We start from the raw sequence: 55,029 nt of genomic DNA on the forward strand, positions 1-55,029 counted from the left end.
CGATGCCGCGGGGCGCCGCGGGGATCGGATCCCGCGCGTACTTGGCCGACACCTGGGTTCCCGCGGCGTCCCGCGTCCCTCGTGCTCGCCTCCCGGGCCATGCCCCCGGCGCCACGCGCGCGCGGGGACGATCACGCGTGTCCGCGAGCCTCGGCGTTTCGCGCCCGAATCGGCGCAGGAGCGCCCCCCGGCCGGAGCGGGCGCCCAAGCCCGCGGCGACCCGCGACCCCTGGAAAGTTGACGGCGGCCCGGCGGACTGCCATCCGCCCGTCCGACACGTCCGCCCGCCCGCGACATCCTCGAGTCCGAAGAGCCCATGACCGACCTGATCGAGACGATCCGCCGGACGCTCGTGCCGATCCACAAGGAGGGCTATCCCTTCATCCTGATCGGCATCGTGCTGACGGTGCTGGCCGGCTACTTCTCCCAGTTCTTCGGCTGGATCTTCCTGATCCTCACCCTCTGGGTCTGCTACTTCTTCCGCGATCCGGAGCGCGTCACCCCGGTGGCGGACGGGCTCGTGATCTCGCCCGCCGACGGGCGCGTGAACCTCATCGCCACCGTCCTGCCGCCGCCCGAGCTCGACCTGCCGCAGGTGCCGACCCTGCGGGTCTCCGTGTTCATGAACGTGTTCGACTGCCACGTGAACCGGGTGCCGGTGGCGGGCCGGATCGGCCAGATCCACTACACGCCGGGCCTGTTCCTCAACGCCGAGCTCGACAAGGCCAGCGACGACAACGAGCGCAACGGCATGGTCATCGAGACGACCCATGCCGGCCAGCCGAAGCGGGTCGGCGTGGTGCAGATCGCCGGCCTCGTGGCCCGGCGCATCGTCGGCTTCGTTGCGGCGGGCGACGTGCTCGGCGTCGGCGAGCGGTTCGGCCTGATCCGCTTCGGCTCGCGGGTGGACGTGTACCTTCCGGCCGGCTCGACCGTGCTGGTCGGCCTCGGCCAGAAGGCGGTGGCCGGCGAGACGGTGCTGGCCGATCTCGGCGGCGGCCCGGAGCGGCTGTTCAAGCGGATCTGAGGCGGCCATGGACGATCTCTTCCCGCCCTTCGCGCCCGACCCGAACGAGCCGCGGCCGCGCCGGTTCAAGCCGGTGCCGTTCCGGATGATCGCGCCCAACATGATCACCCTGATGGCGCTCTGCCTCGGGCTGACGGCGATCCGGCTCGCCTTCGAGGGCAAGTTCGAGCCCGCCGTCATCGCCGTGGTCGTGGCCGGCGTGCTCGACGGCATCGACGGGCGGGTGGCGCGGCTGCTCAAGGGCACGTCGCGCTTCGGCGCCGAGCTCGACTCGCTCGCCGACTTCGTGAATTTCGGCTGCGCCCCGGCGCTCATCCTCTACGGCTTCGTGCTGTTCCACCTGAAGTCGGTCGGCTGGATCGTGGCGCTGATCTTCGCCATCGCCATGGCGCTGCGCCTCGCCCGCTTCAACGCGATGCTGGACGACCCGAACCGGCCGGAATGGAAGAAGGACTTCTTCGTCGGCATGCCGGCGCCGGCGGGGGCGCTCACCGCGATGCTGCCGCTCTACCTGCACTTCCTGGGCTTCGGCATCGAGACCTGGGCGGCGCCCGCGGTCCTGATCTACGTGCTGTGCATCGCCCTCCTGGTGGTCTCCACGGTCCCGACCTACTCGGGCAAGACCATGGGCAAGCGGGTGCCGCGCAGCCTCGTCCTGCCGATCTTCCTGTTCGGCGTCGCGGCCTTCGGCATCCTGATCAGTTACCCGTTCGAGGCGCTGGTGGCGGTGAGCGGCGGCTACCTGCTGACCATCCCGGTCGTCGCCGCCCAGTATCGCCGGCGGCTCAAGGCAGAGCCGGCGCTCCCGGCCGGGGAGCGGCCCGCGGCCGGGGCGGATGCGCAGCCCGAGAGCGGTGCGGAGGCGCGGCCGCCGGCCGTCTAGCCGGACCGGGCGCTGGCCGCCGCGGGATTCTCCCCTACCTTGGCAGCGTTCGTGGAGGGGGTTCCGGAGATGCTCGAGGAATTCAAGAAATTCGCGCTGCGCGGGAACGTGGTCGATCTCGCGGTCGGCGTGATCATCGGCGCGGCCTTCGGGGCCATCGTCAATTCAGCCGTGCAGGACATCTTCATGCCGGTGATCGGCGCGATCACCGGCGGGCTCGATTTCTCGAACTACTACATCCCGCTCTCGTCCAAGGTGCAGGCCGGCTTGCCCTACGTGGACGCGAAGAAGCAGGGCGCCGTCCTCGGCTACGGCCAGTTCCTGACGCTGACGCTCAACTTCGCCATCGTCGCCTTCGTGCTGTTCCTGGTGATCCGGGCGATGAACCGTCTCCAGCACGCCGAGGTCAAGAAGCCCGACGAGGTGCCGGCCGACGTGAAGCTGCTCTCCGAGATCCGCGACCTGCTGGCGACGAAGCCGCGCGTCTGACGGCTCAGCCCGCGCGCGTGTCGTCGTCCGACGGCTTGACCCCGAAGGCGTCGAGGATCTGGTCGAGGGCCTGCCCGACGGCGCCGGTGCCCTCCTCGTGGGTCTTCAAGCGGGTCTCGAGCCTGCGGATCTGCGGCTCGAACGCGTCGGGCACCGGGTCGTCGCCCAGGAAGCGCGGCTTGTCGGTCCCGACCGGCAGGACGCTACGCAGCTGCTGGCCGAGATGGTCGCGCACCGGTTCCGGCAGGGTGGATTTCGGATCGGTGGGAGTGTCGCTCATGGTCGCCTCACGGGTCGAACCGTCGTCAACGGCCGGACGGATGAAGCGTTGCGCCGGCGGCCGCGTCTGCGGGAATGCCCCCGAAGCCAAGCTCCGGGGGCATTCGGGCCGGCACGAGACCGGCCCAGGGTCTTAGTCGATGACCTCGACGATGCGGTGACCGCGGTCGACCAGCACCGGGCGGTCGTTCACCACGGTGTAGCGGTAGCCCGGCTGCACGCGGTACTCGCTCGGCACGTCGTAGTAGGTCACGCCCGAGTTCGGCAGGGTGGTGCCGACGGCGACGCGGCCGTCGTAGTCGTACGAGCGGACGTTGCGCTCGCGGACGTAGCTGCGAAAGCGCGGGGCCATGTCGACGCCGAGGATGCCGCCCACCGTGCCGGTGGCCGCGCCGACCGCGCCGCCGACGATGCCGCCGATCGGGCCGGCCGCGTCGGCACCCGCGGCGGCGCCGCGCTCGGCGCCCGGGATGGTACCCTGGGCCTGAGCGGCCAGCGGCAGCGACAGGGCGAGGGCCGAGGCGGCGATGAGGGTCTTGAAGGTCATGCGGTGCGTCTCCGTTCCGTGGTGTTTCGCCGCGCTGGCGCAGCGAAGCTCGGGCCGGTAACGCCCGATCCCCGGAATCGGATGCATCTTTTTTTGTGGAGCGCCGGACCGCGGCTGGCCGGCCGCCTACGCGTCCTTGGGCATCGCCGACTGGATGAACCGGTCGGAGCCGAGATCCTCCTCGTCGTAGCCCAGGAGTTCCGCGAGGCGGCCGCGGGCGCGGCTGACGCGGCTCTTCACGGTGCCGACCTTGCAGCCCATGATCGTCGCGGCCTCCTCGTAGGAGACGCCCTCGGCGCCGACCAGCACCAGCGCCTCGCGCTGGTCCGGCGGCAGCTTGGCGAGCGCCGACTGCAGGTCCTCGACGTCGAGCCTGTCGCCCTGGTGCGGCGCGGTGGCGAGCCGGGCCGCGTAGGACCCGTCCTGGTCCTCGACCTCGCGGACACGCTTGCGGTGGTCCGAGTAGAAGATGTTGCGCAGGATCGTGAACAGCCACGCGTTCAGGTTCGTCCCCGGCTGGAACCGGGCGCGGTGCTGCCAACCCTTCAGCAGGGTGTCCTGGACGAGGTCGTCCGAGCGGGCCGGGTTCGAGGTCAGCGACAGCGCGAAGGCGCGCAGCGACGGCACGGCCGCGAGCAGGCCGTTGCGGAATTCCGGCTCGATCGCCTCGCCCCGGGCGCGCAGCGCCGCCTCGAGCTTCTCGATCAGCTCGGCGAAGCGGGACGGCAGCGTCTCCTCGCCGATCCGGTCGTAGACCGTGCGCAGGTGCTCCCCGAGATGCGTGCGGATGCCGGGCGCCAGGTTCGGGCGGCCATCCCGAGTCCCGTCCTCCTGGGACAGGACGGTGTCGGTGTCGTCGCGGGTCATGCGTATCGCGCTCGTCAACTCATCGTGGCTCGACCTGTGGTCCCGAGCGGGTCGAGGCGGAGCGCTTGCCGGCTCGAACCGGTGGTGAGGTCCGGCCGATGCGCTCCTGTTACCGGGATTCTAGCGCATCGGCCGCGGCCATGCACCCTCGGGCAAAACACACTTAAGCTAAGTTGGCCGGTCTCAACAGCCGGATCGCCCCGTCGCGCAGGGTCAGGACGTCGCCGCGGGCGAGATCGGTCCAGCACTCGTCCCGGGTCAGCGCCTGCGTGGCGATGACCGTCACCACGTCGTGCTCGGTGGTCTCCTGGGCGAAATCCACCTGCCAGTCCTCGTCGATCAGGGTGGCCTTCCCGAAGGGGGCGCAGCGGGTGAGGTAGCAGAGGCGCTTGCCGCAATGGGCGTAGAGGGTGCGGCTGTCGGTGAGCAGCATGTTGAACACGCCGAGCGCGTGCAGCTCGCCCGCGAGGTCGGCCACCGCCCGGTCGAGGGTCTCGGGGCGGGGCAGGGCGCGGAACCGGGCCTGGAGCCGGCCGAGCATCCAGCAGAAGGCGTGCTCGCTGTCGGTGGAGCCGATCGGCATGAAGCCGCCCAGCGGCAGCCGCTTCACGCCCTTGAGCTGACCGTTATGCGCGAAGGTCCAGCGGCGGCCCCACAATTCCCGGGAGAACGGGTGGGTGTTCTCCAGGCTGACCCGGCCGCGATTGGCCTTGCGGACATGGGCGACCACGATCCGGCTCTTGATCGGCATGTCGCGCAGGAGCCGGGCGAGCTGCGAGCGGGCGCTGGGCTCCGGCTCGTGGAAGCTGCGGCAGGTGCGGCCGTCGTAGAAGCTGATACCCCAGCCGTCGGCGTGCGGCCCGGTCTCGCCGCCGCGCCGGGCGAGGCCCGCGAAGGAGAAGCGGATGTCGGTCGGCACGTTGGCGCTCATGCCGAGCAGTTCGCACATCGTCTTTCAGCCGGGCCATGCGGGGAAGCGGCCCCGTTTAGGAGCGTTCGGCCGTCCCGACAACGGCTTTCGCGCGGGTCAGCGGGCGAGATAGTCGGTCAGCGTCATGCCGACCATGATGGCGACCCAGAAGAAGCCGAGCCCCGAGAATAGCCGGATCAGGGGCGGCTCGTGGATCACCTCCATGGAGACGAGGAGGATCAGCGCCACCATCACGGCGACGACCGCGAGCTCCACGATCCAGACCTGCGCGAAGGGGAGGGTGGCGCCCAGCGTCACGTTGACGGCGAGCAGGGCGAGCAGCGCCAGGAAGGTGAGGACGGGCGTGCGCAGGCGCTTCCGGAGCAGGGCGCGGTCGTCGGCGCTCAGGGTCGCGAGGGGGTTCCGCATCCTACCGGTTCACCACGTAGAGGATCGGGAATGCGAGGATCCAGACCAGATCGATGAAGTGCCAGTACAGGCCGTAGACCTCGATCCAGTTCTGGTGCCGGGCGAGGAACCCGGCCCTGGCGGCCATCCACGTCATGCCGAGCAGGAGCGTGATGCCGGTGAACAGGTGCAGCGCGTGGAGCAGCGTCGCGACGTAGTAGAGGTTCACGAACAGCCGCGCCGCCGGCGTCTCGGCGAGGGCGAAGGGCCTGTCGCTGAGGAACGGCATCATGTGCTCGGCCCAGTCGGCGTAGTACTCGTAGCCCTTGAGCACGAGGAACAGGCCGCCCAAAGCCGCGGTCGCCAGCATCGCCCGGACCATGGCGCGCTGCCAGCCCATGCGCGAGAACTCGATCGCCATCGACATGGTCAGGCTGGAGCAGATCAGCACCACGGTGTTGGTGGCCCCGATCCAGAACTTCAGGTGCTTGGCCGCCGCGACCGTCGCCTCGGGGTGCTGGATCCGGGTGATCAGCGCCACCAGGAACAGGGCCGCGAACAGTAGCAATTCGGTGATCAGCCACGCCCAGATGCCGAGCGTCGCCGCTTCGCGCTGCTGCGCCACGCTCTCGAAATGGTGGGCGCGGGCGACCCCGACGCCGTCGGCGAGGGGCTCGCTCATCCGTGCTGGTCCCGGGCTTCCTGGGCCTGGATCGGGTAGTCGTAGGGGATGCGCGGCACCTCCGGCGGGGACAGGAAATTGTGCGTCGGCGGCGGGGACGACGTCTCCCACTCGAGCCCCTTCGCGTTCCACGGGTTGGCGGGCGCCTTCCGCCCGAACCAGAGGGAGTAGACGAGGTAGAGCATCGGGAAGAGGTAGCCCGCCGCCAGGATCGTGGCGCCGGCCGAGGACAGGACGTTCAGGAGCTGGAACTCGGCCGGGTAGGTCGCGTAGCGCCGCGGCATCCCCAGATAGCCGAGGATGAACTGCGGGAAGAAGGTCACGTTGAAGCCGAGGAAGATCAGCAGCGCCGAGACCCGCCCCCAGGGCTCGCTGTACATGCGGCCGGTGAATTTCGGCCACCAGAAGTGCAGGCCGCCGAGGAAGGCCAGCACCGTGCCGCCGACCATGATGTAGTGGAAATGCGCGACCACGAAGTAGGTCGCGTGGATGTGCTGGTTGATGGCGAGCGTCGCGAGGTAGAGCCCGGTGAGCCCGCCGAGCACGAACAGGCCGATATAGCCCATCGCGTAGAGCATCGGCGTGTCGAGGCGCAGCGCCCCCTTATGGATCGTCGCGGTCCAGTTGTAGACCTTCACGGCCGAGGGCACCGCCACCGCGAAGGACAGGGCGGAGAATACCAGCGAGGCCAGGTCGCTCTGGCCGTTGACGAACATGTGGTGACCCCAGACGAAGAAGGTCACCGAGGCCAGCCCGATCGACGCGTAGGCGACGAAGCGGTAGCCGAACAGCTTCTTCTGCGCGAAGGCCGGGACGATCTCGGAGATCACCCCCATGCCGGGCAGGACCATGATGTACACGGCCGGGTGCGAGTAGAACCAGAACAGGTGCTGGAACAGCACCGGGTCGCCGCCATAGGCCGGATCGAACACGCCGATATGGAAGGCGCGCTCCGCGATCAGCAGGATCAGCGCGGTGGTGATCACGGGCGTCGCCAGCAGGAAGATCAGGCTCGTGGCGTAGTGCGCCCAGACGAAGATCGGCAGCTTGAACCACGTCATGCCGGGCGCCCGCATGGTGTGGATCGTGACCACGAAATTGAGCCCGGTCAGGATCGACGAGAAGCCCACGATGGTCACGCCGATCAGCGCCGGCAGGACCCAGGTGTTCGAGAAGGCCGTGGAGAGCGGGGCGTAGAAGGTCCAGCCGGTATCGACCCCGCCCAGCACCACCGAGACCAGGGTGAACAGGGCGCCGGCCATGAACACGTACCAGCTGGTCAGGTTGAGCTTCGGGAAGGCGAGGTCCCTGGCCCCGATCATCAAGGGGATCAGGAAGTTGCCGAAGGTCGCGGGGATCGACGGGATCAGGAAGAACCAGACCATCACCACCCCGTGGATGGTGAAGGCCTTGTTGTAGGTGTCGTTGGTCATGATCGCGCCGTTCGGCACGACGAGCGCGAGGCGCACCACGCCGGCCGCCAGGGCGCCGATCACGAAGAAGCCGGTGATCGAGGCGAGGTAGAGGATCGCGATGCGCTTGTGATCGGTGGTGAGGAACCACGAGCGCAGGGTCGATTCCGCGTGCAGGTAGTCGGATTTTCGCCCGATCGTGGATTCGGGGGCGTGGGGTTCCCGGCGGGCGGTGCCGCCGACGCTGCCCGATGCGCTCATCGTGTCGCTCCCGGCAGCGTCGCGTCCGCGGCCTTGCCGGAGGCCGGACCCGCGTAGAATTTCAGGAAATCGATCAGCGTGCCGAGCTCGTCCGCCGGGATCCGGCCGGCGAAGCTCGGCATCACCTGCTTGCCACCGCCGGCGAGCCGGTCACCGTTCGGGTTCAGGATCTTCTCGCGCAGCCACGCGTCGTCGGCGGTGACGGTGCGCCCGTCCGCGAGCTTGACTTGGCTGCCGTAGAGGCCCGCGAGGCTCGGCGCCTTCACGGACGAACCGGGGTCGTGGCAGCCGGCGCAGCCATAGGCCTCGTAGAGCGCCCGGCCCGCCGCGACCTTGCCCTGCTGCGCGCCGGCGTGGGTCAGCCAGTCCTGGTAGTCGCCGGGATTCATGAAGGTGACCTCGCCGCCCATCACGGAATGGTCGGTGCCGCAATATTCCGAGCAGTAGAGATGGTAGGTGCCGGTTTTCTCGGCCTTGAACCACAGGTCGGTGTAGCGGTCGGGCAGGGCCGCCACCTGCATCCGCACGGCCGGCAGGTAGAGGGCGTGGATCACGTCCTGGCTGATGATGTGCAGCCGGATCGGCTGGCCGATCGGCAGGTGCAGGTTGTTGATCTCGGACTGGCCCGTCGGGTGCTGGAACTTCCACATCCACTGCCGGCCGATCACCTCGACCACCATGGCGTCGGGGGGCGGGTTCTTCGACTCGACGAACAGTCGGGCGCCCCAGACGAAGAAGATCAGCGTCAGCAGGAACGGGATCAGCATCCAGCTGATCTCGATGAGGTTCGACCGGATGCCCGAGGGGCTCCGATCCGCCTCGGAGCCCTCGCGGTAGCGCAGGGCGAAGTAGGTGATCGCCACGAAGACCGGCACGGTCAGCAGCAGCGTCAGCACCGTGAAGGCCAGGATCAGCCAATCGGTCTCGATCGCCGTGGCGGAGACCGCGGCGGGCCAGAGCTGGAGGGAATCGTGGCTCGGCGTCATCGCGCAGCGGGCTCCGCCGGTTCGAGGGAGCGGCCGACGGTCAGGTCCATGGCGCGCCCGATCGGGATGCGGGCGCGGGTGTGGGCCTCGTCCCGGTAGCCGTAGCCGGAGAGGCGCGCCGCGGCCTCGGCCCGCTCGCGGTCGAGGTCGGCGTAGGGGTCGGCCTGCAGGTTCGGCGGCGGCGGCGCCAGCCGCGTCGTCTGCTGCGGCGTCAGGGTGGGCAGCGCCCGGCGCTGGCTCGCCGCGAAGGTGCCCATCAGCCAGACCATCGCGCCGACGACCGCCAGCGCCGCGAGCGCGAGGCCCGCCATCACCAGCACGGTGTTGCGGACGTTGACGTCGCGCGTCTCGTGCCCGGGATCGTCGGGATGGCGCTGGGTGTTGGCCGCCGGGCGCGGCGGCCGCCCGTTCAGGAGGCCGCTGCCGCGCAGGGTCAGCCCCGCGAGGATCGCCGGGATCAGGCCGGTGGGTCCGTCCGCGCTCATGCCGGCCTCCCGGCGCGGCGGGCGGTCGCGGCCGCGCGGTCTGCGCGCGGACGCATCAGCGGGCGCAAAGCGGCCGCGAGGCAGGCCACGGCGCCGGCAGCCAGCACGTCGCTCGGCCGGAGGACGAAGCGGTCGCGCACCGCCGGGGTGATCAGCCAGAACATCTCCAGGGCGTGGACGGCGACCGCCGCGCCGGCCAGGATCCGGGTGGTCGGGCGGCCCGGCCGCAGGGTCGCGAGCCCGGCCAGGACCACGACCGCGCCGGCCACGATCGCCAGCGCCCGCCCGACCCAGCCGCCGCGGGCGAGGTACCACGCCACCTCGGGCGGCAGGTTGGCCGACCAGACGATCAGGAACTGCACGAAGTGCATGTAGGCCCAGAGGCCGAGGAGCACGACGAGGGGGACGAGCCGGCCCCGGCCGGGGGCCGTGCGGCCGCGCCCCACGGGCTCCGGCTCCTCCCAGGCCAGCAGGATCGCCGCCGCGAAGGCGAGGCCGCTCCACGCCGTCATCACCAGGAGACCCAGGAGGGTGGAGTCGAGCCGCGGATCCAGGGAGGCGACGACGTCGGTGACGAACAGCGTGCCGATGACCGCGTGCAGGCCCACCGCCGGCACGGTCCGCCCCTCGCCGGGCGCGTCGAACGGTCTGGCGAAGCGCAGCGCCAGCCAGGTCCAGGCCGCGAGGTAGGCGATGACCCGGACCGCGAAGAACGGCACCGTGAACCACAGGGCGGCCAGCGGCGTGCGCGCCGGGGCGCTCACCCACGGATAGAGCAGCGGCGCGGCGGCCAGCAGCGGCAGCGCCAGCACGGCCGCGACCGGCATCAGAGCCGTCAGCCGGCGCAGGCCCGCCAGCATCTCGATGCCGCCGCGCTCGCGGACCCGCTTGCCGAAGCGCTCGGCCACGATGACCACCGGCAGGGCGCCGACCGGCAGGGCGAGGAGGACCAGCCACGCCGCGAGATACGAGGCCGCAGCCCCGCGCCAGCCGCCCGCGATCAGGCAGACGGCCAAGAGGACGAGGCCGGCGAGGCCGAGAAGGGCGGGGCGCCTCACCGCGTCGCCTCCAGTCGCGCGCGATCCGCCTCGGGCAGGCTCGCCACCGGAGCGTCCTGGCTGAGCTGGAGGGCGCGGACGTAGGCGACGATCGCCCAGCGGTCGGCCGAGGGGATCATCTGGGCCATGCCGAACATCGCCTTCCGGCCGTACGAGATGGCGTCGTAGAGGTCGGACGCGGAGGCCGCGCGCACCGGCCCGGCGGTGAGGTCGCCGGCGGACGGGAAGCCCCGGGCCACGATCATCCCGGCGCCGCGGCCGTCCTGCCCGTGGCAGGGGGTGCAGAACACCCCGTAGCGCTCGCGGCCCTGGTCGAGCAGCGCCCGGCTGATCGCCTGCGGCTGCGGCGCCGCGCGGGCCGGATCGCTCCGCGGCACGGTGCCGGCCACCGGCTGGCGCATCGTGATCTCGCGGGGGAAGAACGGGTTCTTGTCCCAGGTCTTGGCCCGGGCCTGATCGGCCATGTCGGCCTCGCCGCAGGCGGCGAGCGGCGCGAGGGCCAGGCAGGCGAGGAGGGCGCGTGGCCCGGCGCGGCGGGCGGCGCGGCGGACGGCGCGCCTCATCGCGGGATCCGCCGGATCTCGAGGGGGCGCCCGGCCTCGGCCGGCAGGGAGGCGAGCCGCCGCTCGATCCGCGCCGCGTCGAACCGGTCGCCCCGCGCCTCCGCGGAGAGGAAGAACCGGTCCTCCGAGGCGCGCAGGAAGCCCGGGATGTTGAAGGCCGGATGGTTCAGCCGGGGCAGGCGGTTGAGCACGAGGAGCGCGAGGTGGATCGCCACGCAGCCCGCCATCATCGCGAAGGAGACGCTCGGGACCACGAAGGACGGCCAGGACAGGCGCGGGCGGCCGCCGATCAGGAACACGTAGTCGTAGGCCGTGGCGTAGATGCACAGCGCGAAGAAGCCGGAGCCGCCGAGCAGGGCGCCCGCCAGGGCGTAGGGCAGGATCGAGCGCCCCTCCAGGCCCAGGGGCCGCAGGGTGCGGGGCATCGGCACCGGTCCGTGCCCGTCGAGATGGACGTGGTCCGGGCCGATCCCGGAGACCGCCTGGAGGGCGGCAGCGAGGTCGCCCTGGCTCGCGAAGGTCGCGGACACGCCCCACAGGGGCGCGGTGACCGGGTTCTCCTCGGGGCGACCCGTGGCCCCGGACGCGGCCGCGCGGGCGGCCTCCTGCGCGGCCGGCGACGCCGTCAGGGCGAGGCGGCGGCTCTCGACGATCGAGACGGCCGGCAGGTAGCGCAGGAACAGGAGCAGCAGGGTCAGGAACAGCCCGATCGAGCCCGCGAAGGTGGCGATGCCCCAGATGTCGGTCGTGTAGGGCAGCCTCGAGGAGGGCAGGAAGTCCTGCGTCAGGGTGACGACCAGGACCATGACGTGGTCGGCGTAGGCACCGATCGCCACGAGCAGCCCCACCGCCGCGATCGCCGGCGGCGCCGTGCGGGCGCGGGCCGACCAGAGGATCTGCGCGGGCAGGACGAGGCACAGGACCGCCGTCCAGGACACCAGGGCGTGGTCGCCGGTCATGCGCCGGACCAGGACGCCGCGCCCCTCGGCGTCGCCGTTGAGGAAGGTGTCGAAGTACTCGGCCGCGTAGCAGTAGGCGCTGGCGCAGCCGAGGCAGAGCAGCAGCCGCCCGAGCACGTCGAGATGGCGGTCCGTCACCAAGGCGTCGAGGCCGTAGACGAGGCGGATCAGCATCACGGTCACCGCCGTGACGCCGACGCCCGAATAGACCGCGTTGACCAGGAAGCTCACCGGCAGCAGCGTGCTGTGCCAGCCGGGCATCAGCGAGCCCGCCAGCATGACCGAGGCCCCGGTCTGGACCGAGACCACCAGCAGCACGCCGAGGAGCGCCACCGTCCGGTAGGCCTGGACCCAGATCTGCCAGTGGGCCGCCGAGCCGCGCCAGCCCGAGGCGAGGATGCCGTAGACCTGCGCGCGCAGGAGGGCGAGCTTGCGGGTCGGCGCCTTCGCGTCGAACTGGCGGAGCGCCTCGACGTGGGCCCGGTCGCGCAGCGTCGCGAGGTCCGGCAGCAGGCCGATGAACCAGAGGCTGACGCAGATCACCAGGAACGACACGATGTCGATCGCGTCCCACAGGAGCGGCGAGCGGAACTGCGGCCAGAGATCGTAGGTGTTGGGGTAGGGCAGGTTCCAGAAGAAGAACCAGGGCCGCCCGAGATGGATGATCGGGTAGAGGCCGGCGGCCGCGGTGGCGAGCAGCGCCAGGGTCTCGGCGACTCGGTTCACCGCCCCGCGCCACTCCGCGCCGAGCAGGAGCAGGATCGCCGAGACCAGCAGGCTGCCGGAGGCGACGCCGATCCACCAGTCGTAGCTCGCGATGTCCAGCGCCCAGACGACGGCGTTGTTGTTCGCCCAGATGCCGGGGCCGGCGTAGAGCAGGTAGCCGAGGGTGAGGACGAACAGGCCGAGGAGCGAGGCCGCCCCCGCGAAGGCGATCCACCAGCGGCGGTTACCGGGATGCGTCAGCGGGATCTCCGCGACCGCGCCGCCGATGTCCTCGAGGGTCGCGTCGGGCCGGATCAGGGCGCCGGACATGCTCAGCCCTCCCGTCCGTTGGGATCGGCGGCCGGGGCGAGCCCGGCGAGGTAAGTGGTGCGCGGCCGCGTGTTGAGATGCCCGAGGAGCGCGTATTCCCGCGTGTCCCGGCGGGCGGCCGAGACCTGGCTCCCCGGGTCGGCAACGTTGCCGAAGGTGATCGCCCGGGTCGGGCAGGCGCCCTGGCAGGCGGTCTCGACGCTGCCGTCGGGGATCGGCGCGTGGGCGTCCTTGGCCGAGGTGATCCGCGCCGCCGTGATCCGCTGGATGCAGTATGTGCACTTCTCCATCACGCCGCGGGACCGGACCGTGACCTCGGAGTTGCGCTGCTGCTGCTCCACCGGGGTCGTGCCGCCGGTATAGTCGCGGTAGTTGAAGCGCCGGACCTTGTAGGGGCAGTAGCTCTGGCAGGTCCGGGTGCCGACGCAGCGGTTGTAGACCTGCAGGTTCAGGCCCTCGCTGTCGTGGAGCGTCGCCTCGACGGGGCAGCCGAGCTCGCAGGGCGCCTGCTCGCAATGCATGCAGGGCACCGGCTGGAAATGCGTGGTCGGGGCGTCGAGGCCGCCCGCGTAGTAGCGGTCGACCCGCAGCCAGCCCATCCAGCGGCCGAGCGCGACCTCCTCGCGCCCGACCACCGGGATGTTGTTCTCCGCCTGGCAGGCGGTGACGCAGGCATTGCAGCCGATGCAGGCATCGAGGTCGATGGCCATGCCCCACTGCGCGGCGACCCAGCGGTCCTGGCTCTCCGGGGGCGGATAGAACGAGGCGGGGGTCGGCGCGCCCTTCGGGTCGCCCGCGGGCGCGGCGCCGAGCGCCTGCACGCGCACGAGATCCTGCCCCTCCATCGTGCCGAGATGCTGGGTAGTGACCGGCTTGCGCACGCGGCCGGTCTTCGTCAGCCGGGCGCCGGCGAGGCGCCAGGTCGAACCGGCCGGGCGCAGGGGCGCGGAATCGTAGCCGAGGCCGCGGGCGAGGTGGTCCGGCACGTCGCGGCCGTAGCCCAGGGTGAGGGTGACGGTGTCGTCGGCCTGGCCGGGCAGGATCCAGGCCGGCCCCTCGACCGCGCGGCCGCCGGCCTCGACCCGCAGGATGTCGCCGGTCGCGATCCCCGAGCGCTCGGCGAGGCGCGGGCTCACCGCGACCACGTTCTCCCAGACCACCTTGGTCAGCGGCTTCGGGAGTTCCTGCAGCCACGCGAGGTCGGCGTGGGTGCCGTCCCAGATCGTCGGATCGGGCCGGAACAGCACCTCGACCTCGCCGGCGGACGCGGGGGATGGGGCGGCCGCGGGGGCCGCCGCCTGCGTCAGCGCGACGGTCTCGGCCGGGCGCGCGCTGTCCGCCCAGAAGCCGAGGCGCAGGGCCTCGGTGAAGCGGGCCTCGAAGGCCGCGTCGTCCTCGCCGGCGCTGCGCGCGCCCGCCTTGAGGAGGTCGAGGGCGTCCTGGCCGCTCTCCCCGCCCTCGCCGCCGGCCAGGAAGGCCAGCATCTCCGAGGGCGTCCGACCGTTGTAGAGGGGCGCGACGGTCGGCTGGATCAGCCCCACGGTCCCGTCGAGGGACCGGATGTCGCCCCAGGATTCCAGCGGGTGGGCAGCGGGCAGGTGCCAGTCGGCGTGCGCGCCCGTCTCGTCGTAGTAGAGTCCCGCGTGGATCTTGAGCGGGACGCGCGCCATCCGGGCGGCAAAGTCGAGGGCGCCCGGCGCCTCGTAGACCGGGTTGGCGCCGAGCACGACGAGCGCCTTGACGGCACCCTGATCCATGGCCTCCGCGAGCTCCGCGAGGGTCCCGGCGCCCGTCTCTTCCGCGGGCGCCGTGTGGACCAGGGTCGCGCCGGTGTTGCCGAGGGCGCCGTTGAGGCGGTGGACCAGCGCGTGCAGTTCCGGGCTCGCGGTCAGGCCGGCGGTGACGATGCCGCTTCCCCGGGCCTCGGTGAGCGCCGTGCCGGCGCCCCGCGTCCAGCGCGTGACGGGGTCGTCGCCCATCGGCGCCGCGCCGCCCGCAGCCAGGGCGAGGAGGTCCCGGGCGAGGTCCTCCAGCCGGCCGGCCGGGACCGCGAGACCGTAATCCGCCTTGGCGCTGGTCAGCGTCGGCGTCGGCGCCGCCGCGTGGAGGGTGAGGAGGCGCCCCTCCGCGTAGGCCGCGCGCCGCGCCTCGCTCCAGCGCCGCGACAGGCCGACCTGGCCGGGCCCGAGGTCCAGGAAATCGCCGTCCAGCGCCACGATGGTGCGGGCGCGGCCGAAATCCGGGATGGTCTCCAGCGGCCGGCCGTAGGCCTGGCGGGCGCCCTCGTAGATCCCGCCGCGGCCGGCCCCGGCGCCGGTGTACCAGCGCAGAGCCGGGTAGGCGGCCCGCAGCCGCACGATCTGGGCCGCCACGCCGGGCGACGTCACCGGGCCGGTGAGCAGGGCGAGACCCTCGCCCCGGCTCTCGCGCCAGCCCGGCATCCGCGCCTGGAGATCCGCCCGGAACGCCGGCCAGGAGCTCGGCCGCCCGAGATGCTGCACCGCCTGGGAGCGGAACGGGTCGTAGAGCCCGAGGACCGAAGCCTGGGCCAGCACGTCGGTGCCGCCGCGGCTCCAGGGATGCTCGGGGTTGCCCTCGATCTTCAGGGGGCGGCCGTTGCGGGTGGTGACCAGGATGCCGTTGCCGAAGCCGTCGAACACCGCCGAGGAGGCGTAGGACAGGTCCGTGCCGGGCACGATCCGCTCGGGCTGGTTGACGTAGGGCACCTCGTAGTCGCGGCCGTTGCCCCCGCCGCAGGCGTTGAGGCCGCCCAGCGCGAAGGAGGCGGCCATGAGCTTCAGGAAGCCGCGCCGCTCCGGGGCGGCGGCGAGCCGGGACGCCGACGGGAACTCGGCCGCCAGATAGGCGCGGAACTCGGGGCTGTCGGCCACGGCGTCGAGGCTGCGCCAGAAGCGCGGTCCGTCGCCGCCGGCGAGTTTTTCGCGCAGGGCCGCGATGTCGGGGGCGCCGGTCATCGGTGGCAGATCCCGCATTCGGTCAGCCGCTCCCCGCCGCGGATGTGGTACTGGGCCACGAGCTTGGGGCCCAGACTCGCCTGGTCGGCCGGCGGCTTCCAGGTCATGTTCCAGACCTGATCCGGCGTGCGGACGTACTTCTCCGGGGCCCGGTGGCAATCGAGGCAGAACTGCATCTCAAAGGCGTTGGCCCGGTAGGTCATCTGCATCGACGTGACGTCGCCGTGGCAGGTCGAGCAGCCGATCCCCTTCGTCACGTGGACGGAGTGGTTGTAGTAGACGTATTGCGGCAGCTTGTTCAGCCGCTTCCATTCCAGCGGCTTGTCCTGCGCGTAGCTGTCGCGCACCGGCTTGAGCATCTCGGAGCCGGTCCAGATCTGCGAGTGGCAGGTCATGCAGGTGTGCGTCGGCGGGATGCCGGCGGTGGCCTCCCGGTCGACCGTGGTGTGGCAGTAGCGGCACTGGATGCCGAGCTCGCCGGAATGGTGCTTGTGGCTGAACGGCAGCGGCTGGGCCGGCGCGATCCCGACGCCCGTGACGTAGTTCGAGCGCACGATCCCGGCCGCCAGGACCGGGACGCCCACCAGGCAGGCCACGCCGGTCATCAGCGCGAGGCGGTAGAGCGCGTCGGCGCCGGGGGTGAACAGCTGCGCCATCAGGCCGTCCCGGACGTCGAGCCGGCCGTGCCGTGCCCTTCGGTCTGCTCAGCCCCTCGCCGCACGCGTCACCCCATCCTCTGGTCTCGCCCGAGATCGGCTGCGCCGGCACGCCCACGCGATGCGGTCCGGGCGGACGCGGCGACCGGACCTCGCGGCGCGCTCCAGATCGCGCCGCGTGCAGAGAATCGAACCTAGAGCGCTTCCAGACCAGGGCTAGAACTTGGATCAGTCCGGCCGACATGTCGCACGGAGCCGGGCCGCGCCGGCCGCCCTTTCCGCCGCGGCCCCGAAGGCCTATGCCGCGGACGGCGGCGGACCGCGGCGGACCCGCCCGATGCTGTCCGGAGACGCATGGAATCCGATCCTCTCCTCCTGACGTGGCGCGCCGCGCGGCCGCAGCACACCGTCGCGGCGGCCCTCGCGGTCGGGGTCGGCGCGCCGCTCTGCGCGCTCGCGCTCCTGTGCCTGCGCGACCTAATCGCGGTCCTGCCGCGCGACGAGGCGCCGGTCCTCCCGTTCCTGCGCGTGGCGGCGGAGCTCCCGGGCCGGGAACTGGTGCTCGTCCCCGGCATCCCGATGCGCCCCGCCGAACTCGAACTCACGGCCTTCCTGTGCATCGCGGTCTGCGCGCTGGCGCTGGCGGGGGTCGGCTGGTTCGTGGCGCGCCTGTGCTTCAAGGCGCAGAACAGGGCCGGGGACGCCGTCCGCGAGGGCGTGCTGCAGGCGATCCTCGACGCGCCCGCGGGCGCGCGGGACGAGGCGCGCGGCCTCACCCGGATCGTCGGCGAGGTACTGGCCCGGGCCGACCGCCTGCTGGCCGCCGGCATCGTGCTGCCGGCGATGACCCTCGCGGCCCTGATCCTGGCCCTCGGCTTCGCGGCGCTCGCCGCGCCCAGGCTGGTCCCCGCGGCGGTGATCGGCCTCGCGGCGATCGGCCTCGCCTACGGGCTGGTGCTCGAGCGCGCGCGCGACCGGCACGATCTGCGCCTGCGCTCGAGCGCGCGCGCCGAGGAGAGCCTGAACGACCTCGTCCGGCGGCTGCCCGCCGTGCGCAACCACGGCGCGGCGGCCATCGAGCGCCGCCGGATCGCCGCCCGCGTCGCCGCGATGCGGGCCAATGTCGGGCGGGCCGAGGCGCGGCTGGCCTATGCCCGGGCGCCGGCCCTGGCCCTGGCGGTGATCCTTCCGGCGATCGCCGCCGGCACCGCGCTGTGGCGCTCGGGACCGGGCCAGCCGCCCGCGGCCCCGGTGGATCCGGCCGCCCTCGTGGCGGCCGTGGGCGCCTTCGGCCTCGCCGGCTGGCTCGCGGCGATCTGCGCGCGGCTCTGGATGGTCCGCAGGTCGGTGCGCCCGCGCCTGCGCGACCTCGCCCGCACCATCGCGGCCCTCGAGGGGCGGCGGGCCCGGGCCGCCCGCAGCGGCGCCGCCGCCCTGCCGCTGCCCCGGTCCGGAATCCTGGCCACCGAGGGCGTCGGCGCCTTCGATCCGGCCACGGGCGAGCGCCTGACCGGCGTCGACGTGGCCGTGTCGATGCCGGGGCACGTGGCGATCACGGGCAGCCGCGGCAGCGGCGCCCGCGCGCTGGCGGCGGTGCTGGCCGGCCAGGTCGAGCCGACGGCCGGCGCCGTCACCTACGCGGGCACGGACCTGCGCGACTTCGACGCCGCCGAGCGCGCCCGGCGGATCGCCTTCACGTCCGGCGAGGCGATCCTGATGGAGGGCTCCCTCCGGCAGAACCTGCTCTACGGCACCGATCCGGCGACCGCGCCCGACGACATCGCGCTGATCGGGATCAGCCGGCTCACCGGCCTCGACGGCTTCGTGTACGCCCGCGGGCTGACCGGGCGGCTCGACCCGGCCGCCCAGCCGCGGCTCGCCGCCGCGATCGTCGCCGCGCGCCGCACCATGCGGGTGGCGCTGGCCGCCAAGGGCGCCGAGCGCCTCGTCGAGCCCTTCGACCCCGACCGCTACAACAATCAGGCGAGCATCGGCGAGAACATCCTGTTCGGCGAGCCGGTGGGCGGCACCTTCGCGCCCCTGCGCTTCGCGCGCCACCCCTACCTGCGGGCGGTCCTGGAGGCCGAGGGGCTGGTCCGGCCGCTCACCGAGATCGGCCTGTCGGTGGCCCGCAGCACGGTGGAGATCTTCGCCGACCTGCCCAACGACCACCCCCTGTTCGACGCCTACTCGCTGTTCCAGGCGGCCGAGCGGGGCTATTTCGAGGATCTCGTGGCGCGCCTGCCCGGGGCGGCGAGCCTGCGGCGGGGACCGGCGGGCCAGCGCGACCGCGCGCGGCTGATCGGCCTCGCGCTGCGCTACAGCGAGTCCCGCCACCGCTTCGGCCTGATCGACGGCCCGTTCGAGGAGCGCCTCGTGCAGGCGCGCCGGTCCTTCGCCCGGATGCTGCCGGCCCACCTCGCCGGCGCGGTGGTCTTCCACGATCCCTCGCGGGTTAATCCGGCCGCGAGCCTGGAGGAGAACCTGCTGTTCGGCCGGATCAGCCTCGGCGAGGCCAATGCCGAGCCGCGGGTGCGCGAGCTGGTGCGCCGGGTGCTGGCCGACGAGGGCCTCGAGGCCTCGGTCTACGGCCTCGGCCTCGACAGCAAGGTCGAGATCCAGCCCAGCACCGGGGCGCTGGCGGACGGCGCGATCAACGCCCGCGAGCGGGTGGCGATCGAGCTGAGCCGGTGCCTCGCCCGCGACCCCGACATCCTCGTGGTGGCGGTCGCGATGGACGAGCGGAAGGCCGAGGGCGCGCGCGAGCGTCTCGCCCAACTGCGGCAGGCGCGGGCCGGGCGCGGCCTCATCGTCTTCCTGTCCGAGACGGGCCTCGCCGAGTGCGCCGCGCCGTTCGACGCGGTGATCGCCGTGGAGAACAGCGCGGTCGTCGCGCCCGTGCCGGCGGATGCCGAGCGGGAGCCGGAACCCGCGGCCTGAGGGGAGCCGGCGGCGGTGCCCGTCCGCGGGGGAGGCGGCGCCTCCGCGGAGCGACGGGCGGGGCGACGGGCGGACCGGACGCGCAGCCTCACGGCCGCCGCAATACTCCGTCAGGTCGCGAGGCCGCGCCCGTCCGGCAGCCATCCCGGCCGATCCAGCGCGGACGGTTCATGCCCCTGTCGACCTCGCTTCCCCTCGCCGCCGGCCTCGTTCTGCTGGCCCTCGCAGGCCCGGCCGCCGCGCAGGCGGGCAAGGCCGAGGCGCCGATTCCGGCCGCGACCCTCGCGCTGATGGCGCAGAAGGGCGTGACGGCCGCCTCGCCGGTCCTGTTCCGGGCCTACAAGAAGGAATCGGAGATCGAGGTCTGGAAGAAGGGCGCCGCGGGCTACGTCTACATCAAGACCTTCCCGATCTGCCGCTGGTCCGGCCAGCTCGGGCCCAAGCGCAAGACCGGCGACCGTCAGACCCCGGAGGGGTTCTACGCCGTGCCCCGGCGCCAGATGAACCCGAACTCGCACTACTATCTGTCCTTCGACGTCGGCTATCCCAACGCCTACGACCGGGCCCATGGCGGCACCGGCTCCGCCGTGATGGTGCACGGGATCTGCTCGTCCATGGGCTGCTTCGCCATGACCAACGGCACGGTCGGCGAGATCTACGCCATCGCCCGGGACGCGCTGAACGGCGGGCAGGCGGCCTTCCAGTTCCAGTCCTACCCGTTCCGGATGACGGCCGAGAACATGGCCCGCCACCGGACCGATCCCAACATCGCCTTCTGGCGGGAGCTCAAGGCCGGCTCCGACCGGTTCGAGGCCAGCCGGGAGGAGCTGCAGGTCTCGGTCGTCGCGGGCCGGTACGCCTTCGCGCCCGCCCGGGATCCCGCCGTCGAGGCGGCCGTCACCACCCGCCGGGCGGTCGAGGAGGCGCGGATGGCCGCGCTCGCCGAGGCGGGCGAGCCCGCCGTGCGCACCACCTATTCCGACGGCGGGCAGAACGCCTTCTGGGCGGCCTACACGGCCCGGGGCGGCGCGGTGGGGGACATCAGCCGGCCGGAGGCCCTGGCCTTCGCCGGGCAGGAGGTGGTGGTCGTGCCCGGCCATCGCGTCCATCGCCCGGTGCCCGAGACGGTCTGGGCCGGCTGGGCCGCGCCCGGATCGGGCCTGTCGCCGCGGCAGATGGCGGGGTTCGTGCCGGTCTACGAGCGGGCGCCTGACCCGTTCGGGGCCCTGGTCGCGCCGCTCCCGACGCGGTACAGCGACGCACTCCCGTCCTGGCTGGCCGCGGGACTCGCCGGATCGGCGACCGGCCGCCCGATTCTGGCCGGGTCGCCGGCCGGTCTCCTGGCCGCCGCGGAGCCCCTCTGAGCATGCGAAGGCCCTTCGCGGCGGCCCGTGCGTGTGCGCGGACGCACATCACGACCGCGTGCGGCACACCAATTCATGATACGGCAGGGGATGAGCGGTACACCTGCTCCGTCGGCCTGCCGTATTCAAAGCTACCTTCCCGGAACGGCGACGGGGTTTCGATCATAAGTGATCGGGACCGACTGTCCGCGGATTCGTGATCGCCATGTCGAACAGTTCCGAGCCGACCATCCTGGCGGCCGACCAGGACCTCGCACTGCGCTTCTGGGGCGTCCGCGGCTCGACGCCCGTCAGCGGCCCGCAATACGCCGAGTTCGGCGGCAGCACGCCCTGCATCGAGGTGCGGTGCGGCCAGCGCATGTTCATCGTCGACGCGGGCTCGGGCATCTACAACCTCGGGCAGGGTCACCGGACCGATCTGCCCCAGGAAGTCGACCTGCTGTTCAGCCACCTGCATCTCGACCACACCGCGGGTCTGCCCTTCTTCAAGCCGGCGGTCCTCGATCCCGACCGGGTGATCAACACCTATTGCGGCAACCTCGGTGGCGAATCGGCCGGGCCGACCCTCGACCGCCTGTTCGCGCCGCCGCTCTTCCCGGTTACGCTCGACAAGCTGTGCTGCACCTTTCACCACCACGGCTTCGAGGCGGGTCAGACCCTGGCCTTCCCGGACGGCACGCGCGTCGCCACGATCCTGCTGAACCATCCGCAGGGATCGGTCGGCTATCGGTTCGAGCACGGCGGCCGACGCCTGTGCCTGATCAGTGACATCGAGCACAGCGACCCGTGGCCGGATCCGGAGCTCGCCGCCTTCGTCGCCGACGCCGACCTGATGGTCTACGACGGCATGTTCACCGACGGGGAATATCCGACCTGCCGGGGCTGGGGGCACTCGACCTGGCAGAAGGGCGTGGAGCTCGCCCGGAACGCCGGCGTGAAGGCGCTCGGGATCATCCACCTGCACCCGGCCCATTCCGACACGGCGCTGCGCGACATGGAGGCCGACCTCCAGGCCGAGATGCCGACGGCGTTCATCGCGCGCGAGCGCCAGAGCCTCATCGTCGGTGCCCCGCGGGCGGTCAGCGGCCGGCCGAGCGCGCGCCCGGCCGTGGCGCGGGAGATGCGCCGCCGGATCAAGGTCGCCTGAGGCCGGGCGTCAGACGGAGCGCCGTCGGCGCGTCCGGCTGTACCGGGCCCAGGTGAACAGCACGAACAGCGCGACACCGATGATCAGGATGCTCCAGCCGTAGTTGCTGACGAGCTGCGCGTCGATCGGGTGGCCGACGTACCCGAGCGCCACCAGCAGACCGAGCACCGCGATCGCCGCGGAAACGAGCATCCCTACAATCATCGAAGTCCCCGGCGCGTCCCATCCGCGCGATTCGGCAGGGCCGTATGGTGGGGAAGAATGCACGGCGGCGGCACCCGTTCCAGCCCCGTGATCAGCCTCCCGCGAGCCGGCGCGCGGTCCCTCGGCCGCGATCATCCGCCCAGCGCTGTTCACCGGAATGGCGCGGCGGCGCATTCGGCGGCTCCCATCGCGCCGAAGTTAGGCTAAGTAGGCCGCCTGACGGCGCCCCGAGGCGCGCGAGGAGCTCGAGACCACGGCGATGAGCGGCCAAGACAACACGACGGCGTCCGCGACGGCGCACACCAGCGAGCAGACGCATTCCGCCGCCGCCCCGGGCCCCCTGCGCCCGCAGGACCAGCTCGTGACCATCTACGGCGGCTCCGGCTTCCTGGGCCGGCACGTGGTGCGGGCTCTGGCCAAGCGCGGCTACCGGATCCGCGTCGCGGTGCGCCGGCCGGACCTCGCGCTGTTCCTGCAGCCGCTCGGGAAGGTCAACCAGATCGTCGCCGTCCAGGCGAACCTGCGCTACCCGGACTCGGTGGCCCGGGCCGCCGAGCGGTCGGACGTGCTGATCAACCTCGTCGGCATCCTGCAGGAGACCGGCTCCCAGAGCTTCGCGCGGCTGCAGGTCGACGGGGCCGAGGCGATCGCCCGCGCCGCGGCGCGCCAGGGCGCCCGGATGATCCAGGTCTCGGCGATCGGCGCCGATCCGGCCTCGCCGTCGCTCTACGCGCGCACCAAGGCGGAGGGCGAGGCGCGGGTCTTCGCCGCCTGCCCGGACGCGGTCGTGTTCCGGCCCTCGCTGATCTTCGGGCCGGGTGACAGCTTCTTCAACCGCTTCGCCGGCCTCGCCCGGGCGCTCCCGGTCCTGCCGCTGGCCGGCGGCCAGTCCCGCTTCCAGCCGGCCTTCGTGGGCGACGTCGCCGAGGCGATCGCCCGCGCGGTCGACGGCACCCTGGCGCCCGGCAAGGTCTACGAGCTCGGCGGCCCGGAGGTGGGCACGCTGGAGCATTTCGTGCGCTACATGCTGAAGACGATCCGGCGGAAGCGGGTCGTCGTGGACCTGCCCGTGCCGGCGGCCAAGCTCCAGGCCCGCATGCTGGAGATCGCCGACACGCTGACCTTCGGCCTGCTGCCGGATTCGCTGAAGCTGACCCGCGATCAGGTCACGCTGCTCCAGAACGACAACGTCGTCTCGGAGGCCGCCAAGGCCGAGGGCCGGACCTTCGAGGGAATCGGGATCACGCCGACCGCCGCGGAGGCGGTGGTGCCGGGCTATCTCTGGACCTTCCGCAAGGCGGGCCAGTTCGCCACCGATCGTGACGAGGAAGTCCTGTCCGAGGTGCCCGACACGCTGGCGTCGCAGCCCCTGGCGGCCGGCTCGCAGCACCGGCCGAAGACCGCCTCCGGCCCGGCGATCGGCGCCGATGCCGGCAGCTCGCCGGGGGCCGGGCAGGGCAGCATGGGCGTGCGCTGGGGAACCCGGAACCCGGGCTAGGTGACGCTCCCCGCCCGGATCGCGCCGTGAGCGCGCCCTCTCCCCACGGGTCCGGCGGCCCGGCCCCGCGGCGCGTCCTCGTCACCGGGGCGGCCGGTTTCGTGGGCGGCCACGTCCTGCCGCTCCTGGCGGGGGCGACGGCGGGGTCGACGGCGCGGGCGGGCGACTGCGTGGCCGGGATCGGGCGGGGGCGGTCGCCGCGCCTGCCGGAGGGCGTAACCTACGCGGCGATCGACCTCCTCGACGAGGCCGCGCTCGGCGGCTTCGTGGCGCGGTTCCGGCCGACCGCGATCCTGCACCTGGCGGGCCTCGCCTCGGTGGCGGATTCCGCGAGCGGCCCGGGCCAGACGTGGCGGGTCAACGTCAACGGCCTGATGAACCTCGTGGCCGCGGTGGAGGCGGTGCCGGGCTGCACCTTCTTCTTCGTCAGTTCCGGCGAGGTCTACGGCAGCGCGTTCCTCGCCGGCCACGCCCTCAGCGAGGCGGTCGAGCCGCTGCCGCGCAACACCTACGCCCGGTCGAAATGGGTCGGCGAGCAGCTGCTCCGCGACCTGCTGCCCCGCATCGGCGTGAAGCTCGTCGTGCTGCGGCCGTTCAACCATATCGGTCCCGGCCAGGATGAACGCTTCGTCGTGGCCTCCTTCGCGGGACAGATCGCCCGGATCGAGGCCGGCCTCGTGCCGCCCTGCCTGGAGGTCGGCAACCTCTCGTCCTACCGCGACTTCCTCGACGTCGCCGACGTGGCGAACGCCTACGCCGACCTGATCGGCCGCGCGGACTCCCTGGCGGACGGGAGCGTGTTCAACATCAGCTCGGGCCAGCCGCGGACGATCGCCAGCGTCCTCGAGGACCTGCGCGCCCGGGCCCGGGTGCCGTTCGAGATCCGCATCGCCCCGGAGCGGGTACGGCCGACCGAGATCCCCCTGGCCGCGGGCGATGCCGGCCGCCTCCACGCCGCCACCGGCTGGCAGCCGCGGGTCACGTGGGATGCGGCCCTGACCCGGGTTCTGGACGACGCGCGGGCGCGGCTCGCGGACGCGCGCGAGACCCGCTGAGGCGCCGGGCCCCGCGCGAAGCGGCGCTCAGCGCTCCGCGACGCCGATCAGGGCAGTGGAGGGGATCGGCAGGACGGGTCGTCCGGCCGCCATGCGCCGCGCCTCCGCGATCACCGCGGCCCGGTCGTCCGCGCTCAGGTCGACCCAGTCCGGCGACAGGCCGAACACCGTGTCGGGGTCGTCGAGCAGGGCGACGTCGAGCGCGTAGTCGAAGGTCACGCGGTCGATCCGCGGGGCCGCGTACCCGGCCGCGACCAGTTCCCGGGCGAAGCCGGCCGGATCGCCGAGCGCCCGCACCCCGTCGGGCATCGCCCGGCTCTCGCGCTCGGGGAACAGCCGGCGGCGGATCTCGCCGAGCAGCAGGAACGTCGCCGCGCCCTGATCCTGCCACGTCGCGACGACGCCCCGTCCCCCGGGTCGCGTCACGCGCGCCATCTCGGCGAGGCCCTTCCGCCAGTCGGGGAACATGATCACCCCGAAGATCGAGAACACCGCGTCGAAACCGCCGTCGGGCAGGTCGAGGGCCTGGCCATCCATGACCCGCGCGTCGACGTTGGGCAGGGCCGCGCCGGCGATGCGCGCGACCATGCCGGGCGCGAAATCGACCGCGAGGACCTGCGCCCCCGTCCGCGCCGCGGCCAGCGCGAGGGCGCCGGTGCCGGCCGCGACGTCGAGGACGCGGCTGCTCTCGGTCAGCCGCACCCGCGCGAGCGCCGCCTCGGCGAAGCGCGCCGTGAACGGGTGGGCGGTCGTCTCGTAGTGCTCGGCGACCTTGTCCCACCGATCGGGGTTCTCGAACTCGCGCACCGCTTCGGCTCCGCTCTATCACGTAACTTGATAAGTATCGTGATGCGGCACGGTTGCCAATCCCGGGCCCGGTGTGATGGATCGGCGGGTGCGCACCGATAGCCGCCTCTCCCGGACGCTCCATGTGCTGCTTCACATGGCCCGCCACGACGGACCGATGACGTCCGAGGCGATCGGGCGGATGCTCGGGACGAACCCGGTGGTCGTCCGGCGGACGATGGCCGGGCTCCGGAACGCGGGCTACGTGAAATCCGAGAAGGGGCACGGCGGCGGATGGTCCATCGCGGCGGACCTGAACGCGGTCTCGCTGCTCGACGTCCACCGCGCGGTCGGCGGCCCCCGCATCTTCGCGATCGGCAGCGATCGCGCGAACCCGGCCTGCGCGGTCGAGAAGGTCGTCAACGCGGCGGTCGAGGACACGCTGCGCGAGGCCGAGGCGCTCCTGGTCGCGCGGCTCGGTTCCGTCAGCCTCGCCGAGCTCGCGCGAAGCTTCGACGCCCGGTGCCGGCCCGACAGGCCGTCGGACGCCTCGACCTGCGCCTGACGGCGGGCGGTTGCCGCGGCGACGCTCAGGCGCCATCCTCGGCATCGACGCGGACCAGCACGAGATGAGCGGCCATGGGCCTACTGGACGGATTGCTCGGACACGGCTCGGCCGTCGACGCGGCCTCCCTGGAGCGCCGGCTCGACGGCATCCTGATCGAGGGCGAGACGGCGCGGCTCGCCTTCAAGATCATCCGGGACGTGTTCGTGTTCACCGAGCGCCGCGTCATCCTGATCGACGTCCAGGGCGTGACCGGCAGCAAGGTCGAGTTCCTGTCGGTGCCGTACCGCGCGATCGTGCGTTTCTCGGTCGAGACCGCCGGCACGTTCGACCTCGACGCCGAGTTGAAGATCTGGGTCTCGGGGGCGGCGGAGCCGATCCAGCGGACCTTGAAGAAGGGCGCGGATGTCCGGGGCATCCAGCGGGCCCTCGCCGAGGGCGTGCTGCGCTAGCCCACGTCACGCGCCGGCCGGCGACGGCCTGACTACCGGACCACGCCCTTGGCCCGCAGCGCGTCGCGCGCGTCCTCGGGATACTCCAGCTGTTCCGCCAGGATCTCGGCGCTCGAATCCCCGAGGCCCGGCGGCATGCGCCGCACCGGCAGCCGGCGGCCGTCGAGCCGGTAGGGTGGGGCGATGACGTGGGCGGTCGCGGATGCCGTCCCCGGTGCCGCGACCACCAGCCCGGCCTCCCGGGCGCGGTCGCAGGTGAGCGCCTCGCGCAGGCCCATCACCTCGCCGCAGGGGATGCCCGCCGCCCGGAGCCGGGCGATCAGCGGCGCGCGCTCCCACTTGGCGAGCTCGGCCTCGAGCACGGGGATGAAGGCGGCGCGGTTGCGCGACCGGTCGAGGTTGGTGGCGAAGCGCGGGTCCGCGACCCAGTCCGGCCGCTCCAGCACCTGCTCGCAGAAGCGGCGGTACTGCCCGTTGTTGCCGACCGTGATCACCACCGGCCCGTCGCCGGCCTCGAACACCCCGTAGGGCACGATCGACGGGTGGGCGTTGCCGTAGCGGGGCGGATCGATCCCCCGGGCGAGCGCCTCCAGGCCGTAATAGGAGGTCAGCGCCACGCCGCAATCGAACAGGGCGAGGTCGACGGTCCGGCCGCGCCCGGTCCGCTCCCGCTGGTACAGGGCCGCCAGCACCGCCTGGGCGGCGAACTGGCCGGTGAACAGGTCGACCGCCGCGACCCCGAACTTGAGGGGCGGTCCCCCGGCCTCGCCGTTGAGCGCCATCACGCCGGATTCGCCCTGGACCACGAGGTCGTAGCCGGGCCGGCCGGCCTCGGAGCCGTCGGAGCTGTAGCCGGCGATCGAGCAGTAGATCAGGCCGGAATTCTCCGCCGACAGGTCCGCGTAGCCGAGGCCGAGCTTCTCGGCCCCGCCGGTCTTGAAGTTCTGGACCAGCACGTCGCTCTCGCGGGCGAGCGCCTTGACGATCGCCAGCCCCTCCAGCGTGGCGAGGTCGACGCCGATCGAGCGCTTGTTGCGGTTCACGCTGTCGAAATACGAGGTGTTGCCGGGGCTCGTCGGCACGCCCCAGTCGCGGGTGTCGTCGCCGCGCTCCGGGTGCTCCACCTTGATCACGTCGGCGCCGAGATCGCCCAGCACCTGCGCGCACCAGGGTCCCGCCAGGACCCGGGACAGGTCGAGGACGCGGATTCCGGCGAGCGGCAGGTCGGCAACGGCATCCATCGCGATGGTCCTCAGGCTCCCATGACGCCGTCGAGGCTGCGCACGGCGTCGATCAGTCTCGGGCGCGCCACCTCCAGGAGGAAGCGCGCGTCGGTGATGACGGTGGGGGCACCGCAATTGACCGACATGGGCGGCAGCCCGCCGCCGGGATGGAACCCCACCGCGATGGCGCAGACCGTCTCCTGCCACTCGCCGAACGAGGTGCAGCAGCCGAGTTCCCGGTGCTCCTCCACCGCGCGGTCGAGGCCGGCGCGCAGCACCGGCCAGGCCACGGGATCCAGCGCCTTCAGGTCCTCGTAGATGCCCGCGCGCTCCCGGTCCGGGCAGACCGCCACGTAGGCGCGGCCCATTGCGCTGCGGGCCAGCGAGATGCGCGAGCCGGTGTCGAGGTTGAGCGAGATCGCCGCCGGGCCGCGCTGGCAGTCGACGTAGCGCATGCTGAGCCGGTCCCGCACCCCGAGGCCGACCGAGGCGTTGGCCGCCTCCGCAACCGCGCGCAGCACCGGCCGGGCGATGGCGCGGACGTCGAGGCCGCCCAGGGCGGCCGAGCTCAGCGCGATGGTGGCGGTGCCGAGCCGGTAGCGGCCGAGCTCGGCCATGTGCTGCAGGTAGCCGAGCTTGGTCAGCGTGTAGGTCAGCCGCGACACGGTGGAGCGCGGCAGGCCGCAGGCCTCCGCGATGTCGTGGTTGGCGAGGCTCGTGCGCCCCGGGCCGAAGCAGGCGAGCACCGACAGCCCCCGGGCCAGGGCCGTGACGAAGTGCCGGTCCTCCTTCGCGCCGGCGCCGGCCGCGTCGGGCTCGGCCGTGTCGAGCCCGATGTCGGATCCGGCGCGCGGGCCGGCCTCCACCTCCATCCGCCCGCTCATCGGCGCAGGAACGCCGCGAAGGCCGCCTGCGCCGCCGGACCGCGGCGGAGAGCGTGGAAGACCTCCGCCTCGGCGTCGAGCGCGCGGGCGACGCTGTCGTCGTGGCCGCGCCGCAGCGCCTGCTTGGTGGCGGCGATCGAGACCCGAGGCAGGACGGCGAGCGCGCGCGCCTTGGCGAGCGCGGTCTCCAGGGCCGTCCCGGCCGGGACGGCGGCGTTGATCAGGCCGGCCGCGGCGGCGTCCGCGGCCGTGAAGGGCTCGCCGAGCATCAGCAGCTCGGCGGCGCGCTTCGATCCCGCCACCAGGGGCAAAAGGTAGCTCGACCCGCCTTCCGGGCTGAGGCCCAGGGCCGTGAAGGGCAGGCGGAACCGTGCCCCGTCCCCCGCGTAGGCGAGGTCGCAGTGGAGCAGCAGCGTCGTGCCGATGCCGACCGCGTGGCCCTCCACGGCGGCCACGACCGGGAGCGGGCAGGCGCGCAGGGCCTTGAGGAAGGTGAGGCCGGGACTGTCGCCCCCGGTCTCGACGTCCTGGAAATCCTTGAGATCGTTGCCGGCGGTGAAGCAGCCGCCCGCGCCGGTGAGGACCAGGGCGCGCACCTCCGCGTCCCGTCCCGCGGCCTCCAGGGCGTCGGTCAGGCCCGCGTAGGTCGCCCGGTCGAGGGCGTTGCGCCGGTCCGGCCGGTCGATCGTGACGAGCCGGATCCCGGGCTCCGGATCGGCGAGGCGGACGCTCACGGAACGGCACCGCCGTCGCGGTCCGCAACGTAGTCCGCGGACTGGCCGGCCGTCCGCGCCCGCGCCGCCGCGTATTCCCGGGCGAGCCGGGCGACGAGGTCGGCGGTCGCCGGCGCGTCCGCGATGGTGCCGACACCCTGGCCGGCGCCCCAGACGTCGCGCCACGCCTTCACGCTGGCGCTGCCGAAGTCCATCGCGGTCTTGTCGCGCACCGGCAGGGCCTCGGGATCGAGCCCGGCGGCGCGGATGCTCGGCGTCAGGTAGTTGCCCGGAACGCCGGTGAAGTAGGGGGTGTAGAGGATGTCGGCGGCCGCGCTGCCGGCGATCATGTCCTTGTAGGCCGCCGCCGCGTTCGCCTCCCGGGTGGCGATGAAGCGGGTGCCCATGTAGGCGAGGTCGGCACCCATGGCCTGGGCCGCCAGAATCGCGGAGCCCGAGGTGATCGCCCCCGACAGGATCAGCGGCCCGTCGTAGAACCGCCGGATCTCGCCCACCAGGGCGAAGGGGCTCAGTGTCCCCGCGTGGCCGCCCGCCCCGGCGCAGACCAGGATCAGCCCGTCGACGCCGGCCTCCAGCGCCTTCTCGGCGTGGCGGACATTGGTGACGTCGTGGAACACCACCCCGCCATAGGCGTGGACCGGGCGGATCACCGCGTCCGGCGCCCGCAGGGAGGTGATGATGATCGGCACACGGTGCCGCACGCAGGCCTCGACATCCTGCGCCAGCCGGTCGTTGGAGGCGTGGACGATCTGGTTCACCGCGAACGGCGCGACCCGCCGCGACGGGTCGGCGGCGCGGGCCTCCGCGAGCGTCTGCGTGATCCGCGCGAGCCACGCGTCGAGGAGTTCGGCCGGCCGGGCATTCAGCGCGGGGAAGGAGCCGACGACCCCGGACAGGCACTGGGCGATGACCAGCTCCGGGCCGGAGACGATGAACATCGGGGCGCAGATCACCGGCAGGGCGAGCCGGCCGCGCAGGATCTCGGGCAGGCGCCCGCCCGGGTCGCGCTCGGGACCGTCGCTCACCGCCCGCTCCCCGCTGCCGGAACCCGCGCCGGACAGGCGCCCCCGGGCCGCTCGCCCCGATCCTTGCCGCGCACCGCGATCCTCCCCCGTGCCTCCGGCGGCCCGGCCTTCGCGCGCCGGGCGGCATCCGCAACCGAGTCTCGTTAAGGGCCGTTGTGATGGCATGGCCCCGGGCCGCGGGTCAAACGGCCGAGGCGACGCTTTTCTGCACTGCAGAACAGTTGGCTGCACCCCGATGACAGACCCTGCCCATCCTTGACGCTGGCGGGCACTCGGACCAACATCCCGCCGAAATGCGGACATTTATTCTGCATTGCAGAACAACAGGGAGTATCGGGTGGTTCGTCAGGAGGTCGACGGCGGCGTGGCCGTGCTCACGCTCGCCAACCCGCCGGTCAACGCGCTGGGCGCCGCGCTGCGGGCGGCCCTCGACGAGGCCCTGACGAACGCCATCGCGGACGCGTCGGTCCGGGCCGTCGTCCTGGCCGCGGAGGGCAAGGTGTTCGTCGGCGGCGCCGATATCGGCGAGTTCGGCAAGCCGCAGCGCCCGCCGAGCCTGCCGGACATCCTGGACCGGCTCGATGCCAGCCCGAAGCCGGTGGTGGCGGCGATCGGCGGCGCGGCCCTCGGCGGCGGCCTGGAGCTGGCGATGGCCTGCCACGGCCGCGTCGCGGCCCCGTCGGCCCGGATCGGCCTGCCGGAGATCAAGCTCGGGATCATCCCGGGGGCGGGGGGCACGCAGCGCCTTCCGCGCCTGATCGGGCCCGACGCCGCCTTCCCGATGATGCTCACCGGCGAGCCGGTCTCCGCCGAGACGGCGGCGGCGCTGGGCATCGTGGACGCCGTGGTGCTCGGCGACCTCGTCGCGGAAGCGCGCACCCGCGCCCTGGAACTCGCCGATTCCGGCGCCCTGCCACGCGCGCGCGACCGGTCCGAGACGCTGACGCCGGAAGCACGGGAAAAATTCGAGGCGCAGGCCGCCGAGGCGGTGAAGCGCGATCCCGACGCCACCAACGTCCACGCCCTGGCGCGGGCGGTGCGCGCGGGCCTGGAGCAGGATTTCGATGCCGCCGTGGCGATAGAGCGGGCAGAGTTCCGCACCCTGGTGGAGGATCCGCGCTCGAAGGCCCTGCGCTACGCCTTCTTCGCCGAGCGCGAGGCCGGCCGGGTGCCCGGCCTGCCGAAGGACACGCCGCGCCGCCCCGTCCGCACGGCCGCGGTGATCGGCGCCGGCACGATGGGCGGCGGCATCGCCATGTGCTTCGCCAATGCCGGGATCCCCGTGACGGTGATCGAGACGGAAGAGGGCGCCCTGGCGCGTGGCCTCGACCGGGTGAGGGGGCTCTACGCCGGCTCGGCCAAGCGCGGCTCGATCACCGAGGCCCAGCGCGACGAGCGGGTCGGCCGGATCACGGGGGCGCTCGGCCTGGAGAACGCCGGGGAGGCCGACATCGTCGTCGAGGCGGCCTTCGAGGACATGGGCGTCAAGCGCGAGATCTTCACCAAACTCGACCAGGTCGCCAAGCCCGGCGCGATCCTGGCCACCAACACCTCCTACCTCGACGTGAACGCCATCGCGGCGGTGACCAACCGGCCGCAGGACGTGCTCGGCCTGCACTTCTTCAGCCCGGCCAACGTCATGCGCCTCGTGGAGGTGGTCCGTGCGGAGAGAACCGCGCCGGACGTCCTCGCCACCGCCCAAGACCTGGGCAAGCGCCTCAACAAGCTGCCGGTGACGGTGGGGGTCTGCTTCGGCTTCGTGGGCAACCGCATGCTGGAGCGCCGCAGCCGGGCCGGCGAGCGGCTGCTGCTCGAGGGCGCGCTGCCGCACGAGGTCGACGCGGCGGTGACCGGGTTCGGCTTCCGGATGGGCCCCTTCGCCATGAGCGACCTCGCGGGGCTCGATATCGGCTGGCGCTCGCGCAAGGATTTCGGCGGCCGGGCGCCGGTGGCGGACTCGCTCGCCGAGCAGGGCCGGTTCGGCCAGAAGACCGGCCGCGGCTTCTATCTCTACCCGGACGGCGCCCGCGCCGGCACGCGCGACCCGGAGGTGGAGGCGCTGATCGCGCGCGTCGCCGCCGAGCACGGCGTCGCGCGCCGCAGCTTCACGGCCGACGAGATCGTCGCGCGGCTCATGTACCCGATGGTCAACGAGGGCGCGCGGATCCTGGAGGAGGGCATCGCGGCCCGGCCCGGCGACATCGATACGATCTGGATCAACGGCTACAATTGGCCCGCCTGGCGCGGCGGCCCGATGCACTGGGCCGACACGGTCGGATTGAAGACCGTCGTCGAAGCCTTGTCGCGCTTCGCGGCCGAGACCGGCGACGACAGCCAGGAGCCGGCGCCGCTCCTGAAGAAGCTCGCCGCCGAGGGCGGCAGCTTCGCCGGCCTGAAGAACGCCTGAGCGGGAGAGCGATCATGACCGACGCGGTGATCGTCTCGACTGCCCGCACGCCCATCGGCAAGGCGCATCGCGGCGCGCTGAACCTCACCCGCGGCGCCGACCTCGCGGCCCACGCGATCCGCGGCGCCCTGGACCGGGCGTCCCTGGAGCCCGCGGCCGTCGAGGAGGTGGTGCTCGGCTGCGGCTATCCCGAGAATGCCACGGGCGGCAACGTCGCCCGCCACGCCGCCCTGGTGGCGGGGATCCCGGTCGAGTCGGCCGGCGTCACCGTCTCGCGCTTCTGCGCCTCGGGCCTGGAGGCGATCGCCAGCGCGGCGCGCCGGATCATCCTCGACGGTGTGCCGGTGGCAGTGGCCGGCGGCGTCGAGTCGATCAGCCTCGTCCAGCCGAAGGTCCAGCGGGAGCTGACCCGCAACGCGTGGCTGGAGGCGCATCTGCCGGCGATCTACATGCCGATGATCGAGACCGCCGACATCGTGGCGGAGCGCTATCGGATCTCCCGGGAGGCGCAGGACCACTTCGCCCTGGAGAGCCAGCGACGGACCGCGGCGGCGCAGGAACGCGGGCTGTTCGACGACGAGATCGTCCCGATGAGCGCCGTCATGGCGGTGACCGACAAGGCCACCGGCGAGACCCGGGAGGTCGAGACGCGGCTCGCCAAGGACGAGGGCAACCGCCCGGACACGACCCTGGAGGGTCTCGCCAAGCTCAAGCCCGTGCGCGGGGAGGGGGCCTTCATCACGGCGGGCAATGCCAGCCAGCTCTCGGACGGGGCCTCGGCCAGCGTGCTGATGTCGGCCGACGAGGCTGCGCGGCGCGGCCTCGAACCGCTGGGCATCTTCCGGGGCTTCGCCTCGGCGGGCTGCGGGCCGGACGAGATGGGCATCGGCCCGGTCTTCGCGGTGCCGCGGCTCCTCGAGCGCCAGGGCCTGCGCGTCGTCGACATCGACCTGTGGGAGCTGAACGAGGCCTTCGCGTCCCAGTCTGTCTACTGCCGGGACACGCTCGGGATCGACCCCGAGAAGGTCAACGTCAACGGCGGCGCCATCGCGGTCGGCCACCCGTTCGGCATGTCGGGGGCGCGGCTTGTCGGCCACGCCCTGCTGGAGGGCCGCCGCCGCGGCGCGCGCTACGCCGTCGTGACCATGTGCGTCGCCGGCGGCCAGGGCTGCGTCGGCCTGTTCGAGATCGGAGGCTGACGATGGATCTCCGCTTTACGCCGGAAGAGATCGCGTTCCGCGACGAGGTCCGGAGCTTCTGCCGCGAAGAAATCCCGGCGGAGATCCGGAAAAAGGTCTCGGAGGGGCGCAGCCTCTCGAAGGAGGACTACGTCACGAGCCAGCGGATCTTCAACGCCAAGGGCTGGGCGGTGCCGCACTGGCCGCAGGAATGGGGCGGCCGGGATTGGACCCCGATCCAGCGCTACATCTACACCGAGGAGCTGTTCCAGGCGGCGGTGCCGCTGCCGCAGCAGTTCAACTGCTACATGTTCGGCCCGGTGCTGGCGACCTTCGGGCGGCAGGACCAGAAGGCGCGCTTCCTGCCGCGCGCCGCCAACCTCGACGACTGGTGGTGCCAGGGCTTCTCGGAGCCGGGCGCCGGCTCGGACCTCGCCTCGCTGAAGACCAGGGCGGTGCGCGACGGCGACCACTACGTCGTGGACGGCCAGAAGACCTGGACCACGCTCGGCCAGCACGCCGACTGGATCTTCTGCCTGGTGCGCACCGACTTCGAGGCCAAGAAGCAGCGCGGCATCTCCTTCCTGCTCATCGACATGACGACGCCCGGGATCACCGTGCGGCCGATCCTGACGCTGGAGGGGCGGCACGAGGTCAACGAGGTCTTCTTCGACGCCGTGCGCGTGCCCGTGGAGAACCTCGTCGGCGAGGAGAACCGGGGCTGGGACTACGCGAAGTTCCTGCTCGCCAACGAGCGCACCGGCATCGCCCGGATCGGGCTGACCAAGGAGCGGATCGCCCGCATCAAGCGGCTGGCCCGCGAGATGCCGGCCGGGTCCGGCACGATGTGGGACGATCCCGCCTTCCGCGCCCGCGTCGCGGAGGTCGAGGTCGAGCTGAAGGCCCTGGAGATCACCCAGATGCGGGTGGCGGCCAAGCAGGGAAGGGCGGATTCGGTGGAGCCGGACCCCGCTTCCTCGCTCCTCAAGATCCGCGGCTCGCAGCTCCAGCAGGCGGCGACAGAATTGCTGGTGGAGCTCGCCGGGCCCTTCGCCCTGGCGGCGCCCGCGCGCGGGGCCGGGGCCAACAACCTGCCCGGCGGCTTCGACTGGGTCGACGCGGCGGCGCCGAGCTACTTCAACAACCGCAAGGTCTCGATCTACGGCGGCTCGAACGAGATCCAGCACAACGTCATCGCCAAGGGCATCCTGGGGTTGTGAGCGGTCGCCTCGCCCCGTCCTCCCCCTCATCCTGAGGTGCCGGGCGCCTCCGACGACATCCGCGAGGGAACACCATGGATTTCGACCTGAACGAGGACCAGTCGCTCCTGCGCGACAGCGTCGAGCGGCTGGCCGCCGACCTCTACCCGTCGCTGGAGAGCCGGCAGGCGCGGCTCAAGGCGCCCCTCGGCTTCCCCGAGGACGGCTGGGCGGCCTTCGCGGAACTCGGCGTCGCCGGCCTGCCCTTCTCCGAGGACGAGGGCGGCCTCGGCGGCGGCCCGGTCGAGACCATGCTGGTCATGGAGGCGGTGGGCCGCAACCTCGTGGTCGAGCCCCTGCTCGCGAGCCTCGTGCTGGGCTCGACGGCCCTGCGGCTCGGCGGCAGCGCCGCGCAGCGGGAGCGCCTCGTCCCGGGACTCGTCGCCGGCGACCTCCGCCTGACCCTCGCCCACACCGAGCGCCAGTCCCGCTACGACCTCGCCGACGTGGCGACGACCGCCCGTCGCAGCGGCGACGGCTACGTGCTGAGCGGGGCGAAGAGCGTCGTGCCCAATGCCGACGCGGCCGGCCTGATGGTGGTCTCGGCCCGCGTCTCGGGCGAGCGGCGCGACCCGAGCGGGATCGGCCTGTTCCTCGTCCCGACCGACGCGGCGGGCGTCGCCATCGAGGCCTACCCGACCCAGGACGGCGGCCGGGCCGCCGAGGTGTCCTTCTCCGACGCGACGCTCCCGGCCGACGCCGCGCTCGGCGACCCGGAGGGCGGCCTGCCGCTCCTGGAGCGCGTGGTGGAGCACGGGATCGCGGCGCTCGCCGCCGAGGCGGTCGGCTCCATGGACGCGCTCCACAAGCTCACGGTGGAGTACCTCAAGACCCGCAAGCAGTTCGGCGTCAGCGTCGGCTCGTTCCAGGCGCTGCAGCACCGCGCCGTCGACATGCTGATCCAGCTTGAGCAGGCCCGCTCCATGGCGCTCTACGCCGCCATGATGGTGGACACGCCGGACGCGGGGGCGCGGGCCGCGGCCCTCTCGGCCGTGAAGGTGCAGATCAACAAGGCCTGCCGCTACGTCGGCCAGGAGGCGGTCCAGCTCCACGGCGGCATCGGCATGACGCTCGAGTATATCGGCGCCCACCACTTCAAGCGGCTCGCCATGATCGAGTACCAGCTCGGCGACACCGCCCACCACCTGCGCCGGATCACGCAGGACGAGAACGGCCTGCTAGCGGCGTAGTTCGCCTCGGGCGCTGGCACCGTCTCCGCTCGCGGAGCGAAGCGATCCGGCGGCGCCACGCTCGAACGTGTCGCGCTGCCCTTCGTCGCTCCGCTCCCCGCGATGACGGAGCGATCAGTTGAACAGCGTGCCGACACCGCCCTGCACGCGGCCGAGGCCGGCCCGCGCGACGGTGTTGTTGGGGTCGATCGTCGAGGCGCGCTGGTAGTTCTCCATCGCCTCCTTGCGCTGGCCCTGCTTCTCGTAGGCGAGGCCCCGATAGGCCCAGGAGGTGGCGTCCTTGGCGTTCACGTTGAGCGCGGCGTTGTAGTCCTCGATCGCCTTCGCGTACTGGTTGGTCGCGATCAGGCTCTGGCCGCGGGCCGCGTAGGGCGCGGCCACGAACGGGTCGCGGTCGATGGCGGCGTCGAAATCGGCGATCGCCTGGGTGTCCTGGCCCTGCTTCTGCTTCACGAGGCCGCGGGCATGGTACGCCTGCGCGGATTCGGGGCTCAGGCGGATCGCGACGTTGAGGTCGTTCAGCGCCTGGTCGAGGTTGCCCTGCGCGCGCTCGACATTGGCCCGGCCGATATAGGCCGGCCCGTAATTCGGATCGATCCCGATCGCCTTGGAGAAGTCCTGCAGCGCCGGGCCGTCGCGGCCGATCTGGCGGTTCGCCAGGGCGCGGTTGTTGTAGGCGGAGGCGGAGTTCGGATCGAGCTGGATCGCCTTGGTGAAGTCGCCGATGGCGTCGTTGAACTGGCCGGCGCGGGCGTAGGCGGCGCCGCGGGTGTTGTAGGCCGCCGCGTCGTTCGGGTTGCGCTGCACGACCTCGGTCAGGGAGGCGATGTTGACGTTCGTGGCGCCAGTCGTGTCCTTCTCCAGGACCGCGTATTGCCGCGGACCGGCCGCGCTGCCGACGGTCTCGCAGCCCGCGAGGCCGGCAGCCGAGACCAAGGCCGCGCCGATCAGTGCCGTCTTCCGTCCCAGCCGGTTGCGTACGTTCATTGCCCCACTCTCCCCGAGGCGTCGCCCGCTCCGCGCGCGCCCGCCCCGCCCCTCACAGTCCAAGAGCCCGCGCCGAGCGCCGGGCACGCCCGAGTTCGGGGCACCGTCGCGCATCACGGTGAAGGCCGGCTTAAGAAGCGCCGCGTCGTGATCCGGCCCCCGCCGGTCCCGGCGGGACCGAGCGGTGCGGGCGGGTTCGAGCGACAGCATACGGAACCGACCACACTGTCGTGGAAGCGGCGGGATGTGGCGAAGGTATGGCTCGACCGTTCCGCGGGGCCGCGGACGGCCCTCCGGCGATCACGCGGCGACGCGGGTGTGCCCTCGAAGCCTCAGGATCCGGTCGGACCCGGCCCGAAGCGCGTGACGTGGCCCATCTTGCGGCCGGGGCGCGCCTCGCCCTTGCCGTACAGGTGCAGGTGGGCACCGGGCTCGGCCAGCAGGGCGTGCCAGTCGTCGGCCTGGGCGCCGATCAGGTTGCGCATCTCGACGGGCAAACCGCCGACCCGGCCCGCATCGCCCAGCGGCCAGCCGCAGACGGCGCGGACGTGCTGGGCGAACTGCGAGGTCAGCGCGCCCTCGCTGGTCCAGTGGCCGGAATTGTGCACCCGGGGCGCGATCTCGTTGACCACCAGCCGCTCCGCCCCGTCCTCGCGGACGAGGAACATCTCGACGGCGAGCACGCCGACATAGTCGAGGGCGTCGGCGATCCGCCGGGCGATCTCGACGGCGGCGCGACCCGTTTCGGCGGACACGCCGGGCGCCGGCACCCGGGTCAGCGCGAGGATGTGGTCGCGGTGCTCGTTCTCGCAGAGATCGTAGGCCGCGAAGCTGCCGTCGCGCCCGCGCGCGCCCACCACCGAGACCTCGCGCTCGAACGGCACGAAGCCCTCCAAGATCAGCGGCGCGCCGCCGAACTCGGCGAACAGGGCGTTGCGGTCGCCCTCGGCCCGCTCGCGGAGCATGCGCTGCCCCTTGCCGTCGTAGCCGAAGCGGCGGGTCTTGAGCACGGCCGGCAGGCCGATCACCTCGATCGCCCGGTCGAGGTCGTCGGGCGTGTCCACCGCCCGGAACGGCGCCGTCGGGATGCCCAGGCCGTTGATGAACTCCTTCTCGGAGAGCCGGTCCTGCGTGGTCGAGAGCGCGCGCGCGTTCGGGTGCAGGGCGGCGTGCCGGGCGAGGACGTCGGCGGTGGCGTGCGGGATGTTCTCGAACTCGTAGGTCACGACGTCGACGCCGCGGGCGAAATCCGCCAGCGCCGCGGCGTCGTCGTAGGCCGCGCAGGTGGTCCGGGCGGCCACGTCGAAGGCGGGGCTGTCCGCGTCGGGCGCGTAGACATGCGCCTTGAGGCCGTAATCGGCCGCCGCGAGCGCGATCATGCGCCCGAGCTGGCCCCCACCGACGATGCCGAGGATGGAGCCGGGGCCGAGGATCTTGTCCGTCACGCGTTCTCTTCCGTCACCGGCCGTTCGGCCACCGAGGCGCTCTGGGCCGCGCGCCACGCCTCCAGGCGCTCCGCCAGGTCCGGATCGGTCAGCGCCAGGACGGCGGCGGCGAGCAGGGCCGCGTTCACCGCCCCGGCCCGGCCGATCGCCAGGGTCCCCACCGGGATGCCGGCCGGCATCTGGACGATGGAGAGCAGGCTGTCCTGGCCGGAGAGGGCCTTCGACTCCACCGGCACGCCGAAGACCGGCAGGCGGGTCATCGCGGCCGCCATGCCGGGCAGGTGCGCGGCGCCGCCCGCACCGGCGATCACCACCTTGAGGCCAGCTGCGACCGCGCCCTTGGCGAAGGCGACGAGCCGGTCCGGCGTGCGGTGGGCCGACACGATGCGCGCGTCGTACGGTACGCCGAGCGCGTCGAGCGTCTCGGCGGCATGACGCATGGTCGCCCAGTCGGACTGGCTGCCCATGATGATCGCGACCGGAGGAGGCGACGCCATCGTTGATCCCGGCAAAAGAGGGCGCTTACAGGCGGCGCGGGCCCGCGGCAAGGCGGGGCCGGAGGGCGTCCACCGGCATCAGGCGATGATGTCCGGCGTGAGCGCGTCCTCGATGTGATAGATGCGGTCGCGCAGCGTGAGCTTGCGCTTCTTCAGGCGCTGGATCTGGAGCTGGTCCCCGGCGACGCTGCGCTCCAGCGCCTCGATGGCGCTGTCGAGATCCCGGTGCTCCTCGCGCAGCCGCGCCAGTTCGCCCAGGAGGTCCGACTGCGCACCCTCACCCGCCTCGTCCGCCATCGTCACCTGAGAACCCGAAGACCGTTCGTCGCCCGAGAGCATGCGTCACGCTCCGGCGCCGGACAAGGCGGCGCGGTAAGCAATCATCAGACTTAGCAGCAGAAAACGCTTCGACAGGTCCGGCATCCTGTGCCAATCTCGTTGTGTCGAAACGATGACAGGAGATTCGACTCATGTCGCTGCAGACGCATCTGAACCAACTCGCCCGGAAGCACGAAGCCCTCGAGCGCGAGATTCAGGAAGCGATCCACAGACCTTCGGCGAACGACCTCCACATCGCCGAGCTGAAGCGACGGAAACTCCTGCTCAAGGACGAGATCAACAAGCTTCAGGCGGGCAACGACACGTTGCACTGACGCCTGAGACGTCCAATCCGATAGCGAATTCAAGCTGACGACCGCCGCATCGGGAGCCCCGGTGCGGCGGTTTTCTTTTGGCGGACGTCCGGCCTCGGCCACCGCGACCTGGGCGCGGCCTTCTCTCCGGTGGTCACTCCCGCGCGCGCCAGAATGGGCTACTCTGCGGCCCGCCGCCGGAGAGCGGTCCGCGAGGAAACGCCCAACCGATGACGAGAGCCAGCCTGCCGGGCCGCTACCCGGAGATCTACGAATCGGCCTGCCGCGACCCCGAGGCGTTCTGGCTCGGTGCGGCGCGGGCCCTCGACTGGGCGCGGGCGCCGGAGCGGGCCTTCGCGCCGGATTCCGGCCCCTACGGACGCTGGTTCCCGGACGGCACCCTGAACGCCTGCCACAACGCGGTGGACCGCCACGCGGACGGGGCCCGGGCGGATCAGGTGGCGATCCGCTACGACTCGCCCGTGACCGGGACCAAGCGCAGCATCACCTACCGGGCGCTGCGCGACGAGGTGGCGGTGCTGGCCGCCGTGCTGGCCGACCTCGGTGTCGGCAAGGGCGACCGGGTGATCCTGTACATGCCGATGGTGCCCGAGGCGCTGTTCGGCATGCTGGCCTGCGCCCGGCTCGGCGCGGTCCACTCGGTGGTGTTCGGCGGCTTCGCCGCCAACGAGCTGGCGGTGCGGATCGAGGACGCGGCGCCGAAGGTGGTGCTCGCCGCCTCCTGCGGGATCGAGCCGAACCGCGTGGTCGCCTACAAGCCGCTCCTCGACGCGGCGATCGCGGCCTCGCGGCACAAGCCGGAGGCCTGCCTGATCCTCCAGCGCCCGCAAGGGCCCGCGACCCTCGTCGCGGACCGGGATCGCGACTGGGGTGAGACCGTGGCGGCCGCCCGGACGGCGGGGCGGAGCGCGGCGTGCGTGCCGGTCGCCGCCACCGACCCGCTCTACGTCCTCTACACCTCCGGCACGACCGGAAAGCCGAAGGGCGTGGTCCGCGATACCGGTGGCTACCTCGTCGCCCTGGCCTGGTCGATGCCGAACCTCTACGGCGTCCAGCCCGGCGAGACCTACTTCTGCGCCTCCGACATCGGCTGGGTCGTCGGCCACTCTTACATCGTCTACGCGCCGCTCCTGCACGGCTGCACCACGGTCCTCTACGAGGGAAAACCTGTCGGCACGCCCGATGCCGGCGCCTTCTGGCGGGTGGTCGCCGAGTACGGGGTGGTCTGCCTGTTCACCGCGCCCACGGCCCTGCGGGCGATCAAGAAGGAGGATTCGAAGGGCGCCCGGATCGCCGATCACGACCTCTCGGCCTTCCGCAGCCTGTTCCTGGCGGGCGAGCGCGCCGATCCCGACTCGGTCGCCTGGGCCGAGCGCGTGCTGGGCCGACCGGTGGTCGACCATTGGTGGCAGACCGAGACCGGCTGGCCGATCGCCGGCAACCCGATGGGCCTCGGCCTCCTGCCGGTGAAGCACGGCAGCACCTGCGTGCCGATGCCGGGCTACCGGGTCGAAGTGCTGGACGAGGGCGGCAAGCCGGTTCCGGCGGGCACCATGGGCACCATCGCGATCCGCCTGCCCCTGCCGCCCGGCTGCCTGCCGACGCTCTGGGGCTCGGACGACCGGATGCGGTCGAGCTACCTCGCCACCTTCCCGGGCTACTACGACACGTCGGATGCCGGGGTGATCGACGCCGACGGCTACATCACGGTCCTGGGACGGACCGACGACATCATCAACGTCGCGGGCCACCGGCTGTCCACCGGCGGCATGGAGGCGGTGCTGGCGAGCCACCCGGACGTGGCGGAATGCGCGGTCATCGGCATCCGCGACGCGCTGAAGGGGGAGGTGCCCTGCGGGTTCGTGGTGCTGAAGGCCGGCGTCGCCCGGCCGACCGAGACGATCGAGCGGGAACTCGTCGCCAAGGTGCGGGACGAGATCGGCCCGGTGGCGGCCTTCAAGCTGGCGCTGACCGTGCCGCGGCTGCCCAAGACCCGATCGGGCAAGATCCTGCGGGCCACCATGAAGCGCATCGCCGATCACGAGCCCTGGACGATGCCGGCGACGATCGACGACGCGGCGGCCCTCGACGAGATCGGCGACAGCCTGAAGGACCGGGGGATCGGCGCGGACCGGTAGGGTGCCGGACCGCGCCGCTTGCGCGTTGACGGGCGATCGCGGCCCGCCTCAATCCGCCTCAATCCGCGTCAGCGCCGTCGTCGTCGGTGTCGATATCGACCGTCGGCGCCGGCTGCGTCAGGGCGGGCGCGTAGGTCCCCGCGGTCGGACCCGTGGTGACCGAGGCCGGGACGCGCCGGGCGTTCGGCTCGGACGGGATCAGCGTCGCGGTGGCGGCCACGAGGCCGGCGAGGGACCGGACATCCTGCGGCTGCCGCGGATCGCGCGAGATCAGCGTCGCCTCCTGTTGCAGGCGGAGATTGCAGGCCTCCGAAGGCAGGCCTCCGTTCGGCGTACAGGCGTCGTGGCGGGCGCAGGCGGCATCGAGGGCGTCGATCGGCGGGAGTGGCGCGTTGTTGCCCGGTCCGCAGTAATTCCCGTGGATCAGCATCTTGGGGCCGCCGAAGGCGGCAGGCTGGGCCTGGGCGGTGCCCGCGAGGGCGGCGCAGCCGGCGGCCAGGGCGAGCGGGACGGCGAGTCTGGTGAGCATCATCTGGACCTCGGGCGATCTCGCCCCCTCAGGCGGTTCGCGTCGATTGCCGCGATGCGGCGACAGGCCAGGAAACGGGCGGCCACATCCGCAAGTTCCCGCAACGCCCGCCCGCAGAGGTGCTCTGCCGCACCGCACTGGCCGCCGCGCCCGTCCTGGGCCAGAGTGAACCCTCCACCAGGAGTTGCCGATGACCGCTCGCCTGTTCGAACCGCTGACGCTCGACGCGCTGACGCTCGAGAACCGCATCCTCGTCGCGCCGATGTGCCAGTACTCGGCGCGGGACGGCGAGGCGACCGACTGGCACATGATGCATCTCGGCCAGCTCGCCATGTCGGGGGCTGGCCTGCTGACCCTGGAGGCCACCGCGGTCTCCCCGGAGGCGCGGATCACCGCCTGGGATCTCGGCCTCTACAACGACGGCTGCGAGCGGGCGCTGGGCCGGGTGCTCGACGCCGTGCGCGAGTACGCGCCGGTCCCGGTCTGCATCCAGATCGCCCATGCCGGGCGCAAGGCCTCCAGCGAGGCCCCCTGGGCCGGCGGCCAGCAGATCCCGCCGGAGCACGCCTACGGCTGGCGCACCGAGGCGCCCTCGGCGGTCGCGCACGGGGAGGGCGAGGTCCCGCCCCACGCCCTCGACGCCGCCGACCTGAAGCGCGTCCGCGACCAGTTCGTGGCCACCGCCAAGCGGGCCGTGCGCCTCGGTATCGAGGCCGTCGAGCTGCACGGCGCCCACGGCTACCTGCTGCACCAGTTCCTGTCGCCGATCGCCAACAAGCGGACAGATGAATACGGCGGCAGCCTCGCCAACCGCATGCGCTTCCCCCTCGAGGTCTACGACGCGGTGCGGGATGTCGTGCCTGCCGGCAGCCCGGTCTGGCTGCGGGTCTCGGCCACCGACTGGGTCGAGGACGGCTGGGATCTCGACGAGACGGTGGAGCTGGCCCAGGCGCTCAAGCGGGCGGGATCGCCGGCGATCCACGTCTCCACGGGCGGCGTCTCGCCGAAGCAGGCGATCAGGCTCGGGCCGGGCTATCAGGTGCCCTACGCCGAGCGGATCAAGGCGGAGACCGGGCTCACCACCATCGCGGTCGGGCTGATCACCGAGGCCCGGCAGGCGGAGACGATCCTGCAGGAGGGCCGGGCGGACGCGATCTCGCTCGCCCGCGCCATGCTGTACGATCCGCGCTGGCCCTGGCACGCGGCGGCCGAGCTCGGTGCCCGGGTGCGCGCCCCCAAGCAGTACTGGCGCTCGCAGCCGCGGGAGTACAAGGACCTGTTCAAGGACACGGCCTTCGGCCAGCGCTGAGGGCGGCCCTCACCGCGGCAGCGCGCCGACCAGCGGCCCGAGAGGGCGGCTGATGTCGGTGCGGCCGAGGTTCGGCGCGTAGAGGCTGGAGACCGAGCCGTCGAGGAACAGGGCGTTGCGGCAGCCGAGATCGTCGCGGAACAGCCGCGCGAAGGCGCCGAAGGTCACCGGGCGCTCTGAGATCGCGAAGATCGCCACGTGCCCGTCGCCGGGCACGCCGACGCCGTTGCGGATCTTCTGGCTCGGCCCGTCGGCGGCGATCTTCGGGTGGATCTGGCCGTCGATCACCAGCATCGGCCCGGACTGCGTGGCGAAATCCGGCCGGATCTTCGCCCGCAGGTAGCGGGACGTGTCGACCACCCCGGCGCGCTCACCCTTCAGCCAGAAGATCCCGTTGGGCTTCAGGTGGAAATTGCCCGGCCCGTCCGCCGTGGAGACGCGCTTCAGCTCGTGCCCGTTCTCGACGTAGAGGCCGACCGGCGCCTGGTCCTTGTCGTACATGCCGGCGTTCATCGCGAAGGCGAGGCGACCGCCCTGCTTCTCGGCGAGGGTGCCGAGGGCGCCGTAGGGCTTGCCGTCGTCCTGGAGCCAGAACAGCCGCAGCCGCCGCTTCCGGAGGTCGATGGTGCAGACCGTGAAGGTCTCACCCTGCGCCTCGACCGCCCGACAGGGCTCCGTCGCGGCCGGGGCGGCCGCCCGGGCCGGGGCCGCGAGGGCGAGCAGCGTGATCAAGAGGGCGTGAGCCGGGCGCAGCATCATCATTCGTTCCAGGCAGCTCGGGGACGGCGAGTCGGGGACGGCGAAGCTCGTTCGGCCCGCCCTTCGCCCTGGAAAGCGGCGAATTTCGTGTCCGAGCCGCGCCCGGATGGGTCCGGACGCGGCCGGGTGCGTCTCGCGACCGCGCGCCGCGGCCGGGGCTGGACCGTTTTACCGGTTCGAGCGTTCTTAGCCGCAGAGGGCGTGTTTCCACGGAGATGACGTGATGAAGGGTGCAGTGCTCGGCTCGGCCCTGCTGGCGGCGGGTGCTCTGGCCTTGGCGCCGGCCAGCGCGGACGCGCGCGGCTTCGGCGGCGGCGGCTTCCATGGCGGCGGTTTCGGCGGCGGCTTCCACGGTGGCGGGTTCGGCGGCGGCTTCCGCGGCGGCGGGTTCGGCGGGTTCCGCAACGGCGGCTTCGGAGGCGGCTTCCGCGGCGTCGGCTTCCGTCCGGGCGGCTTCGGCTACGGCCGTGGCTTCTACGGCCGGGGCTACGGCTGGCGCGGCGGCTACGGCTACCGCGGCGGGTACGGCTACGGGCTCGGCGGCCTGGGCCTCGGTGTCGGGCTCGGCCTCGCGGCCGGCGGCCTCTACGGCGGCTACGGTGGCTACGGCTATCCGGGTTACGGCTACGGCGGCTACTACGCCCCGGCGGCCTACGATTACGGCTACGGCGGCGGCTGCTACACGGTCCCGCGGGTGCGCTGGACGCCCTACGGCTACCGCCGGGTTCTGGTCGAGCGCTGCTACTGAGCGTCGATCGAGCGTGAAAAGAACGGGACAGGCCGCCTCCGGGCGGCCTTTTCCTTTCCGGTTGCTTGCGTGACCCGCCGCATCGTTGGACAGCTCGGCCCGGGACGCTGATACTGGTATCGGGCGGCGGGAGGCGGTGATGAGTTCAGCAACCGGGCAGGGGCCCACGGGCGTGGACGCGGTCGAGATCCGCGACGCCAGCCTCACCGCCTTCTACCGATCGATGACGCCGCCGGAGCGGCACACCTTCTGGGCGTGCGCCGCCGGCTGGTGCCTCGACGGCATGGACTTCATGATCTACCCGCTGGTGATCGGCACGATCATGGCGCTGTGGCACGTCGATGCCGGCACGGCCGGGCTCGCCGCCACGGTGACGCTGCTGGCCTCGGCGCTCGGCGGCTGGCTCGCGGGCTTCGTCGCCGACCGCATCGGCCGGGTGCTGACGCTGCAGATCACGATCCTCTGGTTCTCGCTGTTCTCCCTCCTCTGCGCCTTCGTGCAGAACTTCGAGCAGCTGCTCATCGCGCGGGCGCTGCTCGGCCTCGGCTTCGGCGGCGAGTGGGCGGCCGGCGCCGTGCTGATCGGCGAGACGATCCGGGCCGAGTATCGCGGCCGGGCGGTGGGCTCGGTCCAGTCCGGCTGGGCGATCGGCTGGGGCCTCGCGGTCCTGTCGCAGGCGGTGCTGTTCTCGCTTCTGCCGCCCGAGACCGCGTGGCGCTGGATGTTCGCGGTGGGCGCGCTGCCGGCGCTGCTGGTGTTCTACCTGCGCCGCTACGTGAAGGAGCCGGAGGTCGCCGCCGAATCCCGTGCCCGGGCCGCCGCCACGGGCGACCGGCCGCAGATCTGGGAGATCTTCTCCGGTCCGATCCTCAAGACCACCCTGCTCGCCTCCCTGGCGGCGGCGGGCTGCCAGGGCGGCTACTACGCAATCACCACCTGGGTGCCGCGCTTCCTGACCACCGAGCGCCACCTGTCGATCGTGTCCTCCACCGGCTACCTCGCGGCCCTGATCATTGGCTCGTTCACCGGCTACCTCGTGGGCGCGTGGCTCGCCGACCGGCTCGGCCGGCGGCCCCTCTTCCTGATCTTCTCGCTGGGCGCCATCGCGGTGATCGTCGCCTACACGCAGATCCCGCTCTCGAACGGCGTGCTCTGGGTGCTGGGCTTCCCGCTGGGCTTCTTCGCCTCCGGCTACTTCTCCGGCATGGGCGCCTTCCTGACCGAACTGTACCCGACCCGCCTGCGCGGCTCGGGGCAGGGGTTCTGCTACAATTTCGGCCGCGGCATCGGCGCCCTGTTCCCGGCGCTGGTCGGCTACCTCGCGGAGCGCGCCGGTCTCGCCTCGGCCATCGCGATCTTCGCGGCCGTCGCCTACGGGATCTTCTTCCTGGCGGCCTTCGCGCTGCCCGAGACGCGCGGCAAGGTCCTCCACGCGGATTCCTGATCATGCCCGAGATCCGAGACTGCCCCGCCCCGGACCCGCATCCGGAAGGCCCGACCCGCTACGCCGTGCCGGAGGGCGCGGTCGACACGCACGCCCACGTCATCGGCCTGCCGCCGGACTATCCCCTGGTGGCGGACCGGAGCTACACGCCCCCGGCGGCGCCGGCCGAGCGGTATCTGGCGATGCTCGACGGGACCGGCATGGCCAACGGCGTGCTGATCCAGGTCAGCGTGCACGGCACCGACAACCGGCTGATGGTCGAGACGCTGCGCGCCCACCGACAGCGCCTGCGCGGCGTCGCGGTGATCCCGCTCGGCCTGCCCGACGCGGAGCTCGCCGCGCTGAAGGAGGCCGGCGTGGTCGGCCTGCGCCTCAACGTCCTGTTCGGCGGCGGGGTCGGGCTCGACGCGGTCGAGTCCTACGGGGCGCTCGCCCGCGAGATGGGCTGGCACCTCCAGTTCCTGCTCGATGCCCGCGAGTTGCCGCCGATCGCCGGCCGCCTGGCGCGGCTGCCCGTGCCGCTGGTCTTCGACCATATGGGCCACATGCCGACCTCGGCGGGCGTGGACCATCCGGGGTTCCGGGCACTGCTCGGCCTCGTCGCCGACGGCAACTGGGTCAAGCTCTCGGGCGCCTTCCGGGATTCCGTGACCGGGCCCCCCTACGCCGACACGATCCCCTTCGCCCGGGCGCTCAACGACGCCGCGCCGGACCGCTGCCTCTGGGGCTCGGACTGGCCGCACGTGGCCGCCTGGGACGGGCCGCCGCGGACGCGGGAACTCCTCGACCTGATGGCCGACTGGGTGCCGGACGCGGATCGGCGCCGGATGGTGTTCGTGGACAACCCACGGCGGCTCTACGGCTTCGGGTAGGGGCGGCCGTTCAACGGCCGCCGGAGAGCCCGCCGACATCGCGCGCGCAGCGAAGCACCCCAGGTTCGCGCGAGGCCCGGAAAGCGGAGCGCGGCGTCTCCGTCACACCCGCAGGTCGACGCTCTGGCCCTGTCCGGGAGGGGCCGGCGGGCCGGCGCTCGCCGCCTCGGCGGCGCTGTCCGCCACCAGCCCGGCGACCGCCTTGTCGGCGGAGAGCTGCTGCTTGGCGACGGCGATGCCGATCTGCTGGTTCTGGGACGAACCCAGCATCTGGACGGCGGCTGCGGCGATCGAATCCATGCCGCCGATCCTGGACCACCGGTCTGAATCCCGCGTTACCCGGATCCGGCGCCTTTGACCGGTCGCGCTCACCCGTCGAGGAAACCCCGCTGCCGCGCCCGGTAGCCGCCGATCGCCGTGACGCACAGGAACGACACGCCGGCCAGCGCCGTGCCGAACACCGCGATCGGCCACCAGTGGCCCTGGAAGCGCTCGGCCAGCACGGTGCCGACGATCGGCGTCAGGCCGCCGGCGAGCGCCCCGCAGAACTGGTACGCGATCGAGATCGCCGTGTAGCGCACCCGCGTCGGGAAGGCGCCCGCGAGGTAGCCGGCGATCACCGCGTAGAAGGTCGCGCTGCCGATGACGTTGAGGGCGAGCCCCAGCACGATCAGGGGCACCGACTGCGTCTCGACCAGCCAGAACAGCGGGTAGGGGGCCAGCATCGCCCAGACCAGCGTCCCCTGGAGGAACAGCCGTTCATTGCGGATCAGCTCGGCAATCCGGGCGCCCACCGGGGTCATCACCAGCTGGACCACGGCGGCGATCAGCAGGGCGTCGAGGATCGTCGCCCGCGCGATGCCGAGATACTGCGTGGTGAACGCGATCATGAAGGTGTTGAACAGGTAGACCGAGGCGATCGCGAAGGTGTTGGCCCCCGCCGCCAGCAGCACCGGCTTCAGGCAGGTCGTCAGCACCTCGCGCACCGGCGCCGGCGGCGGCCCGCCGGCGGCCCGGGCCTTCTCGAAGGCCGGGGATTCCGCGACGCCGAGGCGGATCGCGAGCCCGACGCCGAGCAGCAGGATGCTGACGAGGAACGGCACCCGCCAGCCCCAGGTCAGGAAGCTCTCCTTGTCGAGGAGGCCCGCGAGCCGGAAGGCCAGCAGCGACAGGATCTGCCCGGCCGGGCTGCCGAGCTGCGCGAAGGAGGCGAAGAAGGTGTTGCGCCCGGCCGGCGCGTGCTCGGCGGCCATCAGCACCGCGCCGCCCCACTCGCCGCCGACCGCGAGCCCCTGGATCAGCCGCAAGACGACCAGCATCACCGGCGCCCAGAGGCCGACCGACGCGTAGGTCGGCAGCAGGCCGATACACGAGGTGGCGATGCCCATCATCACGAGCGTCGCCACCAAGGCGCGCTTGCGCCCGAACCGGTCGCCGAGATGGCCGAAAATCAGGCCGCCGAGTGGTCGTGCGAGGAAGCCGACCGCGAAGGTGCCGAAGGCCGAGAGCGTCGCGATGTAGGGCGATTCCGCCGTGAAGAAAAGCGGCCCGAACACCAGCGCCGCCGCCGTGCCGTAGATGAAGAAGTCGTACCACTCGATCGTGGTGCCCACGAAGGCCGCGAGCGCCGCGCGCGCCGACTGGTTCTGTCCGGGCCCGGCGGCCGGGCTTGCGGTCGTGACGGCCATCGATCCTCGCGCGGCATTATGAATTCAAACGCCGCCCTGCATGCGCCACTCTGCTGGCCGACCGCAACGCCTGCACGCGACAGGGCGGGCGTTTCATCCGCCGCAGCCGGGCTCCGTCTCAGAAGCTCGGCGGCGTGCAGGCGCTCACCACCTCGCAGGGGTTGGGCCCGACGCAGCGGAACCGGTGCGGGCGGCGGCTGTCGAAGCTGTAGGCGTCGCCGGGGCCGAGGATCCGGCGCTCGGCATCCACCGTGACCTCGAGGCGCCCGGAGAGCACGATGCCACCCTCCTCGCCCTCGTGGGAGAGCGGCACCCGGCCAGTATCGGCGCCCGGCTCGTAGCGCTCCTTGAGGATCTGGAGCTTGCGCCCGAACAGGCTGTCGCCGACCTGACGGTACGAAATCGCCCCCTTGGCGGCCCGGCGGCCGATCTCGGTGAGGTCCTCGGCGGCGAAGAACGCCTTGCGCTCCGGCTCCGGCTCCAGGGCGAAGAACTCGGCCATGCCGATCGGCACCCCGTCGAGGATCCGCTTCAGGGCGCCCACCGACGGGTTCACCCGGTTGGCCTCGATCAGCGAGATCGCCGAGTTGGTCACGCCGGCGCGCTTGGCGAGGGTCCGCTGCGACAGGCCGTGGCGGGCCCGAACGAAGCGCAGGCGCGCGCCGACATCGATGCTCATCCGGCCAGGGCCCGTTTCAGGTGTTGCGGATCCCGCAACGGTGCCACCCGCGGCCCCGATCCTGCAAGGGGTTGGCGGCGACCAGAAAAGGACTTGTTGCCCGATCGGTGAAGGTGTCCCCTGGTCCCGCCGCCGATCCGCGTCGCCCGTCCCGGAGAACCGCCCATGACCGACCATCCGCTCCGCAATACGCCCGCGATGGACGCCTTCTGGATGCCGTTCACGGCCAACCGCCAGTTCAAGGCGGCGCCGCGCCTGCTCGTCTCGGCCGAGGGCATGCACTACACCGCCGATGACGGCCGCAAGGTCCTCGACGGCTCCGCGGGGCTCTGGTGCGTCAATGCCGGCCACGGGCGGCGGGGCATCGCCGCCGCGGTGGAGCGCCAGCTCGCGACCCTCGACTTCGCCCCGACCTTCCAGATGGGCCACCCCGTCGCCTTCGAGTTCGCCGAGCGGCTGGCCGAGATCGCCCCGGGCGGTCCCGACAAGCGCCTCGACCGGGTGTTCTTCACCAATTCCGGCTCGGAATCGGTCGACACCGCCCTCAAGATCGCGCTCGCCTACCAGCGGGCGATCGGGCAGGGCACGCGGACCCGGCTCGTCGGCCGCGAGCGCGGCTATCACGGCGTCGGCTTCGGCGGCCTGTCGGTCGGCGGCATCGTGTCGAACCGGCGGGTCTTCCCGACCCTCAACGGCACCGACCACCTGCGCCACACCCACGATCCGGCCCGCAACGCCTTCGTGAAGGGCCAGCCCGAGCACGGGGCCGAGCTCGCCGAGGATCTGGAGCGGCTGGTGGCGCTGCACGGCGCCGAGACCATCGCGGCCTGCATCGTCGAGCCGGTAGCGGGCTCCACGGGCGTGCTGATCCCGCCGAAGGGCTACCTCGAGCGCCTGCGCGAGATCTGCACCAAGCACGGCATCCTGCTGATCTTCGACGAGGTCATCTCCGGCTTCGGCCGCCTCGGCGCGCCGTTCGCGACCGACTTCTTCGGCGTCGTCCCCGACCTCGTGACCAGCGCCAAGGGCCTGACCAACGGCACGGTGCCGATGGGCGCGGTCTTCGCCAGCCGCGCGGTCCACGACGCGCTGATGCAGGGCCCGGACGGGATCGAGCTGTTCCACGGCTACACCTATTCCGGGCACCCGATCGCCTGCGCGGCCGGCATCGCGACGCTCGACATCTACCGGGAGGAGGGTCTGCTCACCCGCGTCGCCGACATTGCCGACGACTGGGCGGCGGCGATCCACGACCTGCGCGGGCGCAAGGGCGTCATCGACATCCGGACCATCGGGCTCGTCGCCGGCGTCGAGCTGGCGCCGCGCCCGGACGCGCCGGGCAAGCGCGCCTACGACGTGTTCGTGGACTGTTTCGAGCGCGGCCTGCTCACCCGGGTGACCGGCGACATCATCGCCCTGTCGCCGCCGCTGATCATCGAGCGCGGCCAGATCGGCGAGATCGTCGACATCCTCGGCGCCGCGATCGACCGGGTCGCCTGAGAGCGCTCCCGTCTCTGCGAGCGGAGCGAAGCAATCCAGGGTCGCGCCATGATTCGAAACCGCGCGCTGCCCTGGGTCGCTTCGCTACGCTCGCGATGACGTGGGGCTCGCGATCACACAACCCTTGCGCGCCGCACAGGCGTCCCCGCCGCGCGGCGGGGTTGTCGCGACACCACCCGCGCCCATCTGCCCCGGACCCGGATTTGGGCCGGGCACGAGGGTTTCCATGTCGAACACCGCCCTGATCGTCGGCGCGAGCGGGATCGTCGGCAGCGCCACCGCGGCGCTGCTGACCCAGGAAGGCTGGACGGTCGCGGGCCTCGCCCGTCACCCGGTGCGGCAGGACGGCGTCGTGCCGGTGGCCGGCGACCTGCAGGATCCGGCCTCCCTGGCGGAGGCGCTCTCCGACCTCGCCCCGAGCCACGTGTTCCTCGCGACCTGGCAGCGGCGCCCGACCGAGGCGGAGATGATCCGCGTCAACCGGGCGATGGTGGAGAACCTGCTCGACGCGCTCCGCCCCAAGAAGAGCGTCCGCCACGTCGCCCTGGTGACCGGGCTGAAGCACTATCTCGGCCCGTTCGAGGCCTACGGCAAAGGCACCCTGCCGCAGACGCCGTTCCGCGAGGACCAGGGCCGCCTCGACATCGAGAACTTCTACTACGCGCAGGAGGATGCCGTGTTCGCGGCCGCCGCCCGCGACGGCTTCACCTGGAGCGTCCACCGCCCGCACACGATCATCGGCAAGGCGGTGGGCAACGCCATGAACATGGGCACGACGCTCGCCTGCTACGCCACCCTGTGCCGGGAGCTGGGACGCCCGTTCGTCTTCCCGGGCTCGGCCGCGCAGTGGAACGGCCTGACCGACATGACCGACGCGCGGCTCCTCGCCCGCCAGCTGCTCTGGGCATCGACGGAGCCGAGGGCCGCCAACGAGGCGTTCAACGTCGTCGACGGCGACGTCTTCCGCTGGAGCTGGATGTGGGGCCGGATCGCCGCCTGGTTCGGGATCGAGGCGGTGCCGTTCGACGGCACGCACCGGCCGCTCGAGCCCCGGATGGCGCAGGACGGCCCGGCCTGGGCCGAGATCGCGGCGCGCCACGGCCTCGCCGAGCCGGATCTCACCAAGCTGGCCTCTCCCTGGCACACGGATGCCGATCTCGGGCGGCCGATCGAGGTCGTCACCGACATGAGCAAGAACCGCCGCCTCGGCTTCACGACCTACCAGCCGACCGACGACGCGTTCTACGACCTGTTCGCCCAGCTCCGCGCGGACCGGCTGATCCCCTGACGGCGAGCACCGCCGTCATCGCGAGCGAAGCGACGCGACCCAGGGATGCACGATGCCCGTGAGCGCAGCGCTGCCCTGGATTGCTTCGCTACGCTCGCAAGGACGGCGGCTCACCCCGCCTTCCGCTCCGTCCCGCACCACTCGGCCACGAACAGCGCCATGGTGGTCGTGATCCGCTTCACCGAGGCGAGGCTGACCCGCTCGTCGAAGCCGTGGATGTTCTGGGAGGTCGGGCCGTAGCAGAGCGCCGGAACCCGGTCGTAGAGGGCGTGGACCCGGGTATCGAGATAGCCCGCCGTCATGAAGCTCTGGAGCGGCGACCCGATCGCCCGCTCGTGGGCGCGGCCGAGCACCGCCTCGGCCTCAGAGCCTTCCTCCAGCACGTAACCCTCAGCGAAGAAGCCGTTGAACACCACTCGCGGCGGGCTGTTGGCCAGGAACGGGTCGGTGCGGGAGAAGGACGCCACCGCGGCCTCGATCTCGGCGGCGGCCTGCGCGGCGGTGACGCCGGGGTAGAGCGCCACCCGGCAGTGGATCCGGCACCAGGCCGGGACCGAGGAGGCCCAGTCGCCGCCCTCGATCTTGCCGATGTTGAGGTTGATCGGGTGGTCCTCGGTCTCGAAATGCGGGTGCGCGGCCTTCTCGGCGTTCCAGCGGGCCTCGACATCGCGCAGCGCGCCGATCACCCGGTACGTGGCGTCGATGGCGTTGGCGCCGGCGCCCATCTCGCGGACATGGACCGGGACGCCCCGCACCTCGACGGTGAACCAGAGCACGCCGGTATTGGCGCGCACGAGCTTCTCGTCCTCCGGCTCGGGGATCAGCACGGCGTCGGCGCGGTAGCCGCGCAGATGGGTCATCAGGGCGCCGTTGCCGGTGGATTCCTCCTCGACCACCGACTGCACCGTCACGGAGGCCGCCGGCTGCAGGCCGAGGCGCGCCAGGGCGTCGAGGGCGAACAGGTTGGCGGCGTGCCCGGCCTTCATGTCGCCGGCGCCGCGGCCGTACATCCAGTCGCCCTGGATCACCGGATCGAAGGGCCGGTGGGTCCAGAGGTCGAGGGGCCCCGGCGGCACGACGTCGACATGGGCCTGCAGGATCAGCGAGCGCCCGGTCTCGGTGCCCGGCCTGTGGTGGCAGACGACGATCGGCGCGTCAGAATGGTGCGCGGCGTCGATCTTCGAGCCGCCCGGATGGGCCGCGATGGCGTCCCGGTCCATGGCGAAGCGCTCGGTGGCGTAGCCGCGGGCACGGAACTGGTCGAAGACGTAGTCCTGGCAGGCATGCTCCTCCCCGCGCAGGGACGCGAACCGGACGAGCGCCTGCGTGTGGGCGACCTGATCGGCGAAGCCCTCCGCCACGGAGGCTTCGATCTCGGCGGCGAGGGTGGGGTCGAGGGCCATGGAAACTCCGAACCGTCTGCGGCCGGGAGGAAGCGCCCGGGCCCGGGCCGCTGTCAACCGGCGGTTGCCGAGAGCATGGCGCGTGCCGGAACCGGGATCCTAGGTCACATCCGGGAGCGCCGTCCGCACCTGCTCGGCGAACCGCGCGAAGGCCGCGCTCGGCCGGTCGTCGGCGCGGTGGACCAGCAGCGTCGGGACGTGCCCGTCCCCGTCGGGCACCGGGTGAACCGAGACCCGGCCCGCGCGGCGCGCCGGCTCTGCCACGGCCCGCGGAACCAGGGTCACGCCCAGGCCGGCCGCCACGCAGCCGAGGATGCCGTCGAGGGTCCCGAATTCCATGCGTCGCACATGCACGAGGCCCTGGCGGGCCAGGAACGCCTCCAGGCGCCTCCGGTACGAGCAGCCGGCCCGGAACACGAGCACCTTCGCGTCGCGCGCCCGGGCCAGCCGGTCGAGCAGCGCCGCGAGGTCGCCGACGGCCGGGTGCGCCACCAGCACCAGCTCCTCCGTGAAGACCGGGATCCCGACGAGGTCGGCCTGCGCGACCGGGCCGGCCACGAAGGCCCCCTCCAGACTCCGGTCGAGGACCCGGGCGATCAGGTGCTCGGTCGGGCCGGTCTCCAGCTCGATGTCCACCTCCGGGTGACCCGCGGCGAAATCCGCGAGCGGGCCGGGCAGGCGCAGGGCCGCGGTCGTC

General features: G+C 72.5%; 53 protein-coding genes (1 of these 53 only partly in view). 22 read left to right on the forward strand and 31 right to left on the reverse strand.

The window, feature by feature from the left end; genetic code table 11:
- Positions 1-316: 316 nt before the first annotated feature.
- The 3 genes from C4T42_RS16530 (at position 317) to mscL (ending at position 2,399) form a co-directional block, all read left to right on the forward strand.
- Positions 317-1,027 (forward strand): phosphatidylserine decarboxylase, encoded by a 711-nt coding sequence (locus tag C4T42_RS16530; protein ID WP_020092368.1) that lies wholly within the window; start codon positions 317-319, stop codon positions 1,025-1,027.
- Between the two features lie 7 nt (positions 1,028-1,034).
- Complete coding sequence (locus tag C4T42_RS16535; RefSeq protein ID WP_020092369.1) at positions 1,035-1,910, forward strand: phosphatidylcholine/phosphatidylserine synthase; 876 nt, start codon at positions 1,035-1,037, stop codon at positions 1,908-1,910.
- A 69-nt stretch (positions 1,911-1,979) separates the two neighbouring features.
- The gene (gene mscL, locus C4T42_RS16540; RefSeq protein WP_020092370.1) at positions 1,980-2,399 is read left to right on the forward strand and encodes a large conductance mechanosensitive channel protein MscL; all 420 of its coding nucleotides are present in this window, start codon (positions 1,980-1,982) and stop codon (positions 2,397-2,399) included.
- A 4-nt stretch (positions 2,400-2,403) separates the two neighbouring features.
- Here mscL and C4T42_RS16545 read toward each other — a convergent pair whose 3' ends face one another.
- From C4T42_RS16545 to C4T42_RS16610, 14 genes are all read right to left on the reverse strand, one after another.
- Positions 2,404-2,679, reverse strand: coding sequence for a hypothetical protein (locus C4T42_RS16545; RefSeq protein WP_020092371.1), 276 nt, complete (start codon positions 2,677-2,679; stop codon positions 2,404-2,406).
- A gap of 132 nt (positions 2,680-2,811) precedes the next feature.
- Entirely contained in the window at positions 2,812-3,225 is a 414-nt protein-coding gene (locus tag C4T42_RS16550; protein WP_020092372.1) for a DUF1236 domain-containing protein, read from the reverse strand.
- 126 nt (positions 3,226-3,351) lie between these two features.
- The gene (locus tag C4T42_RS16555; protein ID WP_020092373.1) at positions 3,352-4,092 is read right to left on the reverse strand and encodes a NepR family anti-sigma factor; all 741 of its coding nucleotides are present in this window, start codon (positions 4,090-4,092) and stop codon (positions 3,352-3,354) included.
- A gap of 163 nt (positions 4,093-4,255) precedes the next feature.
- A complete protein-coding gene (locus C4T42_RS16560) occupies positions 4,256-5,041 on the reverse strand; it encodes a class II glutamine amidotransferase (RefSeq protein ID WP_020092374.1) in 786 nt (261 codons plus the stop codon).
- A 78-nt stretch (positions 5,042-5,119) separates the two neighbouring features.
- On the reverse strand, positions 5,120-5,431 hold the full coding sequence (locus C4T42_RS16565) for a hypothetical protein (RefSeq protein ID WP_020092375.1): 312 nt from the start codon (positions 5,429-5,431) through the stop codon (positions 5,120-5,122).
- A 1-nt stretch (position 5,432) separates the two neighbouring features.
- Positions 5,433-6,092: a cytochrome c oxidase subunit 3 gene (locus tag C4T42_RS16570; RefSeq protein ID WP_020092376.1), complete on the reverse strand. Its 660-nt coding sequence runs from the start codon at positions 6,090-6,092 to the stop codon at positions 5,433-5,435.
- Complete coding sequence (locus tag C4T42_RS16575) at positions 6,089-7,765, reverse strand: cbb3-type cytochrome c oxidase subunit I (protein ID WP_103985456.1); 1,677 nt, start codon at positions 7,763-7,765, stop codon at positions 6,089-6,091. The genes C4T42_RS16570 and C4T42_RS16575 overlap by 4 nt, the downstream gene beginning before the upstream one ends.
- On the reverse strand, positions 7,762-8,751 hold the full coding sequence (gene coxB, locus C4T42_RS16580; RefSeq protein WP_103985457.1) for a cytochrome c oxidase subunit II: 990 nt from the start codon (positions 8,749-8,751) through the stop codon (positions 7,762-7,764). The genes C4T42_RS16575 and coxB overlap by 4 nt, the downstream gene beginning before the upstream one ends.
- Positions 8,748-9,236 (reverse strand): hypothetical protein, encoded by a 489-nt coding sequence (locus C4T42_RS16585; protein WP_020092379.1) that lies wholly within the window; start codon positions 9,234-9,236, stop codon positions 8,748-8,750. The genes coxB and C4T42_RS16585 overlap by 4 nt, the downstream gene beginning before the upstream one ends.
- Positions 9,233-10,294 carry a hypothetical protein gene (locus tag C4T42_RS16590; protein ID WP_020092380.1) on the reverse strand — a complete coding sequence of 354 codons (1,062 nt, stop codon included), beginning with the start codon at positions 10,292-10,294 and terminating at the stop codon, positions 9,233-9,235. Before C4T42_RS16590 ends, C4T42_RS16585 begins: the two co-directional genes overlap by 4 nt.
- On the reverse strand, positions 10,291-10,857 hold the full coding sequence (locus C4T42_RS16595; protein WP_103985458.1) for a cytochrome c: 567 nt from the start codon (positions 10,855-10,857) through the stop codon (positions 10,291-10,293). Before C4T42_RS16595 ends, C4T42_RS16590 begins: the two co-directional genes overlap by 4 nt.
- Positions 10,854-12,851, reverse strand: coding sequence for a DUF3341 domain-containing protein (locus C4T42_RS16600; RefSeq protein ID WP_020092382.1), 1,998 nt, complete (start codon positions 12,849-12,851; stop codon positions 10,854-10,856). Before C4T42_RS16600 ends, C4T42_RS16595 begins: the two co-directional genes overlap by 4 nt.
- Positions 12,852-12,853: 2 nt before the next feature.
- Positions 12,854-15,826, reverse strand: a complete 2,973-nt coding sequence (locus C4T42_RS16605) for a TAT-variant-translocated molybdopterin oxidoreductase (RefSeq protein WP_103985459.1) — start codon at positions 15,824-15,826, stop codon at positions 12,854-12,856.
- On the reverse strand, positions 15,823-16,482 hold the full coding sequence (locus C4T42_RS16610; protein ID WP_020092384.1) for a cytochrome c3 family protein: 660 nt from the start codon (positions 16,480-16,482) through the stop codon (positions 15,823-15,825). Before C4T42_RS16610 ends, C4T42_RS16605 begins: the two co-directional genes overlap by 4 nt.
- A 354-nt stretch (positions 16,483-16,836) precedes the next feature.
- Between C4T42_RS16610 and C4T42_RS16615 the strand changes: the two genes are divergently transcribed.
- The 3 genes from C4T42_RS16615 (at position 16,837) to C4T42_RS16625 (ending at position 21,933) form a co-directional block, all read left to right on the forward strand.
- Positions 16,837-19,422: an ABC transporter ATP-binding protein/permease gene (locus tag C4T42_RS16615; RefSeq protein ID WP_020092385.1), complete on the forward strand. Its 2,586-nt coding sequence runs from the start codon at positions 16,837-16,839 to the stop codon at positions 19,420-19,422.
- 170 nt (positions 19,423-19,592) lie between these two features.
- Positions 19,593-20,786 carry a murein L,D-transpeptidase family protein gene (locus C4T42_RS16620; RefSeq protein WP_020092386.1) on the forward strand — a complete coding sequence of 398 codons (1,194 nt, stop codon included), beginning with the start codon at positions 19,593-19,595 and terminating at the stop codon, positions 20,784-20,786.
- A gap of 205 nt (positions 20,787-20,991) precedes the next feature.
- Entirely contained in the window at positions 20,992-21,933 is a 942-nt protein-coding gene (locus C4T42_RS16625; protein ID WP_020092387.1) for an MBL fold metallo-hydrolase, read from the forward strand.
- 9 nt (positions 21,934-21,942) lie between these two features.
- On the opposite strand, the gene C4T42_RS16630 is transcribed toward C4T42_RS16625, so the two are convergent.
- The gene (locus tag C4T42_RS16630; protein ID WP_020092388.1) at positions 21,943-22,125 is read right to left on the reverse strand and encodes a hypothetical protein; all 183 of its coding nucleotides are present in this window, start codon (positions 22,123-22,125) and stop codon (positions 21,943-21,945) included.
- A gap of 271 nt (positions 22,126-22,396) precedes the next feature.
- On the opposite strand from C4T42_RS16630, the gene C4T42_RS16635 reads away from it, so the two are divergent.
- Both C4T42_RS16635 and C4T42_RS16640 read left to right on the forward strand, forming a co-directional pair.
- Positions 22,397-23,635 (forward strand): complex I NDUFA9 subunit family protein, encoded by a 1,239-nt coding sequence (locus C4T42_RS16635; protein ID WP_020092389.1) that lies wholly within the window; start codon positions 22,397-22,399, stop codon positions 23,633-23,635.
- A gap of 26 nt (positions 23,636-23,661) precedes the next feature.
- The gene (locus tag C4T42_RS16640; RefSeq protein ID WP_020092390.1) at positions 23,662-24,690 is read left to right on the forward strand and encodes a GDP-mannose 4,6-dehydratase; all 1,029 of its coding nucleotides are present in this window, start codon (positions 23,662-23,664) and stop codon (positions 24,688-24,690) included.
- Between the two features lie 27 nt (positions 24,691-24,717).
- Here the strand turns inward: C4T42_RS16640 and C4T42_RS16645 are convergent, their stop codons facing one another.
- Positions 24,718-25,497 carry a class I SAM-dependent methyltransferase gene (locus C4T42_RS16645; RefSeq protein ID WP_020092391.1) on the reverse strand — a complete coding sequence of 260 codons (780 nt, stop codon included), beginning with the start codon at positions 25,495-25,497 and terminating at the stop codon, positions 24,718-24,720.
- Positions 25,498-25,585: 88 nt separating this feature from the next.
- On the opposite strand from C4T42_RS16645, the gene C4T42_RS16650 reads away from it, so the two are divergent.
- A complete protein-coding gene (locus C4T42_RS16650; protein ID WP_020092392.1) occupies positions 25,586-26,041 on the forward strand; it encodes an Rrf2 family transcriptional regulator in 456 nt (151 codons plus the stop codon).
- Between the two features lie 74 nt (positions 26,042-26,115).
- Positions 26,116-26,493 carry a PH domain-containing protein gene (locus C4T42_RS16655; protein WP_020092393.1) on the forward strand — a complete coding sequence of 126 codons (378 nt, stop codon included), beginning with the start codon at positions 26,116-26,118 and terminating at the stop codon, positions 26,491-26,493.
- 32 nt (positions 26,494-26,525) lie between these two features.
- Here the strand turns inward: C4T42_RS16655 and C4T42_RS16660 are convergent, their stop codons facing one another.
- The 4 genes from C4T42_RS16660 to C4T42_RS16675 are packed head-to-tail and all read right to left on the reverse strand — an operon-like array spanning position 26,526 to position 30,359.
- Entirely contained in the window at positions 26,526-27,734 is a 1,209-nt protein-coding gene (locus C4T42_RS16660; protein ID WP_103985460.1) for a CaiB/BaiF CoA-transferase family protein, read from the reverse strand.
- A gap of 11 nt (positions 27,735-27,745) precedes the next feature.
- Entirely contained in the window at positions 27,746-28,600 is an 855-nt protein-coding gene (locus C4T42_RS16665) for an IclR family transcriptional regulator (RefSeq protein WP_234080995.1), read from the reverse strand.
- Positions 28,597-29,334 (reverse strand): enoyl-CoA hydratase-related protein, encoded by a 738-nt coding sequence (locus tag C4T42_RS16670; protein ID WP_020092396.1) that lies wholly within the window; start codon positions 29,332-29,334, stop codon positions 28,597-28,599. Before C4T42_RS16670 ends, C4T42_RS16665 begins: the two co-directional genes overlap by 4 nt.
- Positions 29,331-30,359, reverse strand: a complete 1,029-nt coding sequence (locus tag C4T42_RS16675; RefSeq protein ID WP_181049179.1) for a nitronate monooxygenase family protein — start codon at positions 30,357-30,359, stop codon at positions 29,331-29,333. The genes C4T42_RS16670 and C4T42_RS16675 overlap by 4 nt, the downstream gene beginning before the upstream one ends.
- 337 nt (positions 30,360-30,696) lie before the next feature.
- Here C4T42_RS16675 and C4T42_RS16680 point away from each other — a divergent pair, with 337 nt between their 5' ends.
- The 4 genes from C4T42_RS16680 (at position 30,697) to C4T42_RS16695 (ending at position 36,393) form a co-directional block, all read left to right on the forward strand.
- Positions 30,697-32,766: a 3-hydroxyacyl-CoA dehydrogenase NAD-binding domain-containing protein gene (locus tag C4T42_RS16680; RefSeq protein ID WP_103985461.1), complete on the forward strand. Its 2,070-nt coding sequence runs from the start codon at positions 30,697-30,699 to the stop codon at positions 32,764-32,766.
- Between the two features lie 14 nt (positions 32,767-32,780).
- Positions 32,781-33,965 (forward strand): acetyl-CoA C-acyltransferase, encoded by a 1,185-nt coding sequence (locus tag C4T42_RS16685; protein WP_103985462.1) that lies wholly within the window; start codon positions 32,781-32,783, stop codon positions 33,963-33,965.
- A gap of 2 nt (positions 33,966-33,967) precedes the next feature.
- Positions 33,968-35,164: an acyl-CoA dehydrogenase family protein gene (locus C4T42_RS16690; RefSeq protein ID WP_103985463.1), complete on the forward strand. Its 1,197-nt coding sequence runs from the start codon at positions 33,968-33,970 to the stop codon at positions 35,162-35,164.
- Between the two features lie 74 nt (positions 35,165-35,238).
- A complete protein-coding gene (locus tag C4T42_RS16695; RefSeq protein ID WP_020092401.1) occupies positions 35,239-36,393 on the forward strand; it encodes an acyl-CoA dehydrogenase in 1,155 nt (384 codons plus the stop codon).
- 114 nt (positions 36,394-36,507) lie between these two features.
- Here the strand turns inward: C4T42_RS16695 and C4T42_RS16700 are convergent, their stop codons facing one another.
- The 4 genes from C4T42_RS16700 to C4T42_RS16715 all read right to left on the reverse strand — a co-directional run bounded on the left by C4T42_RS16700 (position 36,508) and on the right by C4T42_RS16715 (position 39,661).
- Entirely contained in the window at positions 36,508-37,380 is an 873-nt protein-coding gene (locus C4T42_RS16700; RefSeq protein ID WP_020092402.1) for a tetratricopeptide repeat protein, read from the reverse strand.
- Between the two features lie 332 nt (positions 37,381-37,712).
- Complete coding sequence (locus C4T42_RS16705) at positions 37,713-38,825, reverse strand: 5-(carboxyamino)imidazole ribonucleotide synthase (RefSeq protein WP_020092403.1); 1,113 nt, start codon at positions 38,823-38,825, stop codon at positions 37,713-37,715.
- Positions 38,822-39,322, reverse strand: a complete 501-nt coding sequence (purE, locus tag C4T42_RS16710; RefSeq protein ID WP_020092404.1) for a 5-(carboxyamino)imidazole ribonucleotide mutase — start codon at positions 39,320-39,322, stop codon at positions 38,822-38,824. Before purE ends, C4T42_RS16705 begins: the two co-directional genes overlap by 4 nt.
- 78 nt (positions 39,323-39,400) lie before the next feature.
- Positions 39,401-39,661 carry a DUF465 domain-containing protein gene (locus C4T42_RS16715; RefSeq protein ID WP_081636461.1) on the reverse strand — a complete coding sequence of 87 codons (261 nt, stop codon included), beginning with the start codon at positions 39,659-39,661 and terminating at the stop codon, positions 39,401-39,403.
- A gap of 131 nt (positions 39,662-39,792) precedes the next feature.
- Between C4T42_RS16715 and C4T42_RS16720 the strand changes: the two genes are divergently transcribed.
- Positions 39,793-39,975, forward strand: coding sequence for a DUF465 domain-containing protein (locus tag C4T42_RS16720; protein WP_012318068.1), 183 nt, complete (start codon positions 39,793-39,795; stop codon positions 39,973-39,975).
- Between the two features lie 209 nt (positions 39,976-40,184).
- Positions 40,185-42,113, forward strand: a complete 1,929-nt coding sequence (locus tag C4T42_RS16725; protein ID WP_103985464.1) for a propionyl-CoA synthetase — start codon at positions 40,185-40,187, stop codon at positions 42,111-42,113.
- A gap of 58 nt (positions 42,114-42,171) precedes the next feature.
- On the opposite strand, the gene C4T42_RS16730 is transcribed toward C4T42_RS16725, so the two are convergent.
- Positions 42,172-42,645 (reverse strand): hypothetical protein, encoded by a 474-nt coding sequence (locus tag C4T42_RS16730; RefSeq protein ID WP_020092407.1) that lies wholly within the window; start codon positions 42,643-42,645, stop codon positions 42,172-42,174.
- Positions 42,646-42,832: 187 nt separating this feature from the next.
- Between C4T42_RS16730 and C4T42_RS16735 the strand changes: the two genes are divergently transcribed.
- Entirely contained in the window at positions 42,833-43,951 is a 1,119-nt protein-coding gene (locus C4T42_RS16735; RefSeq protein ID WP_103985465.1) for an NADH:flavin oxidoreductase/NADH oxidase, read from the forward strand.
- 9 nt (positions 43,952-43,960) lie between these two features.
- Here the strand turns inward: C4T42_RS16735 and C4T42_RS16740 are convergent, their stop codons facing one another.
- The gene (locus C4T42_RS16740; RefSeq protein WP_103985541.1) at positions 43,961-44,710 is read right to left on the reverse strand and encodes a phosphodiester glycosidase family protein; all 750 of its coding nucleotides are present in this window, start codon (positions 44,708-44,710) and stop codon (positions 43,961-43,963) included.
- A gap of 223 nt (positions 44,711-44,933) precedes the next feature.
- Here C4T42_RS16740 and C4T42_RS16745 point away from each other — a divergent pair, with 223 nt between their 5' ends.
- The 3 genes from C4T42_RS16745 (at position 44,934) to C4T42_RS16755 (ending at position 47,774) form a co-directional block, all read left to right on the forward strand.
- Positions 44,934-45,458, forward strand: coding sequence for a hypothetical protein (locus C4T42_RS16745; RefSeq protein WP_020092410.1), 525 nt, complete (start codon positions 44,934-44,936; stop codon positions 45,456-45,458).
- A gap of 139 nt (positions 45,459-45,597) precedes the next feature.
- On the forward strand, positions 45,598-46,902 hold the full coding sequence (locus C4T42_RS16750; RefSeq protein WP_026604804.1) for an MFS transporter: 1,305 nt from the start codon (positions 45,598-45,600) through the stop codon (positions 46,900-46,902).
- Positions 46,903-46,904: 2 nt separating this feature from the next.
- Positions 46,905-47,774, forward strand: a complete 870-nt coding sequence (locus C4T42_RS16755) for an amidohydrolase family protein (RefSeq protein ID WP_020092412.1) — start codon at positions 46,905-46,907, stop codon at positions 47,772-47,774.
- Between the two features lie 102 nt (positions 47,775-47,876).
- Here C4T42_RS16755 and C4T42_RS16760 read toward each other — a convergent pair whose 3' ends face one another.
- The 3 genes from C4T42_RS16760 to C4T42_RS16770 form a co-directional block, all read right to left on the reverse strand.
- Positions 47,877-48,074: a hypothetical protein gene (locus C4T42_RS16760; RefSeq protein ID WP_020092413.1), complete on the reverse strand. Its 198-nt coding sequence runs from the start codon at positions 48,072-48,074 to the stop codon at positions 47,877-47,879.
- A 68-nt stretch (positions 48,075-48,142) separates the two neighbouring features.
- Positions 48,143-49,462, reverse strand: a complete 1,320-nt coding sequence (locus tag C4T42_RS16765; protein WP_020092414.1) for an MFS transporter — start codon at positions 49,460-49,462, stop codon at positions 48,143-48,145.
- 118 nt (positions 49,463-49,580) lie between these two features.
- A complete protein-coding gene (locus tag C4T42_RS16770) occupies positions 49,581-50,141 on the reverse strand; it encodes a cupin domain-containing protein (protein ID WP_020092415.1) in 561 nt (186 codons plus the stop codon).
- 165 nt (positions 50,142-50,306) lie between these two features.
- Between C4T42_RS16770 and C4T42_RS16775 the strand changes: the two genes are divergently transcribed.
- Together C4T42_RS16775 and C4T42_RS16780 are read left to right on the forward strand one after the other, a co-directional pair.
- Positions 50,307-51,641 carry an aspartate aminotransferase family protein gene (locus C4T42_RS16775; protein ID WP_103985466.1) on the forward strand — a complete coding sequence of 445 codons (1,335 nt, stop codon included), beginning with the start codon at positions 50,307-50,309 and terminating at the stop codon, positions 51,639-51,641.
- Between the two features lie 226 nt (positions 51,642-51,867).
- Positions 51,868-52,929, forward strand: a complete 1,062-nt coding sequence (locus C4T42_RS16780) for an SDR family oxidoreductase (RefSeq protein WP_103985467.1) — start codon at positions 51,868-51,870, stop codon at positions 52,927-52,929.
- A 110-nt stretch (positions 52,930-53,039) separates the two neighbouring features.
- Here the strand turns inward: C4T42_RS16780 and C4T42_RS16785 are convergent, their stop codons facing one another.
- Positions 53,040-54,332: an ArgE/DapE family deacylase gene (locus tag C4T42_RS16785; RefSeq protein WP_103985468.1), complete on the reverse strand. Its 1,293-nt coding sequence runs from the start codon at positions 54,330-54,332 to the stop codon at positions 53,040-53,042.
- Positions 54,333-54,431: 99 nt separating this feature from the next.
- A protein-coding gene (locus C4T42_RS16790; protein ID WP_103985469.1) for a LysR family transcriptional regulator crosses the window boundary here: on the reverse strand, positions 54,432-55,029 show its 3' portion. Its footprint extends 293 nt past the window's final position; 598 of the gene's 891 nt are visible here — the last part of the coding sequence; its start codon lies beyond the right edge, outside the window; it ends in the stop codon at positions 54,432-54,434.

The sequence above is a fragment of the Methylobacterium sp. 190mf genome (assembly GCF_900107945.1).
Classification (GTDB): domain Bacteria; phylum Pseudomonadota; class Alphaproteobacteria; order Rhizobiales; family Beijerinckiaceae; genus Methylobacterium.

Excerpts from the sequence above, each read along its gene's own strand:
- C4T42_RS16755 (WP_020092412.1), top strand. The coding sequence starts at position 46,905 with ATGCCCGAGATCCGAGACTGCCCCGCCCCGGACCCGCATCCGGAAGGC.
- C4T42_RS16725 (WP_103985464.1), top strand. The coding sequence starts at position 40,185 with ATGACGAGAGCCAGCCTGCCGGGCCGCTACCCGGAGATCTACGAATCG.
- C4T42_RS16760 (WP_020092413.1), bottom strand. The coding sequence starts at position 48,074 with ATGGATTCGATCGCCGCAGCCGCCGTCCAGATGCTGGGTTCGTCCCAG.
- C4T42_RS16715 (WP_081636461.1), bottom strand. The coding sequence starts at position 39,661 with ATGCTCTCGGGCGACGAACGGTCTTCGGGTTCTCAGGTGACGATGGCG.
- C4T42_RS16555 (WP_020092373.1), bottom strand. The coding sequence starts at position 4,092 with ATGACCCGCGACGACACCGACACCGTCCTGTCCCAGGAGGACGGGACT.
- C4T42_RS16740 (WP_103985541.1), bottom strand. The coding sequence starts at position 44,710 with ATGATGCTGCGCCCGGCTCACGCCCTCTTGATCACGCTGCTCGCCCTC.
- C4T42_RS16660 (WP_103985460.1), bottom strand. The coding sequence starts at position 27,734 with ATGGATGCCGTTGCCGACCTGCCGCTCGCCGGAATCCGCGTCCTCGAC.
- C4T42_RS16630 (WP_020092388.1), bottom strand. The coding sequence starts at position 22,125 with ATGCTCGTTTCCGCGGCGATCGCGGTGCTCGGTCTGCTGGTGGCGCTC.
- C4T42_RS16625 (WP_020092387.1), top strand. The coding sequence starts at position 20,992 with ATGTCGAACAGTTCCGAGCCGACCATCCTGGCGGCCGACCAGGACCTC.
- C4T42_RS16685 (WP_103985462.1), top strand. The coding sequence starts at position 32,781 with ATGACCGACGCGGTGATCGTCTCGACTGCCCGCACGCCCATCGGCAAG.
- C4T42_RS16560 (WP_020092374.1), bottom strand. The coding sequence starts at position 5,041 with ATGTGCGAACTGCTCGGCATGAGCGCCAACGTGCCGACCGACATCCGC.
- C4T42_RS16785 (WP_103985468.1), bottom strand. The coding sequence starts at position 54,332 with ATGGCCCTCGACCCCACCCTCGCCGCCGAGATCGAAGCCTCCGTGGCG.
- C4T42_RS16700 (WP_020092402.1), bottom strand. The coding sequence starts at position 37,380 with ATGAACGTACGCAACCGGCTGGGACGGAAGACGGCACTGATCGGCGCG.
- C4T42_RS16595 (WP_103985458.1), bottom strand. The coding sequence starts at position 10,857 with ATGAGGCGCGCCGTCCGCCGCGCCGCCCGCCGCGCCGGGCCACGCGCC.
- C4T42_RS16695 (WP_020092401.1), top strand. The coding sequence starts at position 35,239 with ATGGATTTCGACCTGAACGAGGACCAGTCGCTCCTGCGCGACAGCGTC.
- C4T42_RS16655 (WP_020092393.1), top strand. The coding sequence starts at position 26,116 with ATGGGCCTACTGGACGGATTGCTCGGACACGGCTCGGCCGTCGACGCG.
- C4T42_RS16635 (WP_020092389.1), top strand. The coding sequence starts at position 22,397 with ATGAGCGGCCAAGACAACACGACGGCGTCCGCGACGGCGCACACCAGC.
- C4T42_RS16585 (WP_020092379.1), bottom strand. The coding sequence starts at position 9,236 with ATGAGCGCGGACGGACCCACCGGCCTGATCCCGGCGATCCTCGCGGGG.
- C4T42_RS16605 (WP_103985459.1), bottom strand. The coding sequence starts at position 15,826 with ATGACCGGCGCCCCCGACATCGCGGCCCTGCGCGAAAAACTCGCCGGC.
- C4T42_RS16780 (WP_103985467.1), top strand. The coding sequence starts at position 51,868 with ATGTCGAACACCGCCCTGATCGTCGGCGCGAGCGGGATCGTCGGCAGC.
- C4T42_RS16575 (WP_103985456.1), bottom strand. The coding sequence starts at position 7,765 with ATGAGCGCATCGGGCAGCGTCGGCGGCACCGCCCGCCGGGAACCCCAC.
- C4T42_RS16735 (WP_103985465.1), top strand. The coding sequence starts at position 42,833 with ATGACCGCTCGCCTGTTCGAACCGCTGACGCTCGACGCGCTGACGCTC.
- C4T42_RS16745 (WP_020092410.1), top strand. The coding sequence starts at position 44,934 with ATGAAGGGTGCAGTGCTCGGCTCGGCCCTGCTGGCGGCGGGTGCTCTG.
- C4T42_RS16770 (WP_020092415.1), bottom strand. The coding sequence starts at position 50,141 with ATGAGCATCGATGTCGGCGCGCGCCTGCGCTTCGTTCGGGCCCGCCAC.
- C4T42_RS16565 (WP_020092375.1), bottom strand. The coding sequence starts at position 5,431 with ATGCGGAACCCCCTCGCGACCCTGAGCGCCGACGACCGCGCCCTGCTC.
- C4T42_RS16775 (WP_103985466.1), top strand. The coding sequence starts at position 50,307 with ATGACCGACCATCCGCTCCGCAATACGCCCGCGATGGACGCCTTCTGG.
- coxB (WP_103985457.1), bottom strand. The coding sequence starts at position 8,751 with ATGACGCCGAGCCACGATTCCCTCCAGCTCTGGCCCGCCGCGGTCTCC.
- C4T42_RS16690 (WP_103985463.1), top strand. The coding sequence starts at position 33,968 with ATGGATCTCCGCTTTACGCCGGAAGAGATCGCGTTCCGCGACGAGGTC.
- C4T42_RS16720 (WP_012318068.1), top strand. The coding sequence starts at position 39,793 with ATGTCGCTGCAGACGCATCTGAACCAACTCGCCCGGAAGCACGAAGCC.
- C4T42_RS16550 (WP_020092372.1), bottom strand. The coding sequence starts at position 3,225 with ATGACCTTCAAGACCCTCATCGCCGCCTCGGCCCTCGCCCTGTCGCTG.
- C4T42_RS16570 (WP_020092376.1), bottom strand. The coding sequence starts at position 6,092 with ATGAGCGAGCCCCTCGCCGACGGCGTCGGGGTCGCCCGCGCCCACCAT.
- purE (WP_020092404.1), bottom strand. The coding sequence starts at position 39,322 with ATGGCGTCGCCTCCTCCGGTCGCGATCATCATGGGCAGCCAGTCCGAC.
- C4T42_RS16535 (WP_020092369.1), top strand. The coding sequence starts at position 1,035 with ATGGACGATCTCTTCCCGCCCTTCGCGCCCGACCCGAACGAGCCGCGG.
- C4T42_RS16665 (WP_234080995.1), bottom strand. The coding sequence starts at position 28,600 with ATGAGCGGGCGGATGGAGGTGGAGGCCGGCCCGCGCGCCGGATCCGAC.
- C4T42_RS16600 (WP_020092382.1), bottom strand. The coding sequence starts at position 12,851 with ATGTCCGGCGCCCTGATCCGGCCCGACGCGACCCTCGAGGACATCGGC.
- C4T42_RS16620 (WP_020092386.1), top strand. The coding sequence starts at position 19,593 with ATGCCCCTGTCGACCTCGCTTCCCCTCGCCGCCGGCCTCGTTCTGCTG.
- mscL (WP_020092370.1), top strand. The coding sequence starts at position 1,980 with ATGCTCGAGGAATTCAAGAAATTCGCGCTGCGCGGGAACGTGGTCGAT.
- C4T42_RS16530 (WP_020092368.1), top strand. The coding sequence starts at position 317 with ATGACCGACCTGATCGAGACGATCCGCCGGACGCTCGTGCCGATCCAC.
- C4T42_RS16610 (WP_020092384.1), bottom strand. The coding sequence starts at position 16,482 with ATGGCGCAGCTGTTCACCCCCGGCGCCGACGCGCTCTACCGCCTCGCG.
- C4T42_RS16545 (WP_020092371.1), bottom strand. The coding sequence starts at position 2,679 with ATGAGCGACACTCCCACCGATCCGAAATCCACCCTGCCGGAACCGGTG.
- C4T42_RS16765 (WP_020092414.1), bottom strand. The coding sequence starts at position 49,462 with ATGGCCGTCACGACCGCAAGCCCGGCCGCCGGGCCCGGACAGAACCAG.
- C4T42_RS16615 (WP_020092385.1), top strand. The coding sequence starts at position 16,837 with ATGGAATCCGATCCTCTCCTCCTGACGTGGCGCGCCGCGCGGCCGCAG.
- C4T42_RS16750 (WP_026604804.1), top strand. The coding sequence starts at position 45,598 with ATGAGTTCAGCAACCGGGCAGGGGCCCACGGGCGTGGACGCGGTCGAG.
- C4T42_RS16730 (WP_020092407.1), bottom strand. The coding sequence starts at position 42,645 with ATGATGCTCACCAGACTCGCCGTCCCGCTCGCCCTGGCCGCCGGCTGC.